Origin of the sequence: Bacteroides sp. L10-4 (assembly GCF_013373675.1) — a bacterium.
Classification (GTDB): Bacteria; Bacteroidota; Bacteroidia; order Bacteroidales; family Bacteroidaceae; genus Bacteroides; species Bacteroides muris.
The window spans coordinates 1-53,361 of the sequence record NZ_JABXJH010000031.1; the positions used below are offsets into that span (position 1 = coordinate 1).

Here is a 53,361-nt window from a genome sequence, read left to right on the forward strand (position 1 = left end):
AGTTGCAGTCTGATTCAGCCTATAGTCATTTAAGACTAGTGTCAAAGTTAGTTCACTGCAACTCTACTTTTCAAATATACACTTATATTTTGTTGTGATATTTAATACTGCAAATGTAAATGTGTCAAAACCCTCTTTTTAACAAAATCACCCTTGCTACAGATATCTGTGACAGGGGTGATTTTCATATTTTTGGTGTTTTGACACATTCCCGGTCTTCGTTTGAACAAAATTTCTTTGTATTTTTGCAAAAAATATAGATGGGATAATGAAAGCACTGCTTGTAAAAATACTCCGCTGTTTGATGCTGATACTGGTTATTGTATTGACTGGTCTTGGATGTTATATCTATGAGAAAACTTTGGCTGCCTTATGGATACCTGTAGGGGTGGGGATTGTAGTAGCAGTCGTTACACTTCCTCTATCTAAGAAATGGGTATGGTTGACGACAGTGGAGGGCATGGGCATGAATATGTTGTGTCATGTGGTTTGTGTGGGCCTCATCGGGTATTCGCTTTTTCTTGTGGGGAATTATCAGATGGCGGCTCCTGCTTCTACTCAAGAGGTGACGGTTACCGTACTTGAAAAGCTGATAAAAGAACAGGAAAAGAAACGTAAAGTAGGCAGGCACCGTTATGTGTCGGCTGGAGTGCGTAAAGAATATTTCTTAAAGGTAGCTTTCGAGAATGGAGCGATAGAGACTTTGCATGTTTCCACAGCCACATACAATAAAGCACGAAAAGGCAAACCGAAAGTCCTGACTTTGCAGAAAGGAGGTTTCGGATTGCCAGTGATAACGAAGGGGTTATAGTTTTCATCTCCTCCGTGTAAGACATCAGATGAGTAATCGAATGCTCTTCTTAAGGATTTTTGCGTACAAATTGTCTGTGAATCCAAATGGTGGCATCAGTCCTTTGAATTTCAATAATACATAATTGGAATCAGTCGGACTTTTGCTGAAGTGCGTAATGAACCAGTCTTGCTACATTCCGTGCTTATACTCCTGCGGGGTGGTCGGCTGTTAAGGTGTGGTTCAAAGACAGAAAAGTGGACGAAATGAAGAGCTATTATATAATAGTACCTTGATGATACCAGCATAATCGTTTCCGGATATAGTATAATGTGAATATTCCTTTCTATAAGGTGCTGATATTTATAAAGTTCTATATTTTTTGCAGATTTTAGGTATACGTAGTTCAAAGAATGTTATCTGAAATGAAAAGAATGGGCAATGTTTGTCATTGCTCTGTCTTTGTCTTATCTTTGAGTAGATAATATAGGATATCATTTTAAGAAAGGAACTAATAATAAGATAATAATATGAAGAATATTGAGAAGGCGACTAATAATATGAAAATGGTATATTCCATTCTGTGCAATCTTAAGAGGTGTACAATCTTTGAATTACAGAAACTGACGAAGTTCAGGGATGTGGATCTGTGTTTGGCCTTGGGGTATCTGCTGCAGAATAACCAGATTTATCAGAAGCGTATTGATAACATGGTTTACTACGGGGTCATCGCAAAATGAGAAGATATACAATAGTGCGCATATCTAACTATTATTTAATCAGTGTGTTAAAAGCCTATGTTTGAGTAATGAAAGCCTGATAAATTCAACCGGATTTTGCAGCTGACCCCATTTTCATTGTGATTCTGTATTGTGCTTTGAAGCATCGGTATGATTATAAACTTTCCAACCAACTCATTACGTAGCAGATACCTTTAAAAGAAAAAAGCAATTATCTATTTCAGATAATTGCTTTTTTTGGTGAACCGCTTGGGGCTCGAACCCAAGACCCCAACATTAAAAGTGTTGTGCTCTACCTGCTGAGCTAGCGATTCAGACCTTATTGCTGTTAAGCGGGTGCAAAGATAGCTACTTTTGTTTAAAAAAACAAATGTATTAAAGAAAAAAGTTTTGATGACGACTTTTATTTTTATTTTTCTTGTTGATTATCAGTTTGTTCAAACTTGCGAATTTTTTCTCTGTTTATGATGAAACGTTGATAGTAGGAGAGCATAAGGGTGGTAAGTGGGAGTGCTATAATCATGCCCAGCATTCCCATCAATGAACTCCAGATTGATAAAGAAAGTAGGATGATGGCAGGGTTCAGGCCCGTAATCTTCCCCATGACACGCGGTACGATGAATCCGTCTTGAATGACTTGTACTATTATGAATACCGCAAGGGCCGATGCGATGATAATCCAGAAGTTTCCTCCCGTATCCGCTGCTTTCAGTATGGCCAGCACGATGGTAGGTATAAAGCCGATAATCTGCAAATAAGGTACTAAGTTTAAAGCACCGATGAACAGGCCGAGCCCAATGGCCAGTGGGAAATCAATAATCAGAAAACCTATACTGAACAGAATACCGACACACAATGCCACGAACGCTTGTCCGCGGAAGTATCTGTTCATGCCGTCTTTTACATCGTTCATCACACTGACTACGAAAGGCCGGTATTTTTGCGGTACCAGGTGGGTCCATCCTTCGGCAATGCTTTCGTAATCCAGTAATATGAAGATTATATAGAGAAGAATGAGAAAGAAAGTAAAGAAGCTGAACAGTAGATTGACGGATTCTGACAGCAAGGACCAGAGCCGGGGAACGGTTTCCTTGATGGCGTTCAGCATATTCTCTTCCTTGAACAATTGGGTGACGAACTGGGTGTCTATGTTCTCACGAAGGAATTCGGAGAGTGTTCTGGGCACATTGCCGTCGTGGGTTCCGTTGGAAAAGTAGTCTATTACCAAATCTTTTACCCTGACGAATTCGTTCATCATGGGAGGCACAAGCAGATAGAATGCGGTTCCTCCTACAATCAGAATGCTGAACAAGGCGCAGAAGATGGATATGACCCGGTTCTTGAGCCTTAATCCGTACTGGAAAAAGGTGACCAAGGGGTATATCAGATAGGAAATGAGCCATGCGATGAAGAATGGCAGCAATACGCCGCTTAGACGCTTGAAGAGCATAAGGATGCCGATAATGACGACACCGAGTATGACACCGCGAATAAAACTGTCGAATGTAATCTTTTTGCGTTCCATAATGCTCCGTTTTTTTGTATTCGTTAATGACCGTTTTCCTTTTGGTCGGCTTGGATGGCTTGCTGATAGCACTCCCGGCATAGGGGTTCATACTCTTCGGTTTCTCCCAGCAGTACTTGTTTGTCGTTCTTGACGGTACGGTGGGAGAACGAGGCGAGTTGACCGCATTTCACACAGATGGCATGTACTTTGGAAACTTCGTCTGCAATGGCACACAGTCCCGGCATAGGTCCGAATGGAATACCGCGGAAGTCCATGTCCAGTCCGGCTATAATGACGCGTATACCATTGTTGGCAAGCTGGTTGCATACATCAATCAGACCGCTGTCAAAGAACTGGGCTTCGTCAATGCCCACTACATCTATCTCTGAAGTGAAGAGCAGAATGCTGGCAGACGAGTCGATGGGAGTGGAGGCTATGGAATGACTGTCATGCGATACGACATCAGCTTCGGAATAACGGGTGTCTATGGCAGGCTTGAATATCTCTACGCGTTGTTTGGCAAATTTTGCCCGTTTCAGTCTCCTTATCAGCTCTTCGGTTTTGCCGGAGAACATGGAACCGCAAATGACCTCAATTCTTCCCCTGCGTTTGGTTTCCTGTATATGATCTTCTGAAAATAATACCATGTTTTCAAGTGTTATATTTAAGCACAAAAGTAACACTTTTGTTTGCTTTCCGATATTTTTTCATTATTTATTTCTACATTTGTAGCGTTAACACGGACTGTGTAAAGGATATGCAAACCCTATTAAACGACATAGAATTAGATATTCAGGAATTGAAATGTTTGATGCAGGCCATTTCAAGTGATGCCAATCCGACATTGAGGATTGTGGCAAGACGGAATATCCAGCAGATGAAGGCACGCTTGGAGGCGTTGCAAGAACTGCTTGAGGAGGCGCCAACGGTTGTTGTGCCGCCCTTAGAGGAACTCCCTGCTGTTACTACTCCTTTGGCCGAATCGGCTTCTCCGGTTGAACCGGTAGTCCCTGATACAATGAAGATGGTATGTGAGGAACCGGCAACAGTTCATACGGCTGAAGCGCTCCAGACTGTTGCAACTTCGGTGTCTCCTATTTTGGCGGAACGCATCAAGCCTTCCAAGGACTTGCGGCATGCTATCAGCCTGAACGATTCGTTCCGTTTTGTCCGCGAACTGTTCGCAGGCGATACTGCACGGATGAATGAAGTGGTACGCCGTTTGGGTGAGGCTCCTTCTTTGGACAAGGCTATGGATATTTTTGCTTCGGAAGTGCACCCGGATGAAGAAAATGAAGCCGCCGTCGATTTTATGGAACTCCTCAAAAAATATTTCAGCTAAACAACCGATAAGTATGGGAAAACTTTATGTAGTGCCTACTCCGGTAGGAAATTTGGAAGACATGACATTCCGTGCTATCCGGATTCTGAAGGAAGTGGATTTGATACTTGCCGAGGATACACGTACCTCCGGCATATTGCTGAAACACTTTGAAATAAAGAATGTGATGCAATCTCACCATAAATTTAATGAACATAAAACGGTTGAAAGTGTTGTTAATAGAATAAAGGGGGGAGAAACTGTAGCTTTGATTTCGGATGCAGGTACGCCGGGTATATCCGACCCAGGCTTTCTGGTGGTCAGAGAGTGTGTGCGTAATGGTATCGAAGTGCAATGCCTGCCGGGAGCGACAGCTTTTGTGCCGGCATTGGTGGCTTCCGGATTGCCGAATGAGAAGTTCTGTTTTGAAGGTTTCCTTCCACAGAAGAAAGGAAGGATGACCCGCCTGAAGGCATTGGCCGAGGAGCGTCGTACCATGGTGTTCTATGAGTCTCCCCACAGATTGGTAAAAGCTTTGACGCAGTTTACCGAACATTTCGGTGCCGAACGTCAGGCATCTGTTTCGCGGGAAATTTCAAAGGTGCACGAAGAAACGGTGCGTGGAACGCTTACAGAATTAATAGAACATTTCACAGCGAACGAACCGCGTGGTGAAATTGTGATTGTAGTAGCAGGAATAGACGATTAAATAACTTCATTAACCAAACGTAAAACGAAAGCGTATGAAAAAGTTAGCAGTTTTAATTGTATGCGCGGCTGTAATGGCTTCGTGTGACAGCTTCTCTGGTGGCAATAAGAATCAGTTGAAAGCTGAAAATGATTCTTTATTGATGGAACTGACTCAGCGTAATGCTGAATTGGACGAGATGATGGGCACTTTCAATGATATTTCAGAAGGATTCCGCCAGATTAATGCAGCGGAGAGCCGTGTAGATTTGCAACGTGGCGCCGTGGCAGAAGGCTCTTTGAATGCCAAGCAGCAGATTGCGTCGGACATTGAGTTTATCCGTAAACAGATGGAAGAGAATAAGGAGCAGATTGCCAAACTGCAGTCCATGTTGAAGAACAGTAAGAATAACTCTGCCCAGTTAAAGAGAGCCGTAGAATCTCTGACTCAGGAGTTGGTGGCAAAGACCCAGCGTATTGAGGAATTGCAGGCTGAACTGGCTTCCAAGAATATCCGTATTCAGGAACTGGATGCTGCTGTGACCGGTTTGTCTACTGAGAAGGAGGAATTGACTGCCGAAAATGAGGCGAAGGCTCAAACCGTTGCCGAGCAAGATAAGGCACTTAATACAGCTTGGTTTGTGTTTGGTACAAAGAAGGAGTTGAAAAATCAGAAGATATTGACAAACACCGGACTTTTCAAAAAAGGTCAGGTGCTGAAGGATTCTGATATCAATAAGGATTACTTTACACAAGTGGATATCCGTACGACAAAAGAGATTAAACTATACTCTAAAGATGCTGATATCTTGACTACTCATCCTGCTGGCTCTTATGTGTTGGAGAAAGATGATAAAGGACAGCTGACTTTGAAGATTACAAATCCGAAAGACTTCTGGAGTGTGTCCAAGTATCTGGTAATCCAAGTAAAATAACACTGTTATAGACTGATACAGAACGGACGCAGGTTATTGGAATTGATAATCTGCGTCTATTTCTATATATCCCTCTCCTTTAAATTATGGCATCCCAATATAAGAACCTGTTTTTTGACCTGGACGACACGCTTTGGGCATTTTCCCTTAATGCACGCGATACATTTGAAGAGATGTATCATAAGTATGATTATGACCGTTTCTTCCGCTCTTTCCAGCATTTCTATACTCTTTATCAGCATCGTAATGTAGAGCTGTGGGAAGAATACGGCAGAGGCCAGGTCAGTAAGGAAGAGTTGAACCGCCAGCGTTTTCTATATCCTCTGGAGGCAGTAGGGGCGGGGGATGTTGCTTTGGCCGAGGCTTTTTCTGATGATTTCTTTTCGGTAATTCCCACAAAAAGTCGGCTGATGCCGCATGCGTATGAGGTACTGGAATATTTGGCAGGGAAATATAACCTCTATATCCTTTCCAACGGCTTCCAGGAGCTGCAATGTCATAAGATGCGTTCGGCAGGCATTGACCACTTTTTTAAGAAGATTGTTCTCTCTGATGACATCGGTATCTTGAAGCCCTGGCCCGAAATTTTTCATTTTGCCCTTTCTGCCACGCAATCTGAGGTACATGATTCTTTGATGATAGGCGATAGTTGGGAGAATGATGTGGCAGGAGCCAAAGGAGTGGGTATGCACCAAGTGTTTTATAATGTAACCGGAAAGGAAGAACTGCCTTTTTTGCCGACTTATCATATCAGTAATCTGAAAGAATTGATGCAGATTCTGTGACATTGAAATTTTTAGTTGTACTTTTGTCTGCAGAAACGTATATTATACAGCTATGGACACAATCTTACCTTTCACTCTACTTTGTTTTACCTCCTTCTTTACGTTGACAAATCCTCTCGGCACCATGCCGGTGTTTTTGACCATGACGCATGGAATGACAGACCGTGAACGGCAGTCGGTAGTATCGCGCGCCACTCTGGTTGCCTTTATTACGATTATGGTTTTTACGTTTGCAGGGCAGTTTCTCTTTAAGTTCTTCGGTATCTCTACCAATGGTTTCCGTATTGCCGGTGGAGTTATTATCTTTAAGATTGGCTTCGATATGCTGCAAGCCCGTTATACCCCAATGAAACTGAAAGATGAGGAAATCAAGACTTATGCCGATGATATTTCCATTACTCCTCTTGGAATTCCGATGCTTTGTGGTCCCGGTGCTATAGCCAATGCCATTGTACTGATGCAGGATGCCCATACCATTCAGATGAAAGGAGTTCTTATAGGAATGATTGCCTTTATTTATCTGATTACCTTTTTTATATTGCGTGCTTCCACGCGGTTGGTCACAATCCTGGGTGAGACGGGAAACAATGTGATGATGCGTCTGATGGGACTTATTCTGATGGTTATTGCCGTTGAGTGTTTTGTCAGCGGAGTGAAACCGATATTGGTGGATATATTGAAAGAAGGAGGCATACCATCACTGGCACACCTCCTCTAAACACTTTATTTATAAAAACACATTGGGAGAATTCCCAAGTTCTTTAGGCTACTATTGATTAATAGCCTGGATTTTGTTCTATGTTCGGATTGGCATTGATTTCACCAACGGGAATTAACGGGAGCGCTTTCTTGGAGTCGCGGTTGAATGTACGTGCTTCTTCGCTCAATACGTCATGCCATCCTCTGTCATTAACGTCCGTGTAGCGTGTAACGGTTTCACCTCGGCGCATAACATCGAAGTAGCGCTGTCCTTCACCTACAAGTTCCTTGCGGCGCTCAATGTAGATGCGGTCTAATGTGATGTTTCCGCTGGTTACTTGTTTGCTTTCATCCGTTGTGCGGTTGGATATGATATCGTTCAGCAGGTTGGCAGCCTTGTTCTTGTCTCCGGCTTGGAAAGCTGCTTCTGCTGCTGACAAGTAAACTTCTGACAAGCGCAGCAACGGGACATTGGAGTAACGTACATCTCCGTTTACAGCAGGCATTTTGTTGATGTAAACTTTGCGTTTGTCAAATCCTCCTGCTGCCGCTGCCAGTAATATGTCGTTACGGATGTCTGCCGGGTCGGATGTAAGCATGTCAGAGAAGTCTTTTGTGACAATTACATCTCCATATCCGGGAGAAGCGCCAGCCTTGTCTGCATATAAGTAGGCAATACCTTCACGGTCTGTCCAGTCAGTATTGTTGTTGATGGAAATCTCGAACATGATTTCTTTTGAATGATTGGCATCACTTTTGCTCCATGCAGCAACATATTCGGACGGTTCCCAAAGTTTGTAAGACGAGTTTGATATGATGTCTTCAGCTACGGATAAAGCCTTGCTCCATTCGCCTTTTGTCATATATACACGTACCTGCAAGGCTTTGGCAGCCCAAAGGTTGACATAGCCCACTTCATTGGTTTTGGGCAGTGCATTTGAATTGATTGCATCTGTCAAATCCTTCTCAATAGCCTCATAACATTGAGCTACTGTGCTGCGGCTTGGCTTTTCTGTCGATTCCAGTGGGGAGGTAGCGATGGGCACACCGAGTGAGCTACCTTGATCTACCGTATAAGGTTTACCGTAAATGCGTGTAAGGTCAAACAGTGCCATGGCACGCAGAACTTTTGCTTCTGCATCATATTGGTCAATAGTGGCTTTTGCCTCTGCCGCATCGGTCAGGTTGCCACTTTCTGCTGCTTGAATCAGACGGTTGGCGCGTGCAATGACTACATAAGGCATCTGCCATACAGCTGTTGAGGTGGTGAAATTGTCGGCAGTTGTATATTCCATATAGTAGTAGAAGTTTGCTCTTCCACTTCCACCGTTATATTCATATTGGATATCTTCCCCTCTCATGTCACCGTATACGAACATGAGGCGTCCATAATAATTAATCAGGCTACTGTTACCTTTAACGGCAGCATAAAGTCCCGTCCGCACATTGGCCAGATCATCGCTGTTCTTGATTGCGGTTTCAGCATCTATTCCGTCTGCGGGTGACTGATCCAGCCAACTGTTGAGGCATGATGAAGTGCTGACTGCCATAGCTGCGCAAAGCGTTGCTGTGTATAATGTCTTTAATATTTTCATTTTCGTATCTTTATTAGTTAGAAATTCAATTCTATTCCGAATGTATATGTTCTCAATGCCGGAGTCTCAAATGTGCATAGTCCGTCTACACGCATTTCCGGATCTACAAATAGGTCTTTGGACTTCCATGTAAGCAGGTTGGAACCAGAGAAGTAGATTCTGGCCTTGCTAAGTCCAAGCTTGCTGATGTAGTTTTGCGGAATGCTTACACCTAATGTGAGGTTCTTCAGACGTAGATAATCAGTAGGCATCAGCCAGCGTGAAGACAGTGAAGCTGCGCTTCCATATTCAAATTTAGGCAATGTGGCATTTGTATCGCCCGGTCTGGTCCACATCTTTGAGATGTCATAGTATGTTGGTACGGCACCACCATATAAATATGAACCGCCATTGGAGTGCTGCCAAGTGGAGTAGTCAAAAGCATCACCACCCAATGAATAAGTGAAAGTGAAGCCTAAGTCTATAAACTTCCATTTGAGGTTGTTGGTAAGACCGCCTTCTATACTAGCCTGATGCTTGCCTACAATAGTTTTGTTGGCTTCAGAGATATTTGTAGTTGTTTTGCGGGCATTCTCTGTTCCGTCATTCAGGTAGAACATTTCTTTACCGGTCTCAGCGTCGACTCCGGCGTATTCATAAACGTAGTATGAATAGTAAGGCTCGCCTACACGGTGAATCAGTGGTCCTGATACGATTTCATTCTGCTGGCCATCTAATTGGGTCAGTTTGTTGCTGTTATGTGCCATGTTCAGAGAAGTGGTCCACGTGAAATCCTTGTTTCTGAAATTGGTTGATGTAATGGTCAACTCAAAACCGGAGTTCTTCAGTGAACCGATGTTTTGCGGAGTGGTATACCCATAACTGCTATCATAATATCCACCAACTTGTGATACGGGAAGGTCGTATATGAGGTCACTGGTTTTGCGTTGATAGTAGTCGAATGTTACAGAGATACGGTCAATGAATGAAAGGTCGAGACCGATATTCCATGTTTTGTTCTTTTCCCATTTCAAGTCCGGATTTGCAATTCCGACGATTGACATTCCTGACTGTCCATTGTATATGATTCCATATTTATAGAGATTCATATAAGCATAATAATCTGATGGTTGCGTTCCGTTTACACCGTATGACACACGTAGCTTTCCATCTGTCAATACACTTTTGACGGGATTCAGGAAACTTTCGTCTATGAATCTCCATGCTCCGGAAACTGACCAGAAACTTCCCCACCGGTTTTCTCTAGCCAAACGTGAACTTCCGTCGGTACGATAACTGAAACCGAGATAATATCTGTCTGCATAGTTGTAATTGGCACGTCCGAGGAACGAAGTCATGCGATAGCTCTGCCTGTTGGTTTCGGCACTTGTCGAACCGGCATTTGTCAATTCGTACAAATCACCCGGATAGTCTTGGCCTGCCATGTAGTTGAAAGCATATTCCGTATCTTGTGTTTCAAAACCAAGCAGGGCATCAATATTATGCAGACCGAAAGAGTTGATGTAAGAAAGTTGAGTTTGTGTATTCAACTGGTCATTACGATTGACAATACGCTGCATAACACCGCCTGGGGCACCGTTGTTTGAGTGTCGATCCCAAAGAACATCATTGGTACCTTGTGCGTAATCATAAGCAATCTTTTCACTTAAATTCAACTTATCCCAAATATTATAAGTCAACTTGATTGTATTGAATGCCTTCATCAGGGTATAAACGTCGGAACTGTGTTCTCTTTCATACAGAGGGTTGACTCCAAATACACCGCAACCATTGTTTAATGTGCCGTCTTCATTATAAGGAGTTGATGAGGGATTTTGGAAGAATGCGTAATTGGCCACAGGTCCATCATAGGAGGTAGCTTCATTGGTTTTGTTTTGTCTTACTTTTGAGAATTGGCTTGTAACCTGAACTTCAAAGTCTCCAAACTTATGAGTGAGGTTTGCATTACCAGTGAAACGTTCCAGACCTTGTTTGTAAATGATACCTTCCTGATTGGTATAAGCTACTGAGGTGTAGAACTTGGTACGGTCGTTACCGCCAGATACGCTCAGCTGGTAGTTCTGATGAGAACCGTTACGGAAAAGCAGGTCTTTCCAATCCGTCCATCCGGTCGAGGGTTTTGAAGCAAAATCCTCGATGTTTTGGTCTGCAAAAGTTGCGGCATCTGCGTCAGACATGTTTCCGGTGTATAACCCATAATTCTTGAGACCGGTCCATAAGAGTTCACGGCGCGAGTCACCGTCGAGCATAGGACGATAATCTATTGCCATGTTTGAGAAACCCCAGTCAGAGCGGAAACTTACATTTGTTTTGCCTTGTTTTCCGCTTTTCGTCGTAATGACCACAACACCGTTGGCAGCACGCGAGCCGTAAAGAGAGGCAGCCGCCGCATCTTTGATAACTGTGATAGACTCGATGTCATTGGTATTGAGTGAAGACAAAATATCAGTTCCTGCATCACTATAAGTGAACTCGGATAAGTCTCCACTTGTGACCGGTGTTCCGTCAATAACATAAAGCGGATTGTTTCCGGCATTGATGGAACCCATACCACGTACACGGATACTGCTTACAGAACCAGGATTACTTGAACTTGAGCCAAAAGTAACACCAGCGACATTACCAGAAAGTTTGTCGGCAACAGAAAGAACCGGTACATCTTCCAAGGTGGAAGTGTTTACAGTAGAAGCAGCTCCGGTAAATGATGCTTTTTTAAATGTACCGTAACCGGTAACCACAACCTCTTCAAGCAGCTCAGAATCGGATTTCAAAATTACCTTTACATGAGGTTTGATCGTTACTTCTTGGGTTTGCATACCAACAAACGAAATCACCAGAGTTTTCGCGGAACTACAATAAGTGTATATTGTTAAAAAACAATTGTTTACGTCTACTATAGAACAGAGTTTATTCTATTGTATATTATCTATAAAGGTATACGGCAAAGGGAGGTAAATATCTCGAAGTACCCATTTCATACCGTTTTGAATAATTAAAAGCTGATAATGAGCGCGTTATTGTAACATTTCATTCTACTCTTTTAATTGGTGATGTACTAATTAACCCAATAAATGTTTTTTATTCAAGAATAACGATAGATTATATAGAGGAATTTATCTTGAAAGATAGATCTTAGCCGTAAAAGCTCCAAAATATTTTTTTGTTGAGAAATATTTAGTTTATAGGTATTATGTATAATGGATAAATACAAAAGATGTGTAAAAAGATTCAATTATAATTGAAAGATTTATATCTTTGCGCATAAACTAAAATCGTGTTTGAATATGAAAAATTATATCTCCCGCCCTTTATACATAAGAAGAATTGAACCGTTTATTGATAAAAGTATAATAAAAGTAATAACTGGCCAACGTAGGATAGGTAAAAGCTACATTCTTTTGCAGATATCAGATCTCATAAAGAAGAACATACCGGAAGCCAACATTATTTTTGTAGACAAGGAGCAGCTTGCCTTCACGGAAATTAGGAACTACATGGATCTTTATCAATATGTTTTAAAGAAGGTTATTGGGCATAATCATAACTATCTTTTTGTAGATGAAATCCAAGAGGTTGAAGAATTCCAATTGTGTCTGCGGAGTTTATTGAATGAAAATAAATGCGACATCTATTGCACCGGAAGTAATGCTAAAATGCTATCCAGTGAACTTGCTACTCAATTGGCAGGAAGATATATAGAATTTCCCATTCATTCACTTAGCTACGGGGAATTCTTAACTTTCAATCAATGTCAAGATTCCACCGAAAGTTTAAAACTCTATCTTACATTCGGAGGTATGCCATACATTCATAATCTAACAATGGACAAGAATGTCATATTCGAGTATTTGAGAAACGTTTATTCTACTATCCTACTAAAAGATGTGGTTGCCCGTGAATCAATCCGGAATGTATCTTTTTTGGAGAATCTCGTAGCTTATCTGATAGATAATACCGGCTCTCTTTTTTCTGCCCAGAATATTAGCAAATATTTAAAGTCGCAGCATGTCAATATTCCCACGCAGACAATTCTGAACTATCTAAAGGCACTGTGCAATAGTTTCTTTATTTACAAAATTCAACGAGCAGAAATCCAAGGGATGAAAATCTTTGAGATTGGTGAGAAATATTATTTTGAAGATTTGGGATTACATAATTCCATACGGCATTTTGATTTTCGAAAAGACATCAACAAGTTAATGGAAAATGTTGTATGCATTGATTTGTTAAGATATGGATATGAAGTATATGTCGGAAAGAGTGGAAATAAGGAAATTGATTTTATTGCTTCCAAAGACGACCATAAAGTCTATATCCAAGTAGCGTATATGCTTCCCGATGATGCAACCGTTCAGCGAGAATTCGGCAATCTTTTGGAAATAGCAGACAATTACCCCAAATATGTAGTTACAATGGATGAAATACAGAGCGGGGGAAATTACAAAGGAATCAAACAGATTTCACTGCGAAACTTTTTGTTGGCAGAGGATAAAGAAAGATTGTAAATCTATAATTTAATTTCCAACATGAGAAGAGTAAATCAATAGGCTTTTCAATTTTTAGACAAGTTCTTTGAGATATGACTACTGAAACGAGCTGAATGACAATAAGGCAGATATTAAAAAGCCGCTCATTTCACAATGGGCGGCTTAAAACACTTTATTTATAAAAACACTTTGAAGGTAGTGTAAAATATATTTTCGCAAATTATCTCTAATCCTATTTGCATAAAGGGCCCTTAAGTTCAGATATGGAATTCGCCTTATTCTTAGAAAAAGTAAAATTGTCGTTAAAACAAGAAAAGGATAATGTAACTTTTTCTATCTTTGTTCTTATAGATTAACAAGCAATATGGAGGAACTAATGAAAGGAATGTCTTTGAATGCTGCAAAAATAGAGTTGATGGTTTTTGTGATTGACGAGTTTGCCAAATTGCATGGCTTAAAGTATAAACAGGCTTATAGCTATTTGGACTTTCACGGTGGACTTGCTTTCTTGGAAAAGCATTATGATGTAGAACATACACTTTCTTTTAATGAAATCCTTTCCGATGTATCGCAAGTTTGTATTAATAGAGGAGGAATGATTCAATGAAACTGTATCATGGTTCCAATACGATAATCTCAAAGATTGACTTATCCTTATCAAAGCCCAACAAGGACTTTGGAAAAGGGTTCTATCTTTCAGATGACAGAAGTCAAGCGGAAGCAATGGCGTTACGTACCGTTGAAAGGAATGAATGCGGGGAAGCGATAGTAACTGTTTTTGATATTGATGACGAAAATCTTAACGATTCCTCATTAAATATTAAGACTTTTGAAACTTACAATGAAGAATGGACTTTGTTTGTAATGAAAAACCGATATGAAAATGTCGGACATGAGTATGATATTGTCATAGGTCCAATTGCTGATGACAGAATCGGACTTCAGATTTTGAATTATTACAATGAAAACATTGATTTACCCACTCTGGTGAGGAAGATCTCATATAAAGGAGGCATTCATCCGCAATATTATTTTGGTACGGACAGAGCAATAGAACTATTAAAGTTTGTAGAATATGGAACAGTTTTCAGATAATGAAATACGTTATGCAGTCAATAGCATTGCTAAAGATATCATTACGCGATTGGTGGAAGTGGAAGGACTTTCCATACTAGAAGCTATGCGATTGTTTATCCAGTCGGAAACATTTGCCAAGCTTCAAAATGTCAAAACCGGATTGGTCTTTCAGAGCTATCTTTATATATATAGCTTTTTAGAAAATGAGATGAAGAAAGGGATAAGTGAATAAAAGAAAGCAAAAAACTGTAGTAATTGGGTAGGAGGTAAATGTTGTTCATAAAAGGCATTTACCTCCTACTTTCACATTTACCGACCTCCCACACCACCGTACGTGCCGTTCGGCATACGGCGGTTTCGTGCTTTTACACCTTACGGTGTGTGGCAAGTTGTTTTCAGCCATCCCTTCGAGATACGTCACTTCTATTCTATTGTCGGATTCCGTCCTATCGTGTGAATAGAGAGTTCCTTTTCGGACATCTGACTACAAAAGACTCTCAAGGTAGCAGTCATTTACTGTTGCACTGCACGATTCAGTCCTTCCCTATAGACAACCCGTGTCTTGGGTACTATGACCTCTGCTGACTTCTCACGACAAGCTTTACTCCGTCATGGTACATCGAATACCTCATCTTCACCATGCGTTCGTGAGACCTCCTCGGATAAGGGCATTATCTTTCCATCTTATACCCACTTCATTTACACCGACCGTTCCGAATAGCTATAGGGCTTTGGTTTGTTTAGCAACCTTACCCACAGTCATATGCCTTGTATGAAGTTTCTGTTCGTTAGGTCAGATGTTGGCCGCCAGCTTCCTTCAGATTTCACCTCACGATGAACACCCTTGCTCTTGGCTATGTAATTCCCGCTATTAGGGCTTACTAGGGACTTGCACCCGTTAGATAATGCTCATGCCGAGCGTACTAAAAAAAGCCGTATCGCGCATTCGACACGGCCCAGGAAGAGAATATACAGGTTGTAAAATCAACGTGAATCCATACCTTTTCAGTTTGGATACTTATTAAAAATGTCCCATATATCGAGGAGCAGCAAATGGTTTGTTCATAGATGGATTGATGTTTGTATTACGTGTACTGGTAGATTGTGGTAGGTGAGCCAAATCAAAAGCGACAAACATTTCGTAATCATATTTCCATTCGGAACCATGGGCTACGTGCATCACGCGCTTATAGATGGCTTCACGCGAGGGAGCATTAAAACCATGTGTGTTGCTGCGCATCATGCTCTCTAAGGTAGGACGCCATGCACCGCGCCAATATGTGCAAGCACCTTCATAGACCCCTAGTGTTTCGCCATAAAAATCTTTTCCTTGATAGCGTTTGTCATTCAGAAAGTGTTTCCACAACACTTCTTCGCGGTTGTTGGTGAAATCTACGTTCATGGCCCAGCCCAGTTGTTGCTGCATTCTTCGGTTTTTTTCTATCTCTGTAGCAGGGATAGTACCGTATTGTTCATACGAATACTCATCAAGTAGTTTGGTAAAACCATGCCCAATGCATTCATGACACAGCACCCTGCGAAACATTTCATCATCCGGTCCGTTAATGATGGGACAATAGCCGATGGCAAACTCTCCCATATTAGCAAATCCGAAGTAGGTGGTGCCGGCATATTCTTCGGTATTGAGCACAACGATGACCATTACTTCATTAAGCAGATTTGGATTAGCTTGCAACTCAGGCACAAGTGCGGCATACTCTTTTACCAATGTATGATTGCCGGTAATACCAGTGCTGCCACCTCCTTCCAGTTTACAACTGAAACGAGTACTATATGCTCCACCAAATGCATTGTTTTGTGATACGGCAGTCACCATCCACACATCAAAGTATTCGCGCAACGATTGTACGGGTTCCTCGGAAAAGAAGTTTTCCATGGCTTTTTCCATCATTTTATAGTAGTAATTGTCTTTGGTATCTATTTCGATGTCACAATCCAAGAAGCCATCACCCATGATGACGATAGGTACTCCATTGCCCTTGCTGTGCCTTTGCAAGACTTTTACTTTCTTATCCTTGGTGGTCATGTCTGTAGAGATACCTACCTCATTGGCATTTTGACAAATGGAGATGCGTGGTGATTTCAAGAGCACGTTGGACTCATTCTGCATATCTACGGCATATATTTGAATGTTAGCTTTTCGCTCCACCAGTTTATGATTAGGCAGGATGGTCAGACTGATTTTTTCATTTCGTAGAGTTTTGGTCTGGCTGTTTGGCTCTTGCGTAATCCACTCGGGTATCCCATTTTCTGCTACAAGCATAAAATGGCAATTCTGTAGGTTTGAGGCAAAATCAATGTCAATCTTGCCACCTGTTGCAGGGATTGTATATAAGGTCTGGATTACGTTCAACACCTCAGTTTGTTTCTGTGTGAATTTTATTTCCTTGGTAAGTCCGGCCGAAGTCAAAATCAATGTACCGGTGCGGTCTTCGCCGGTACGGTTATCTTCTTTAGCTAACAAGGAAAGAGTTATGTCCCCTGCTTCCCCTTTCATTGAGGAAAGTACTACCCAATTGACATCTACCTGCGCCTGCCAGGCATTGTTACAGACAAAATGGATGTCCAATTGGGCATTCGCCTGCGGTTCCATCACCAGGTTGCCCGATTGTGCATGAACATCCAAAACCGGTGTTACTTCATCGTCCGAACAACTACTGATAGAGGAAATCACTCCCATCAAAAAGATAAGTACGTAAAATCTTGTTTTCATAACGTTGATGCATTATTATGTTATAAGAAAAGGGCACCAAAATGGCACCCTCTTCTTTTAAATCAAACAGACAAGTGCTGCTTATTTGCGCAAAGTGACAGGAACAAGCGTACCATTCTTATCGGTATAGGCAACATACGCACCAAACCAACCGGCACTAACATAGAATCCTACACCAAAATTTTCAGGTGTATTTAATGTGATTATGCCTGATTCATATACACCGATAATATCAGTCTTGTAGGGAGTTACACCAGTACCTGTAAATTCACAATAGGGGAACAACACATTTCCGTATGAAGAATGAGTTCCAATAACTTGCGCTCCGGGGATTGTGATGTTATATTTCGTACCAGGTATAACTTCTTCAAGGTTGATAGTAAGCAAACCACCGAATCCAAGATCTAAGTAAGCTACATCGTTGATTCACTCTTCCATGCTGAGCATGCACTTTTCGCTGCTGACTGCGCCATCAAATGGGCTGTATCCAGAAAGCGTATAAATGCCTTCCAACGGATTGTTCTCTTTCAGTTCTACTGTGCAAGTTTTGATATTCCCTATGGTTGCACCTTCTACGCTTACAATTTCGAACGTAATGGAACGACCACTTTCGATGGCATCATTAGCTACGTTTAAATGAGCTTCAAAATTGACAGTCTCAACGCCTTCGGGCATTACCAATGTTTCGGTAGTCACAATCACGTCTTTGTTGTTCTCGAAGTTGGCGGTACTTCCACTCATTTTGGCCGTTACCCGAACAGTACCATTGTGGTCGCCTGTGAGTACAATGGGAATTTGTAACATAGAGGTACTTTCTCTTGTAGTTATGGTTGCTTCACCAAACTCAACCGTGGCGTTACCCGAGTTCATAACCTCTTCATCATCGTCGCAAGCAACAAAGGTCAACGGTAAAAGGAAAAGAACTAATAATTTAAGATATTTCATATTTACGTCTTTTTTTAATGATTAATAACCGGGATTCTGTTGGTTTCTGATTTGAGGATTCACGTCCGTTTCAGCCTTGGGAATAGGCCATACCATACGGAAGTCATCAGCTGCCTTCTCAAGGGCGGTAGTAATTTCTGAATCGGGGAACAATACCAAGTTGGCATCCTGTACATTGTTCTGGCGATTTACTCCCAATCCCCAACGCTTCAAATCGGACAGGCGGAATCCTTCACCTACCAATTCCCTGTGGCGCTCATCGCGGATTTCAGCCATCAGCAGGTCGGCACTGTTGAAAGTACGGTCTGTATAACCTTCAATACGGTTGCGCTTCAAATCGTTCAGATATTTGGCAGCTTCGGTAACGTTGCCCTGGCCGGCGTATGCTTCGGCAGCAATCAAGTACTGCTCGGCAATACGGAATGGCTTGGACTTGTTTGTGTAGTGATTATCTACGCCTACTATAGTATAGATATCGGGATTACCGGGATATTTGTCGAACATATAGATGTTACCTTGGGCACCTGTAGCTACATTCAATGTGAAAGGAGCAAAGAAAGCCGCGAAACGGATATCATTCTTCTCATACAAATCTACCAATTTACCTGTCGGGATGTAATCCGTTGTTACTTTAGCAGGATCTTCCTGATATTGTCCCCAGAAAGAGGTTCCGGTTGCACTGCCCAATTCGTCCGCACTCATGTAAATCTGCCACATCACCTCGCTGCTCATATCATTCACCCACATGCCGCGGAATGTTTCGGCCGAATTAACCAAAGCATATTTGCCGGCAGCAATCAGTGAAGTGGCAGCAGTAGCAGCGGCAGCATAATCTTTCATCTGTAATGCTACGCGTGCCTGTAAAGCAGTCACAACATCTGTGGAAATGTAATTGATAGCAGACTTGCCTTTGTCCAAGGCAAGTCCAATGTTTACTAATTCTTTGGCATTGTCCAAGTCGCTTATAATCTGTGCAAAAGTCTCTTTCATGGAAGAACGCCCCGGATAGACAGCTGAATTAGAAGTTGGAGCGTACGTCAGTTGTAACGGCATTCCTAAATCCGCATCTGCGCTGGCACTATTGTATGCCTTACAGAAGTGATTGGCTAAATTGAAATATGAAAAGGCTCTTGTAAAGTAGGCTTCACCAACGTATGCTCTAATTTTAGCCATGTCAGCATCGCTAAAACTGGTATTGCCTTCTTTAAGTTTTAGGTAGCTATCAATAAAATAGTTGCAACGTGCAATCAGTAAATAGTAATTGCTCCAGTAGTTTTGGATATTTCCATCAGAACTTTGAAAATCCCAACGGTACATATTTCCATATGAATTGGAGTATCCTACCGTAGCATTGAAGTCATCGCACTGCATTTCGGGCAATAAAATATATCCACCGGTAGTCAATCCGCGGTAACTGGAATATAGACCGATTCGCGCATTGGCAAAGTCGGTGGTACTGGTCATGTATAAAGACTCTTCTACGGCATTATATGGATATTTCTCCATGTCGCAGGAAGAGAATCCAGCGGCAAGAAGAGCTGCCGCTAATAATATATGTAATTTCTTCATATCTGTTTATCCTCTTTTTATGGTTAATGGTTTAGAAAGTCAGTTCTACACCGAATGAGAACTGTTTGGTATTCGGGTAGTTGCCTAATTGTATATTGCTGTCAATTTCAGGATCGTATCCTTTGTACTTAGTCACAGTCCACAAATTACGTCCTACGAAGAATACTTTGGCGTTTTCCATAAAACCGGTCTTCTTCATCCAGCGTTGCGGGAATGTATAGCTTACGGTTAGGTTCTTCAGACGCATGAAAGAAGCATTTTCCAGCAAGTGCGTATCAAACTGCATCGGAGAGTCTACGCAAGAGATATTGGTAATATCACCTGGTTTTTGCCACATAGTCAGCATTTCAGTTGTTTGGTTATTCTTAGCTGCAAAGGTAGGATTCTCCGTGAACCAACGTTCGTTGTTTACCATGTATTGTCCCAACATGAACGAGAAATCAGCTGCTACGGTGATACCTTTCCAACTTGCACGTGTACCAAAACCGCCTGACCATGGAGCATAGCGCTGTTTACCTGTAAATACAGCATCATCATCAGAAAAGTTTTTGGTCAGGTTACCATTTTTGTCATACCACATGTTGTAACCATCACGTGAATCTACGCCTGCCCAACGTACATAGTAATATTCACCGTAAGGCATACCTTTCTGCAACTTCAAGCCGGTATTTGCCAACACATATTCGTCCAAGCCGTTGAACAGTTCCGTAATCTCGTTCTTGTTATAGTTCACGTTAGCCGATATGCTCCAGTCTAAGCCGTTTACATTCTTTAAAATGTCCACATTGGCAGTAATATCCACCCCACGGTTCACCATACTGGCTACATTACCCCAGCCTGTACTGAATCCGGTTGTATAAGAGTAAGGAATTTCCATCAACATATCCTCGGTCTTGCGCTGATAGTATTCCACATCCAGGCTTACGCGGTCGAACAAGCGAGTGCTTAATGCCACGTTGGTGGATTTCAGAACCTCCCAAGTCAAATCCGGATTGGCCGGATTGGCGACAGCCGTACCTGAAGTTCCACCATAAAGCGGACCGGTACCAATCAAACCGAATGACATGTAGGGATCCAAGCCCAAGGAGTTACCAACCGAACCGTAGCTGACTTTCAGTTGCAAGTCGTCCAGCCAATCCACATCATTCAAGAAAGCCTCTTTCTTCAAATCCCACATGGCGCCTGCCGACCAGAAATTACCCCACTGGTTATTGAGTCCAAACAAAGAAGAACCATCGCGTCGGAAAGTGGCATCCAAGTAGTATTTTTCATCGAAGTTGTAGCTACCAGTCACAAAGTAAGAATTGAACACAGTGTTGTTCTTGCTGTGTGACGGCATCTTGGGAGTAGCACCGGCAGACATCAGCATCAGTCGTGTATCTGTCAAACCTTCTACAGACACACCAAAGCTTTCATTCTTACGGATAATAGACTCTTGTCCCAACAAAAACGAGAAGTGGTTTCTATCCCAAGCCGTGAATTTGTATTCGGCAGTGTTCGTATAAGTAAACGCATAGTAGCGTTGGAACGATTCTTTTGCAGTACCGGCATCTTTAAACGGCTCCATAGGAAGAGCCACTCCGGAAGTGCGGTAGTCAAAAGCTTCCATAGCCTGTGCAGCGCGGATGTTTAATCCCTTGATAGGGTTGATGTTCACATAAGTATTCCCATTGATACGAGCCATTGTATTGTTTCCCGGCTGGATTTCAGACAAGTAATAAGGGTTCCAATAGCCCAGTTCATCAAAGAAATTCAAACGGTCGCCAAATCCGAGGAAGTTGCCGTTATCATCTTTCAAAATCTCATAATAGGTCTGGGTAGGACGGTAAACACGTGAAGCGTATGCTTTGTTATAAACGTTGTTTCCACTACCACCAAATGCAGTAGTAGAATATTTCTGATAAGATAGGTTCAGGTTGATACCTGCTTTCAACCATTTGTTGATGTTCGATTCCAAGTTGGAACGCAAGGTTTCACGACGCAGATTGGAGTCATCCATGATACCGTCAGCATCATAGTGTCCGAAAGCAAAGTAATAGTTGACAGCATCTGTACCACCAGAAACATTCAAATCATATTGTTGTACAGGCGCAGAACCACCGAAAAATATGTCTGCCCAGTCAGTAGAAATTCCGTTGTTGATATAGAAGTTTTTCTTTTCCTGGAAAGCAGCATTGTTTTTCATAGACGGATCAAGAGCCTCTTGGAAGTTCAGCCATTGTTGAGCATTCATCATTTCCACATTGTCACCTGTCATGCGGGAGACACCATATTGTGCACTGATATTAATGGTAGCCTTACTTCCTCTCTTACCTTTCTTGGAAGTCAAGATAACAACACCATTGGCTGCACGTGAACCGTAAATAGCTGTAGAAGAAGCATCTTTCAATACAGTCATACTTTCGATGTCGTTTGGGTTAAGTGCAGTAAATGTGCCAGCAGAAATTGGTGAACCATCCAAAATGAATAACGGCTCAGAAGAACTATTAATAGAACTTACACCACGCAAACGCATGCGTACTGATTGACTTGGTTCACCACTTGGAGTGAAAACTTGCAAACCGGCAACTTGTCCTTGAAGGGCGTCAGCAACATTTGCTACGGGCTTCTTTTCAAGTTTTTCACTGCCTACCGCAGTTACTGAACCTACTACCGAACCTAGTTTCTGTCCCGAACCATATCCGGTAATCACAACCTCTTCAAGTAGCTCAGAGTCAGATTTCATGACTACTCTTACGTGAGATTTAATCGCCACCTCCTGCGTCTGCATACCAATATACGAAATTACCAGAGTTTTCGCGGAACTACAATGTGTGTATCTTGTTGGTAATAAAGGATGTACAATAATTCAAGAAAGCTTCAAAAGGAAGTGTTCCCCTTTGGGAGATACTCTATACATGTTCACTATACATGACAATCTACTTATATGATACTATCTGTAATAGTAATGTGCTGATTTATAGTAGTCTGATTCTATACTAATATGTTATAATCATAACGTTAGGATTTCTTTTTTTTAAGAATGAATGAGTATGTCAACATCTATCGTTTAGTTGTTTTTTGTCAATTATTTACTTGTATTGTTTGTTACATCCATGAAAATGTAAAGCATTATATAAAATATTATTGAAATTATAAAGGTTACATAGATACCATCTTACCCATTTATCCATTTTATGCTTAGAACACTATGCAATTGTCCTTATTTTAAATGGAGATATCCGTTTGTTTATTCCAAATACAAAAGTAATTGAAGTAAAGAATTCTGTAACTGCGAAAAACTACCATTGGGAGTATGTCAAAAATGTAAACCTCCCTTTTCGGATGGAAAAACGATTGTTCAGTCAAGGTTTAGTTCTTTAATTCCCCAAAGATTTATGTAGTAAACAATGTTTTTGTTTTGGCTTACATTTTCCTAATGGGGAAGGCTTCTTGTAAGGGAATATAGTCTATATAGAATAACGAAGACTGAGTGGATATATTTCTTATTATAATTCAGGGTAATAAAGAATGTACTCTTGTAATCCGCGCTGATTCTCGTATCGTGCAAACAATTCAGGCTTGTGTTTATTGAAGAAAGAATACTCCTATTGCTTCAGTTCTTCTCCATAAAGTCTATGTAGCATGATACGTGCCGGTACACTTTTAATCTCTCCATTGGGCAAGCCTTGTATAATGCATTCATTGCGCAATGCTTTTTCCTCAAGCATACGACGTTCGGCTAATGCCAAACCGAAATGTAACTTTTCGCTCAGTTCTTTTCTCTCATTCTCTGACATAACTTTGTATTTTATTAAATCGTTCAATATGATGTATATGCATTTCCATTCCTCGTCCGCCTTCAGCAACAATAATACGGGGTGTCTCGCTATTATCTGCCAATAGCCAATAGTCCACACGGGGCATATAAATATTGAAAAAGTTATTGATACCTGCTTGATAACGCCGAATCACAACCTCTTTGGGAATGTCGTGCCCACCATTACGTACACGTTGGGCTACACGCTGAATAGCCAAGTCGGGCGAACTCAACCAGAAATATATTAAATTGACTTTATATCCTTGCTCTTGCGCACGATGGACAAGGCGGGTGTAAGTTCTTGTGGCAAGTGTGGTTTCTATAGAAAAGTTTTGTTGATTTCTCAGCAATTCATTAATCCTTTGTAACATCAACCGTCCGGCTTCAATAGCCATACTTTCGGGATTGAAAGGAGATAATCCACGAGCTATTTCATCTGCATTAACAAACTCCTTGCATTCCAGAACATCCGGTAGCACAGTGTAAGATGCCGTAGTCTTACCAGCACCATTACAACCACTAATGATGTAGAGTTGTTTTTTAGAATCCATATTCATGCATTTATCTAATTGCAAACATACGACATTTTTATAAGATTATGGATAATTGATAGTTATTGTTTTTTAAAAGTTGATTGTTCCGCAGGTATGAGAAGTACAGGACTCTTTTGAGAACTCCACATTTCTCACATATCATCTATCCTTATTTTCTTCTTGATGAAATATCTGTTTACCAAAGTACGTTTTACGAATTGAGGTGGAGCAAAGTACTTGCCTTTCCCACTTGCGCTATATAGATAGCCCTCCCCTCTAGTGATTATTGATGAATACCAAATGGCAGGCAAATATCCTGAGAATAGTGTGGAAACGCTTTTATTGTTCTCCTCTAATAACAGAGGGAATGCTTTATAGCATCCCCTCTCTCAAAAAACACTTTATTTATAGAATAATTCCGGTAGAATTATTTTCCTCCAAGATTCAACTCATCGTTGTAATCAGTTTCATTCAGAGGTACATCCCATGTCCATTTGTTGACACCGGAGGCAGGAATGGTTTTTGCAACGGAAATGTGAGCATTACCACCTTCGGCAAAACTGTGACGGACTATGTCGCGGTTCCATCTCTTGTAGTCGCTCCATGCAAAACCTTCACCCCAGAGTTCCAATTCGCGATAGTCCATAATTTCATTCCAAAGAGCTTCGCCACTCTTGTCGCAAGTGTATTCAGGATTACGTCCGGAAGTGGCATTCAGTTCTACCAGTGAGGCACGAGCAGCAGTCTCGTCATTCAAGAAATAATTAGCCTCTGCCTCTACCAATACCATTTCCGATGAACGGATGAAAGGCAGGTAGCTGACGCCCGGAGTGTCGAATACATAAAACTTCAGTTGTCCGCCCAAATGCATGTAACCGGCCTGATAGGGAGCCTCCAGGCCACTGACCGCCATTTTCTGACAATAGGCAGCTGCATCTTCCCAAAGAGCATCTGCTTTTTCCGCATCATTTCCCATTCCAAGAATGCCGTAGCCTAAATCCATGGCTGAACCGTCATTGAAGTTATAGCCGGGAAATTTGTCTTCTGTTAGGAACAATGCTTTACGGGCATCGTTGTTAGGAATGCGGTTAATCAATTCACGACCAATAGAACCTGCACCGGTCTGTTGAGTGCTCGCATAATATCCGTTGCATGCATACTGAGTACCATAACTCCAATACCAGTTATTCTCTTGTGCACTACCAAAGCTTCCGAAAATCCATTCACTGGTCGGATTACAGAACCCTGCATGATATTCTGCATTGCTCATGAGTGGGTAGTTCTGGCGAGCCAGCTTAGCTTCAGTCAATGCTTTGGTATAATCTTGCTTGGTAAGAGCGGCACGGGCGTAGATGGCATGTGCCACATTGATGTTCGGCATCCATACTTGTGAGGCATTACGGTCCATACCGCTTTGCTCAAACAACATAATGGCTTCATCCAAATCTTTATAAATCTGTGTATATGTTTCAGCTAATGTGGCATAACCTTGTCCATCGGTAGATTCGTCCAAACGAAGTACTATCCCCTGCGAAGCGCCATTGTTGGAATCTTGCCAGCGCCAGCAATAGTAGTGTACCAGTTTTTCGAAAGCATATGCACGAAAAGTCAGTGCAGATGCCTTGACAAAATTCCTTTCCGCTTCCGTACCTTCGGCATTGTCTATATTGGCAAGAATGGTGTTAGCATTACCTGCAATGGTATAATAGTAATACCATGCGTAAGCATCGTAAATGGAGTTGGTACGCGTATGGAACTCTTGATTGAAGATAGGAGACCATCCGGATGCATAGACGTTGTAATTGTAATTTTCACTCGGGTAGCTTTCGTACTGAATCATTATGTTGTTCTCACCAGCAAATCCACCTCCAAAATAGGAGTGTTGTGTCGTCATGATTTTGGCGATACCGTTCAATGCCTTCATGGCATTGGCCGTGGTACCTACGGCATCGGTTGCTCCGGTTGAGTCAGTAGGTGCTGTATCCAGATAGTCACCGGCGCAAGAAGACACCAGCATCATACCTGCCAATAGGCTTCCTGCGAACAATTTATTGATAATCTTTTTCATTTCTAATACAAATTATATGGTTATACCTTTAGAATTTCACAGTCAGTCCGAAGTTATAAACACGGGCTGTCACATACGTATCGTCCGAACCTCCGTTGAAGGAATACTGCGGATTCAATCCTTTGCGTGAAGTCAATGTAAAAAGGTTCTCTACACCGGCAGTCAGCGAAAGGCCTTCTATACCTACACTTTTCAGCCAACGCTTGGGCAAGCTGTAGGAGAGATTCAGGTTCTTGAATACGAAGTAAGAAGAGCTTGTCAGCCAGCGGTCACTGGTGGCATTCAGGTCGGACGATTTGTAAAAGTCGGCGCGCGGAGTTCCATTCGGATCAATGCGATTGGCAGAAGTTTCTGTCATTCCCGCAGGAACTTCTTTCCAAGAATTCAGGATGTCCTTGTGGTAAGCGCTACCGGCAGCACCGGATTCGGACACCCCCATCAAGCTGGCATAACTACCATCGTATGTTTTACCGCCTAAAGAATAAGTAAACAGCATGTTCAAATCCCAGTTTTTCCAAGAAAGAGCCGAGCTGATAGAACCGTAAACCGTAGGGAGTGCACTACCGGCCCAGTCACGTTTGGCGTATGAAGTCGCGGTAGCATAATCTGTACCATTGATGGTAGTCAATGCACCGGCTTCTTGGGCAGCGGATTTCTTGTCCGGGTCCAGTGTATAGAGAGAGGTACCGGTCATTTGGTCTACACCTTCGAAATGATAAGTGTACCATTCGTAGATGGAGTGTCCTTCGGAATAGTTTTGCATACCATGCAAGATGTCCTTTCCATCGGGCAGTTTCACGATTTTATTCTTCAGGAAAGTAGCGTCTACACCGATGTTCCATTTCCAGTCATTGTTGTTGATGACATCGGCATTCAAAGAAATTTCCCAGCCACGGTTGGACACGGTACCGATATTCTTGTATTGCGTCAGGTTCATCGGGGCACTGTCGTCAACCCAAGGATAAGAACCGGCAGAAAGCGGCAGGCGTACCTCAAACAGCAGGTCTTTGGAACGTTTGTCGAAATAGCCTATTTGGAAGTTTAGACGGTTGAACAGACGCCCCTCTACGGCAACATCCACCGTCTGTGTAGTTTCCCATTTGATGTCCGGTGCTGAAAGTGATTGTTTTACCAAAGCGGCTTCACCACCGTTCTTGTCAATGGTATAAAGAGCCATGTGACCATAAAGGCTTACGCCCATATTGTTACCGACTTCACCATAGGACGCGCGCAACTTCAAGGCATCCACCCAATCTACATCTTGCAAGAAAGCTTCTTGTTTCATGTTCCAGCTGGCACCCACAGAATAGAAGTTACCCCAGCGATTGTCCTTATGGAAGCGTGAGGAACCGTCACGACGGAACGAACCTTCTACGAAATAACGGTTGTCATAATTGTACTTTACGCGTGCCAGATAAGACTCCGTCTTGTCCTCATCATCACTTCCGGAAAAATAAGAGTTGTTGAGGAAGTTGCCCATCGTGAGGTTTCCGTCTACAGCCATACCGGTGTTCATTCCGGAAGTGTACTTGCGCTCCCAACTATAGTTCTCGTGAGCCACCATAGCTTCCACGTTGTGTACCTGATTAAATTGATAGTTCCAGCTCAGAATTTCCTGCAAGGTTATAGTCTTGTATTGGTAGGCATAACTTGTCAAACGACCGCCATTCGTAGCACCGTCTCCAATTTCGGGATTGTCATATTTCTTATTGTTCGAAGTGCTGTTGTTCAGGTCACCTTTTACAGTTAATGAAAGTCCATACGGCAACGAGATGGTAGCAAAAGCTTGTCCACCCAATACGTTGCGCACACTTTCCTGCTTATTATACAACATTTCGTAAGCGATGTTGCGGTTACTCAGATAAGATGACGTGGTGTCATAGATTCTGTTACCATCGGCATCCAATTGGTATGTACCGTCGGCATTGTGCATAAACAACGGATAGACCGGAGCCATATAACGGGTAATGTAGAACGGATTGGCGTAATAGCTGCCGTTGGCATTACTGTTATAGTTACGCTTGGTCCACGAGCCGGTCAGGTTCACGCCACCCTTAAACCATTTGTTAGGCGTATAAGTAGTGTTGATACGCCCGGAGAAACGTTCGTAACCTGTGGCTTTTACATATCCTTTCTCATTCAAATAGCCTATGGAAGAATACACGTTGTATTTCTCTCCCGAAGTGGCAGCGGAAAGATTGTATTCCTGACGGTGTCCCGTGCGTTCGATGGCATTCTGCCAGTCCAAGTCGTCATAGCCAGCCAAGCGAGTGGCAATCAGTTTACCGTTATTGTCAAACAACTTATCATCAGCGGCATTGTAGATATTACGACCGATAGATTCACTAACCACGTGTCCCGTGGCGTATGCGGCAGCATCGCTTGCCGACATGCCGGCATTGCTCATCATGGCATTCTTCTTGGCCATCCAGGTAGCTTCCATCCAGCGGTCTGCATCCAGACGGTCGTACTCGGGAATACCTCTGTTATACATACCTTGATTCATTTGCAGCGTAATACTCGGTTTGTGAGTGTTTCGTCCGCTCTTGGTTGTAATGATGACAACACCGTTAGCGGCACGGTTACCGTATAATGCAGCCGAAGCAGCATCTTTCAAGATGGACATGCTTTCAATATCATTAGAGTTTAGTTCGGCCATGTTTCCATCGAAAGGGACTCCGTCCACTACATACAGAGGATCTGAAGCACCTGAAACCAATGTACCAAAACCACGGATACGGATGCTGGGGGTAGAACCGGGTTCACCATATGTATTGTTCACTTGTACACCCGGTGCGGCACCTTCAAGTGCACCGGTTACGCTGGTTGTGATGCGCTTCTCTATTTTCTTATTGTCAACCACCGAGATAGAACCGGTCAACGATTCTTTTTTAGCAGTACCGTATGCCACTACCACAACCTCATCCAAAGCTTCTGCATTGCTTCTCATTGTCACTTTCACATGTGACTTAATCGCCACCTCCTGCGTCTGCATACCAATATACGAAATTACCAGAGTTTTCGCGGAACTTGGTACGTTTGGTAATGTAAAATCACCATCTACACCGGTAATGGCACCAATTTGTGTACCTTTTACCAATACAGAGGCTCCAATAACTGGCTGCCCGTCTTCTTCAGAAATTACAACACCTGTAACCTTCTGGGTTTGGGCAGTTACTAGGCCTATTCCGACAAAAAGACAGGCCAATAACAGCATTAATTTTCTTTTCATAAATTCTCTCTTAAAGTTTAACTTTACATTAATTGTTTCTTTACTCTAACAAAGTGCAAATATATTAATAAAACTGAAACGAACTACTGTTTTATTGAAAAAACCTTGTAAATCTATCAATTTGTTAATTAAATATGTTACTTTATGCTTAATAACAGATTTTTCATACTTAAAAAACCTAAACTAGCTTATGTTTACTATCACTATGATTTCCTCTTTTAGGGTGATTTTCCCAAGGAATACACATATTTTAAAACAAAATGGTTAATAAATAAGCCGCTAAAACAGAGAATAGGCCTGATTTTGAAACAAATTGAGAGTTTGTGGAGGCTAAATACCGATTAATAGCTAAACACAAAAAGACACTTTTTAGAGATATTAATTCTTATTCTAACCTCATAGAGTACAGAATATCGTCTTATTTGTCATTGGTATTAATTTAAATCAAGTAAAATGAGCAAGATTATTTACAATTTAGTGTACAACAGAAAAAAAAGCCTGAATAAAAAAGGAATGGCATTAGTACAAGTGGAAGCTTATTTGGACAGAAAGAAAAAGTACTTCTCAACCAAAGTCTATCTAAAGCCGGAACAGTGGGACAATAAAAAGCTTGTCGTGAAGAATCATCCCAATGCAGATGCGCTGAATAGATTGATATATGAGTTTATGGCTATGATAGAAAAAAAAGAGTTGGAATTGTGGCAGCAAGGAAGGCGTATTTCACTAGAGTTACTAAAGGATGTTTTGAGCACAAGCGAGAGCAAAACCTCTTTTATTCCTTTTTTTAGGCAAGAGATAGTAAACTCTACTCTAAAAGAAAGTACAAAACGAAATCATCTCTCCACTCTTTCATTATTACAACAGTTCAAAAAGGATGTAGCCTTTTCTGATTTGACATTCGAATTCATATCCTCCTTTGAATCTTTCTTGCAAACAAGAGGTTATCATACAAATACGATAGCCAAGCACATGAAGCATCTGAAGCGACATATAAATGTCGCCATCAACAAGGATTATATGGAGATACAAAAATACGCTTTTCGAAAGTACAAGATTAAAACTATAGAAAACAAGCATACACACTTGTCTCCTGAAGAGTTGGAGAAGTTGGAGAAATTAAGCTTGGCTGGCAGATACACAAAATTGCAGAAAACTTTAGATGCATTCTTGTTTTGTTGTTATGCAGGAATGAGATATTCTGATTTTACCAGTTTATCACCTGATAACATCATGGAGATTCGTCAAGAACCCTGGCTGGTTTATAAATCCATAAAGACAAGTACAGAAGTAAGGTTGCCACTTTATCTCTTATTCGAAGGGAAAGGACTTGCTATTCTAGACAAATATCGGGATGACTTACAAAGTTTCTTTCATTTAAGGGACAACTCTAATGTGAACAAGGATTTAATTGTGATTTCCCGCCTAGCCGGTTTGTCAAAAAAGATTTCATTTCACACCGCCCGCCATACTAATGCTACTCTATTGATTTATAATGGAGTAAACATTACAACGGTGCAAAAATTATTGGGGCATAAAAGCGTTAAAACCACACAAGTGTATACAAATGTAATGGATATGACTATAGTACATGATTTAGAAAAGAACCATGCATTCACGCCTTTACCTAAAAAAACACGAACTTAGCATGGTCGATACTACACTTTCATATCATTAGTCATATACTTCTCCTTTAAAGTCTGTCCATTCACTATTCTGTTTCAGCCGGCTAGCTGCAAACTTGCTGCATACGTTTTGCAGTACTACTGCAAACTGTTTGCAGCATCACTGCATATTGCTTGCAGCCGCACTGCATATTAGTTTGCAGTACCACTGCAACAGCTTTGCAGTATCGCTGCAATAGGTTTGCAAAATCTTGCAGTAAAAAGCTACTGAGAATCAAACAGCTATAGTGTTACATAAATAGAAGATTGACATTGATGTACTATCAATATTTAAGGCTGATTAGAGGTGTGGAAGCAAATTTTGCTTCCACACTTTTGCATTGCTTCCACAGCGTTTGTAATGCCGATGAATAGAGGGATGCAAGGAGCAGGTGGAAATGTGATAAAAACTGTTATGAAGAAACAACAATTGTCTTGATTGTTTGGCTAATCACAAAGTTTTGAGTTTACTTTTCTTTGAAGCTATTGAAATATTCTTTTACATAGACTTTAGTACTTTCGCTGATAAAATGACAATGTAGAGTAAATGCTTCATTGAAAGCAACTAGGATGACAGATGTTGACAAAAGATATTCTTCATATAAGAAGAATCATTTAAAATCTTTATGCAGAGTATTAACTTCATGATATGCATTTGATAATCTGGTTGTTAATCCTACAAATAGTATCACTACAGTAAGGTTTTATGCATTGTATCCCTATACATATACCTTGTAAGAAAGAGAGTTTCGCTATAGCTATTTCTACTATATAGCATAATTGACTGATTACTAATAAAATAAAAATATTATAGTTCCGCGAAAACTTTGGTGATTTCTTATATTGGTATGCAGACCCAAGAAGTGGCAATAAAACCCAGCTTAAAAGTGGTGATGAAGTCTGATACTGAGATGCTTGATGAGGTAATGGTGGTTGCTTTCGGTACAGCAAAGAAGTCTGCATTTACGGGTTCGGCTAAGGTGGTTGGTACCGAAAAGCTGGAGCAGTCGCAAGTGACGAATGTTACTGATGCCTTGGCAGGTGCTGTGCCGGGTGTGACACTGACTTCCAATGACGGTGCTCCGGGTTCAAAGTCATCCATCAAGATTCGTGGTTTTAGCTCAATCAATGCAAAGAATGACCCTCTGATTATTGTGGACGGCGCTCCTTATAGCGGTGATATTAATAATATCAATCCTAACGACGTTGAGTCAATGACAGTATTGAAGGATGCGGCTTCCAATGCTCTTTACGGTGCTCGTGGTGCTAATGGTGTAATTATCATCACTACCAAAAGGGCCAATATGTCGGGAGAGGCTAAGGTGACTTTTGATGCTAAGTGGGGTGCTAACACTCGAGCGTTGCAGAAATATGAAGTGATTGACAATCCTGGCATGTACTACGAGATGCATTATCGTGCCATGAACAATTATTATAAGTCAACGGGAATGAATGACCAAGCTGCATGGCTTGAGGCAAACAAGAATCTGTTTGGCTCCAATGGCGGATTGGGGTACAATGTGTATACGGTTCCCGATGGACAGTTCCTCATCGGGCAGAATGGTAAGCTCAACCCCAACGCTACATTGGGTAGAGTTGTGAATTATAAAGGACGTGACTATCTGCTGACTCCGGATGATTGGGAAGATGTGGGAATGCGTACCGGTCTGCGTCAGGAATACAACTTCTCGGTGAGCGCAGCCAATGAAAAGTCCTCTTTCTATGTTTCTTTAGGTTATCTTGGAAATGAGGGTATCACTGAAGGCTCTGACCTGAAACGTTTGACTGGTCGTTTGAAAGCTGATTATCAAGCTAAGAAGTGGTTGAAGATTGGCGGCAATATGGGATATGCACGTTTTGATTCCAACTCGTTGAGTAACAATGGTACCAGTTCGTCTATCGGTAATATATGGGCGTTTGTTACCCAAATGGCTCCCATCTATCCTGCCTACGTGCGCAATGCTGACGGTAGCATCATGATGGATAATAATGGTATTGGAATGATGGACTACGGTAGCGGTATCAACGCAGGTATGCAGCGTCCTTTCATTGCTGATGCCAACCCTATTCTGGATAATAAACTTAATACCAGAAACTCTGAAGGAAATGCCATTAACGGCAACGCCTTTGTAGATATAACTCCTATAGAAGGCTTGAAGGTGACATTCAATGGCGCTTTCAACTTGGATGAGACACGCTTTTCTTACGTGTACAATCCCTACTACGGACAGTTTGACTCCACCGGAGGTACAGTGAGCAAGTATCATACACGTACTTACGATTACAACTTGCAACAACTTGTTTCTTATGCCCGTTCGTTTGGCGACAATAACTTCGACATCCTTTTGGGTCATGAATATTATGATTACCGTTATTACTTTCTGGCTGCCAGCAAGTCGCAGATGTTCTCTCAAGATAATAAAGAACTGGACGGTGCCATTATCGACGGACAAGGTGCTTCTTCCTATAAAGAGCGTCGTAACAATGAAGGTTTCTTCGGCCGTTTGCAATACAATTATGACGAACGCATCTTCGGCTCGGCTTCTTTGCGTCGTGATGCTTCCAGCCGTTTCCATCCGGACCATCGCTGGGGTACATTCTGGTCGGTAGGCGGTGCGTGGCTTATCAACAAAGAAAGCTGGTTTGATGCTTCATGGGTGCAGGAACTGAAGTTGAAGGCTTCTATTGGTTCACAAGGTAATGACAATATCGGTGATTTCCTCTATACGGATAGATTTAACATTATCAACTCTAACAACAGCCTTGGTACTTCATTTAAATCTAAGGGCACTAAAGACATCACTTGGGAAACCAACACTAACTTCAATATCGGTGCAGAGTTCCAGTTGTGGAACCGTGTGACCGGTAGCATCGAGTACTACAGACGTAAGACTTCGGATATGTTGTTCTCATTTACCGTGGCTCCCTCATTGGGTTATGCTTCCTATATGGACAACGTTGGTAACATGGTCAATAGTGGTGTGGAAATGGACTTCAATGTGAATATCTTCGATACACGTAACTTTACGTGGGATGTGAATGTGAACATTTCAACCTTGAAGAACCGTATTACGATGCTTGATCCTGATAAGTTGATTACTACTGAGTATACAGCTGATGGAAAAGGATATAAGGGCTATTCTAACGGAAGCTTCTTCATTGGTGAGGATTTGTCTATGTTTACATGGCGCTTGAAGGAGTATGCCGGAGTGAATGAAAAGGGTGAGTCTTTGTTCTATAAGAATGTCAAGGACGAGGCCGGCAATATCACCGGACGTGAAACGACTACGAATCATGCTCAGGCTGACTATTACATCACAGAGGAAAGCTCAATACCTAAGGTGTATGGTGGTTTCGGTACCAAACTGAAAGTATATGGCGTGGACTTCGGCATAAACTTCACTTACCAGATTGGTGGTAAGCAATATGATGGTACGTATGCTTACTTTATGTCGTCACCTTATGGTACGGCTGGTTACAACTACCATAAGGATTTGCTGAACTCATGGACTCCTGAGAACACAAATACTAATATCCCTCGTTTCCAGATGAACGACCAATATTCAGGGGAAATGTCTACGCGCTTCTTGACAAATGCAAGCTTCTTGAATATCCAGAATATTAATGTGGGCTACACGTTACCTTCCAAGTGGACAAGAAAGTTGGCCATCAACTCATTGCGCGTGTATATGTCGGCAGAAAATGTTTTCTATTGGTCTAAACGTAAAGGGTTCGACCCACGTCAGTCATACGACGAGACAACCAATGCTACTTTCTATTCACCGATGCGTACCATCTCCGGTGGTGTGTCATTTGAGTTCTAAACCTAATATATAGATTACAATGATTATGAAGAAGAATATATTCAAACTATTTTCGGTTATGGTCGTATCGGCCACGGTATTGACCGGCTGTATAGAAGAGGTTTTTCCCGAAGATTCTACAGCGACCTCCGATCAGATTGGTGCATCGGCAACAGCAATTGAGGCTTCGCTTAATGGCTTGCCATCGCAAATGGTACAAGGCTATCTGGTGTACGGTAAGCAAACACATGAGACCGACCTTGCTTATCCTTCATTGATGTTGGCCCAGACAGAACTGCTGGGTGATGTCGTGGCTACGGATTACGGATATGACTGGTGGTGGCGCTTCAATGCCAATAATGGTATGAACGACACCGGCTATTATTCATATTTGCCTTACTTCACCCTATATAAGTTCGTTAAATCGGCCAATGACGTGATTGCGGCCGTTGATGTGACTGATCCCACAATTACCGATGAAATGCGTGGGCTTGGAAGTATAGCCCATGCTTTCCGTGCATTGGACTATTATACGCTGATGGTACTTTTCGAACCGGTAGAAAACATCTATACCGATTGTAGCAAGGTACTGGGGCTGACGGTGCCCATCGTGACTGAGGCAACAACTAACGACATTGCGAAGAGCAATCCGCGTGCAACCCACGAAGAATTGGTGAATTTCATTCTTGCCGACCTTGACAAGGCAGAGATAGGTCTGGAGTCTTATACACCTGTCAGTAAGAATTTCCCCGACTTGGCGGTCGTATACGGTTTGAAGGCTAAAGTATATATGTGGGATGGTCAGTTTGCTAAAGCTGCCGAGTATGCCCGCAAGGCTATTGATAAATCGGGAGCAACACCTATGAGCGAATCACAGTGGCATAATCCCACTACCGGTTTCAATACGGCTACTTCTGCATGGATGTGGTACCTTCACCCCACGGCTTCCAATATGGGTAATCTTGCTAATTTCATTGGTCACATTTCCAATGAAGCGGATTGGGGATATGCTTCTTTGTCTAAGCTCCAGATGGCACGTTCACTTTATGACGCGATTCCTGCTACCGATTTCCGCAAATATTCCTACCTTGACCCGGACAGAAGTGCTTACGCTTACCAGTCAGTGAGAGGCAATGCATGGCTGGATGAACAGCCGGATTATATGTCATTGAAGTTCCGCCCCGTGGGTGGTGACTATAACACTTATTCTGTGGGTGCGGCTGCAGATATTCCCGTGATGCGTGTGGAAGAGATGTATCTCATAGAGGCTGAAGCAGTAGGTGCCAGCCAGAATGTGGCAGCAGGCGTACAGTTGTTGAATAACTTTATGAAGCAGTACCGCCAGAGCAATTACAATTTCAGTACGGGTGATTTGCGTAATTTCCAACTTGAGGTGTTGAAACAGATGCGTATCGAGTTCTGGGGTGAGGGAATCGCATTCCCCACGGCTAAACGTCTGAAACCGGATGTCATTCAGAATTATGAGGGTACCAACTTTATAGAAGATATCTTCAAGATAAACTGTAAAGGTGTGAAGCCCAACTGGACATTGATGATTCCTAAGACCGAGGTCGATTCAAATACTGCCCTTCAGGGAATGAACAATCCGGACCCGTCCGGTGCTATTGCTAAACGTCCTACTCCGATAGGGGAGTTTGCACCAGGTAACAATTAACCAATGAACTAACTTTTAATAGAATTTGTATATGAATAAGATATTCAATAAATTGTTTTTGGGCTTGACCGTATGCGGTTTGGCTATGACGGCTTGTTCAGACGGTGTGGAGTGGGAGCCTTCTCCGGTTCCTACCGAGGGTGTACAAGCTTATATTTATGCTGATAACACTGATTTGACTTATTATCCGAATGATGAACAGGTTTTTGTGGTCAAAATCGGCCGTCAGAAAACAGATGCGGCTGCATCTATTCACTTGACTACAGATGCGGAGAACGTAACAGTACCGACAACGATTGATTTTGCTGCCGGTGAAGCACTCAAAGAAGTAAAGATTGCGTTTGACATAGCTGTGGGTACTACTGCATCTTATACTATTACCATTCCTGAAGAAGATTCCTACGTTTATGGTTCACCTAAGGTGACGGTCAATATAAAGCGTGACTATACTTGGCTCAATATAGGTACAGGCTACTATGCATCTCAATTATTTGGCGAGGGTTGGGATCAACCTGTGCTGAAGGCTAAAGAGGCTAACATCTATAAGCTGGAAGATTGCATTACGAAAGGATATCCCATCATGTTTACGCTAAGCGATGACAATCAAGAACTGATAGGTTGGGATCCTCAACCTACTGGTTATGACAAGACGGATTATGGTATGCTATACTTTGCAGCAGCAGGTATGGAGCGTAAAGGAAACGTGTTGTCTTTCCCGATGCAGGGCTTAGTAGTACTTGACAGTGGTAAATGGGGAGTACTGTATCAAGGATTCACGGAAACGCTGGAGATGCCGGAAGGGTTCTGATTATCCTGGCAATTAGATAATATGTAATTAGAAATGGCATGTAAGATGAAGTTTGACTTCATCTTACATGCCATTTTTCTATTGTGTCTGTTTTTATTTTATTCCCCTTTTTAAGGCGCTTCCGCCAAAATTATTTATATTTGCTGCCCGAACCAACAATACGTATATATAATAAGGTATAGAAACTATGAAAGAATTTGTAATCTCCGAAGTGCGGGCAGAAACAGCGATATTGGTAGGTCTTGTCACGAAGACCCAGGATGAGCGTAAGACCAATGAATATCTGGACGAGCTTGCATTCTTGGCTGAGACAGCCGGGGCGGAAGTAGTGAAGCGGTTTACCCAGAAGCTGGACCAGGCACATTCCGTGACCTACGTCGGCAAGGGCAAGCTGGAAGAAATCAGAGAGTATATCCGTAATGAAGAAGAAGCCGAACGTGAAGTCGGCATGGTGATTTTTGACGATGAACTTTCTGCGAAACAGATACGTAACATTGAAGCGGAGTTGAAGATTAAGATATTGGACCGTACTTCGCTCATTCTCGATATTTTTGCCATGCGTGCACAGACTGCCAACGCGAAAACGCAGGTGGAACTGGCGCAATACAAGTATATGCTTCCTCGTCTGCAACGTTTGTGGACCCACTTGGAACGCCAGGGTGGTGGCTCCGGTGCCGGTGGAGGTAAAGGTTCCGTGGGACTTCGCGGCCCGGGTGAAACGCAGCTGGAAATGGACCGCCGTATCATCCTGAACCGTATGTCATTGTTGAAGGAGCGCTTGGCTGAGATTGACAAGCAGAAGTCTACGCAGCGTAAAAACCGCGGACGCTTGATTCGTGTGGCATTGGTGGGATATACCAATGTAGGAAAATCCACATTGATGACTTTACTTTCTAAAAGTGAAGTCTTTGCAGAAAATAAGCTATTTGCCACGTTGGACACCACGGTGCGCAAGGTTATTATTGAGAACCTGCCATTCCTGCTTTCCGATACGGTGGGCTTTATCCGTAAATTGCCGACGGATTTGGTAGATTCCTTCAAGTCTACCTTGGATGAGGTACGCGAAGCGGACTTGTTGTTGCATATCGTAGACATCTCTCATCCGGATTTTGAAGAACAGATAGAAGTTGTGAACAAGACGTTGGCAGATATCGGTGCCGCCGGTAAGCCCATGATTCTTGTATTCAATAAGATAGACGCTTATACTTATATAGAGAAAGCGGCTGACGACCTTACCCCCAGAACCAAGGAAAACTTGACACTCGAAGAACTGATGAAGACGTGGATGGCCAAGATGGAGGATGACTGCCTCTTTATTTCTGCCCGCGAAAAAATCAATATGGAGGAACTGAAGAGTGTAGTTTATCAGCGTGTGAAGGAATTGCACGTGCAGAAGTACCCCTATAATGACTTTCTTTATCAGACCTACGAAGAAGAAATTTAATTTTAGTTATGAGTTATAAGTTATGAGTTGTTTGCTGGCAGCGGTTTGAATTGGTAGTGCCGGCAAAGGCAATGACTTATAACTCATAACTCATAACTCGTTATAAGGATGAATTACAGAAGACTGACCGAAGATGAAATTCTCCGGTTGAAGAGTCAGTCATGTCTGGCTGATGATTGGGGGAAAGTAACCGTTGCAGAAGAGTTCTCAACGGAATTTGTGCATCATACCCGTTTTTCAGGTGAGGTGCGTTTGGGAGTGTTCCATTCAGAATTTATGTTGCCGGGAGGAATCAGGAAGCATTCCGGTTTGCGGCATGTGACGTTGCATAATGTAACGGTGGGAGATAACTGTTGTATTGAGAATATCCAGAACTATATTGCCAATTATGAAATAGGGCATGACACCTTTATTGAGAATGTGGATATTATTCTGGTAGACGGTGTGTCGAAGTTTGGCAACGGGATAGAAGTGTCTGTTTTGAATGAAACAGGAGGCCGTGAGGTACTGATTAGTGATAAACTCTCCGCACACCAGGCCTATATTCTGGCGCTTTACCGCCATCGTCCGGAGCTGATTGCACGGATGAAGGAAATCACGGATTTTTATTCCAACAAACATGCTTCTGCTGTAGGAAGCATCGGGAACCATGTAATGATATTGAACACCGGTTCCATAAAGAATGTGCGCATCGGTGATTATTGCCGCATCTGTGGTACATGCCGTCTGTATAACGGAAGCATCAACAGCAACGAGGTGGCGCCGGTACACATCGGGCATGGGGTGATTTGTGATGATTTCATCATCTCTACCGGGTCTCATGTAGATGACGGAGCTATGCTGAGCCGCTGCTTCGTGGGGCAGGCATGCAAGTTGGGACACAACTACTCTGCCTCAGACTCTTTGTTTTTCAGCAACTGCCAGGGAGAGAACGGGGAGGCGTGCGCTATTTTTGCCGGACCTTATACGGTGACGCACCATAAATCCACGTTGCTGATTGCTGGTATGTTTTCCTTTATGAATGCCGGTTCGGGGTCTAATCAGAGCAACCATATGTATAAGTTAGGGCCTATCCATCAAGGCACTTTGGAGCGTGGTGCCAAGACGACTTCCGATTCGTACATCTTGTGGCCTGCAAGGGTGGGAGCGTTCTCCTTGGTAATGGGGCGCCATGTCAACCATTCTGATACTTCGAACCTGCCGTTCTCTTACTTGATAGAGCAGAATAATACCACCTACCTCGTGCCCGGTGTCAACCTGCGTAGTGTGGGTACCATCCGCGATGCCCAGAAGTGGCCGAAACGTGACGGGCGTACCGACCCGAACAAACTGGATTACATCAACTATAATCTTCTTAGCCCCTACACGGTGCAGAAGATGTTCAAGGGACGGGAAACGTTGCAGAATCTGCGTCATGCCAGTGGCGAGCTTTCGGATATCTATTCTTTCCATAGTGCGAAGATACGTAACTCGGCTTTGGTGAAAGGTATCCGCTTCTATGAAATAGCCATTCATAAGTTCCTCGGAAACTCTGTCATCAAGCGCTTGGAAGGCATTGACTTCCGGAGCAATGAAGAAATACGTGCCCGTTTGAAGCCCGATACTGCCATTGGCAGTGGCGAATGGGTGGATATTTCCGGATTGATAGCTCCGAAGAGTGAGATAGATGCGCTGATAGACGGTATTGAGTCCGGTAAAGTCGACCGCTTGAAGTCTATCAATGCCGAGTTTGAGAAGATGCACGGCAACTATTATACATACGAATGGACATGGGCGTATGAGAGGCTGGAAGAATTCTATGGCATCAAACCGGAGAACATGACGGCAGAAGACGTTATGCGCATTGTCGAAAAATGGAAAGAAGCAGTAGTTGGCCTCGACCGCATGGTGTATGAGGATGCCAAGAAAGAATTTTCACTGGCTTCCATGACGGGCTTCGGTGCCGACGGCTCGCGCCTGGAAAAGGAACTCGACTTTGAGCAGGTGCGCGGCGACTTTGAAAGTAATCCGTTTGTGACGGCTGTACTGAAACATATAGAGGTGAAGACGGCGCTGGGTGATGAACTGATAGGACGGATGCGGCGGGTATCAGAAAAATAATTATGATTTGCCGCCTTTTTACTCTAATTAAAGAATTATTTCAATAATAGTTTTTACCTTTGCTCTGTAAAGGCGGTTTTCGGGCTGCCTTTGCTATCCGAATCACTTTTAAACATTAAATATACGAGTAATTATGGCAACAACACCTCCGTTCAAGTATCAGCCCATGTTCGAGAAAGGGAAAGATACTACTGAGTATTATCTGCTTACGAAAGATTACGTGTCGGTAAGCGAGTTTGAAGGAAAACCTATCCTGAAGATTGAAAAAGAAGGTCTGACGGCAATGGCCAATGCGGCTTTCCGCGATGTATCGTTCATGTTGCGTCGTTCGCACAACGAGCAGGTTGCTAAGATTCTGAGCGACCCCGAAGCAAGCGATAACGATAAATATGTGGCACTCACCTTCCTGCGTAATGCAGAGGTGGCATCCAAGGGGGTACTTCCTTTCTGCCAGGATACGGGTACGGCAATCATCCACGGCGAAAAGGGACAACAAGTATGGACCGGCTACTGTGATGAAGAAGCTCTTTCACTGGGTGTTTACAAGACTTATACCGAAGAGAACCTGCGTTATTCGCAGAATGCTCCCCTCACCATGTACGATGAGGTGAATACGAAGTGCAACCTTCCCGCACAGATTGACATCGAAGCTACGGAAGGTATGGAGTACGAGTTCCTCTGCGTAACCAAGGGTGGTGGCTCTGCCAACAAGACTTATCTCTACCAGGAGACAAAGGCTATCCTCAACCCCGAAACATTGGTTCCCTTCCTTATCTCAAAAATCAAGACTTTGGGTACGGCAGCTTGTCCTCCCTATCACATCGCATTCGTTATTGGCGGTACCTCTGCCGAAAAGAACTTGCTGACTGTGAAACTGGCTTCCACCCACTTCTACGATAACCTACCCACTACCGGCAATGAGTTCGGCCGCGCTTTCCGCGATGTGGAACTGGAGAAGCTGGTACTGGAAGAAGCTCATAAGATTGGCCTCGGTGCCCAGTTCGGCGGCAAGTATCTGGCTCACGACATCCGCATCATCCGCCTGCCGCGTCACGGTGCGTCCTGCCCCGTGGGTCTGGGCGTTTCCTGCTCTGCCGACCGCAACATCAAGTGTAAAATCAATAAAGAAGGTATCTGGATTGAAAAGCTCGACAGCAATCCGGGCGAACTGATTCCCGAAGAACTCCGTAAGGCCGGTGAAGGCGACGTGGTGAAGATTGACCTGAACCAGCCGATGGCCGACATCCTGAAGGAGCTGACCAAGTATCCGGTTTCCACCCGTTTGTCTCTGAATGGAACCATCATCGTAGGCCGTGACATCGCACACGCCAAGCTGAAAGAACGTCTGGACCGTGGCGAAGACCTGCCCCAGTACATCAAAGACCATCCCATCTACTATGCCGGTCCTGCCAAGACTCCTCAAGGCATGGCTTGCGGCTCCATGGGCCCGACTACTGCCGGACGTATGGACCCGTATGTAGACCTCTTCCAAAGTCACGGCGGCAGCATGATTATGCTTGCCAAAGGTAACCGCAGCCAACAAGTGACGGATGCCTGCCAGAAGTACGGCGGTTTCTACTTGGGCTCTATTGGTGGTCCTGCAGCTATCTTGGCCCAGAACAATATCAAGAGCATCGAGTGCGTGGAATATCCCGAGCTCGGTATGGAAGCTATCTGGAAGATTGAGGTGGAGAACTTCCCTGCATTTATCCTGGTGGACGATAAGGGCAACGACTTCTTCAAGCAACTGAAGCCCTGGAATTGCAGCAAGTAAAAACAGAAGCCTTTTAGAAAGACATAATATAAGGAAAGCCGTAACGGAGAAAATCTTGTTACGGCTTTTTTGTTTTGTAGAGGGAAACAAAGTGTTTCGCGGCATAGAACACTCTGTTTCATCAAGCAAAACAAACTGAAACTCGTTCGGTATGCTGTATTACTTTGCCGGTTTCAACGGTTATCTATTGTTGGGGCATTATCTGAGGAACCATGACTGGACAGACCGGCAACTCCGTGGCATCGGCATTCCCATGTTTGCCATTGGCTATGCTGTAACATTCATTGGTTTCCGCCATATGATATCCTTGCCGGATTTTACGGAGGAGATTCAGGGCTTATTATTTCCTCCAGATTCTCCACATATAGTAAGCGCAGTGCGTGAATGCGAAAACAAACGAGATAATCAGCAGCACTTTGCTTTCTCCCCATCCCACAGTCTGTTGGTGCCACAGCCCGGTGATGACACAAAGAACGGCAAGGATAAGTCCAATCATGTTCAAGGCCACCTGCCCGTGGCGGGTGGCGCCTCCATGCTCCAGCTTACTGTGCTTCATGCCGTAGCCCACGTAGATGTCCAGACCGATGAGCATCCACAGCACCAGGCGTATCCATGTATCGGCAGGAAGGAACAACATCATGCAAAGGCAAGTAAGAATACCCAGTATGGGGATAAGTGGAACAAGTGGGGGTTTAAAGGAACGGGGCACGTCAGGCATGGTTCTGCGTACTACCAGTACAGCGGCACAGACTAGCGTGAAGGCCATCAGCGTGCCGATGCTTGTCATCTCTCCGGCCAGCCGTGCGGGTACAAAAGCTGCCAGCAGGCCCACAAGTACCATGAAGAGCAGGTTGCTGCGTGCCGGAGTACGGAACTTTTCGTTGATATGCGAGAAGAAAGGAGGCAGCAGTCCGTCGTGGCTCATGCTTAGGAATACGCGGCTCTGTCCCAGCAGCGTCACCATGATGACGGAGCAATATCCGAACAGAATGGACAGCACGATGGCACGGTTCAGCCAGGGATAGTCCGGCTGGATGATACCTGCTGCATTAGCCTGCCCCATGTGCTCTATGGCTATGGCAACGGGAGCAATGCCTTGCTGTCCGCTGAAGGCGGTGTAGTGTGCCACTCCCGTCATGACGTGGGCAAAAACCATATAGAGCACGGTGCATACCAGCAGGGAGACCAGAATGCCGATAGGCATGTTCCGCTTCGGGTTCTTCGTCTCTTGGGCGGCTGTGCTCACGGCGTCGAACCCGAGGAAGGCGAAGAATACGATGGCCGCCCCTCGCATGATGCCGGAGAAGCCATATTCGCCCAGCACGCCCGTATTGGCAGGGATGTAAGGTGTATAGTTGTCGGTATTGATGTATTTCCAGCCGAGTATGACAAAAATCAGTATGACGGAAACCTTCAGGAATACAATGAAGCCGTTGAAGATGGAGCTGCCTTCCGTGCCCCGTATCAGGAAGAGGCTCATCAGCACTACGATAAGGAAGGCGGGGATATTTACGACTCCGCCATCCCAGGGACAGGCGGTGAGGGCTTGCGGTAGATGTATGTCCAGTCCCTCGAGAAAGACGACCAGATAGCGGCTCCAGCTGATGCTTACCGTGGTTGCGGCTACGGTGTATTCCAATACCAGGTCCCACCCGATAATCCAGGCGATGAGTTCGCCCATCGTGGCATACGAGTAGGTGTATGCGCTGCCGGCTACGGGTATCATGGATGCAAATTCCGCATAACATAGTCCGGCGAAGCAGCATCCCAGTGCGGCAATGGCAAAGGACAGTGTGATGGCCGGTCCCGTATAGCCTGCCGCCACCGTTCCGGTGATGGAGAATAGACCCGCTCCGATGATGACTCCCACGCCCAAGGCAACAAGGCTCCACGGACCAAGTACACGTTTCAATGTTTTCTTTCCGGAGGCATTAGCCTCCGCTTGCAGTGCCTCGAATGGCTTTCTGATGAATAATCCCATTGTGCTTCAATTCTGATAAACTGGGCGCAAAGGTACGGATTATATTGCTTATTCCATATAGCGCGCTACTTTTCCACTGATTTGCAGTAGGGAGATTTCACATAATTTGGTATCATATTCCGCGGAGAGAATACGTTCTTCTGCATCCAGCAGACTCTTTTGGGCTTCGCGCATCTCGATTCCCGAGAGGTTGCCCAGCATATATCGTTCCATGGCAATCTCGTGGTTCTCCTTGGCAGCCACAAGGTTCTGGCGTTCCAGGTTCAGCATTTGCAGGTTGTTTTGGTAGGCCTGCCATAGGTTGCTGAGGTCGGCGCGCAGGGCTTGCTCCAGTTGCTCCCGTTCCAGGCGAGCGTTCTGCACGGCAATGCGGGCATTCTTGCGTTCGCGGCGCCGGTTGCCGTCGAACAGATTGAAGCCGACCGTGACGCCGAAGTTCAGACCGAGGTTGCTGCGGCGTCTGTTGGCAGAGATGTCATACTTGTTGAGGGTGTAGCCGTATCCGCCGTTCATCTTCACGTATGGGTAGTCGCGCGAGCAGACTTTCTTGTAGTCCAGACGGGCCAGGGTATTGTTCTGTTCGGCACGTAGCAGTGAGGCGTTGATGGTGAGGGTGGCGTTCCACAGCTCCTCGAAGTTCAGGGAGGCGGTCACGTTGATGAGGCTGTCTTGTATGATAAACGGCTGGTCTACATCTTTGTTTGCCATGAGTTCGTTCAGCTGGATACGTGAGGTGTGCAGCAGTTCCTGCTGTTTCATGTATTGGGCACTGTCGGCATTGAAGTCCACTTTGGCCTGCTGGTAGTCCAGGCGCGAGAAGTTACCGATGTGGTAACGCTCTTCCACAATGCGCAGGCGCTCTTTGGATAGCGATACGGCATAACGGAAGTTCTTCAGGCGGATTTTCTGCTGCACATAGTTATAGTATTCGGCGGCTATGTTGGCTATCAGGTCCTCGATGGCGATGCGCGTATTGGTCTCGCCTTGGCGTTCCAGCTCCTTGAGCCGTTGGTAGTTGGCGGTAATGTTGAAACCGTCGAAGATAGTCCAGTTCAGGTTGATGCCTGCATCGAGAGTTTGGTCGAACACTCCGTTGTCCTTGGTTGTCTCTCCGGTGGCTCGGGCTTTGGTCTCGGTATTGTCTATGGTTCCCTTGTAGCCGGCGGAGAGGTCCAGTGTGGGCAGGTAGCCCGCATTGCCCAGTGTGGCGTTGTTCTTGCTGACCTGCTCTTCATTGCGGACAATGCGCAGGGAGTAGTTGTTCAGCAATCCCTGCTCTAGGCAGGACTTCAAGGTGTAGGTAGGCGCAGGCTGTGCATAAAGGCCCGGTGCTGTGCAGACGATGGCTATGAAAATTAAAACAATGTGTTTCATGCGGTTTTTAGTTTACTTCGGTTGGTTGATACATAACTATAGATGGCAGGCACGATGTACATCGTCAGCAGTGTGGAGATGAGCATGCCGCCTACGACGGCAGTACCCATGGCAATGCGTTGGTTGCACCCTTCGCCGGTGGCAAATGCCAGCGGTATCAGTCCTAGTATAGTAGAGGCACTTGTCATCAGGATAGGGCGCAGGCGTTGCAAGGCGGCATCTTTGATGGCCATCATCTTTTCTTCGCCCGCATCTTGCTTCTGGTTGGCAAACTCCACGATAAGAATACCGTTTTTGGCTACCAGACCTATCAGCATGATGATGCCGATTTGGCTGAAGATGTTCATGGTAATACCTCCGAAATACATGAATACCAGTGCGCCGGCAATCGCGAGAGGCACCGTCAGCATGATAATCAGCGGATCCTTGAAACTTTCGAACTGGGCGGCAAGAATAAGATAAATCAGTACGATGGCGAGTATGAAGGCAAACATCAGACTCGACGAACTTTCGCGATACTCTTTTGAGTCGCCCGTCAGTGCGGTACGGAACGAGTCATCCAGAGTTTCCTTGGCTATCCGGTCCATTTCGTCCAGTCCCTGACCGATGGTCTTCCTGTCGGCAAGTCCGGCAGAAACGGTGGCGGCGACGAAGCGGTTGTAGCGGTAGAGCTTGGGAGGGGCGATGCCGCCGGTCAGCTCTATCAGGTTGTCCAACTGTACCATGTTCCCGTTGTCGCTTCGGATATAGATGCCCTTCAGGTCGGCGGGCTTGTTACGTTGCTGGCGGTTGATTTCGCCTAATATCTCATATTGCTTTCCGTTCATGTAGAAGTATCCCATGCGCTGTCCGCTCAAGCCGTATTGCAGGGTTTGGGCAATGTTCTTGGTGCTTACGCCCATGATGCTTGCTTTGTCGCGGTTGATATTGATGCGTGCTTCGGGTTTGCTGAATTTAAGGTTCACGTCTGCCATCTGGAATACAGGACTTTCGTAGACTTTCGTCATAAACCTGGGCAGCACTTCCTGTAACTTCTCGATGTTGGTGGCCTGCAACACGTATTGCACAGGCATGCCGCCACGCCGTCCTCCGAACGAGGAGGATTGCTGCACGAAAGAACGCGCCTTGGTTTTTTTCTGCACCATTTTCGATAGTCTTTCAGCCACTTCCATTTGGGTATAGTCGCGGTCTTTCATATCTTTTAGCGTGATGCGTACATTGCCGCTACCGCTTGATACGCGCGCAGTCACTGCTTCGGCGTCCGGTACGAGGGAGTCTACCAGTTGGTTGATGTCTTCAGTGTAGTCGCGGATATACTCGTAGGTCACACCTTCGGCTCCCATCGTGTTGATGCTGATTTGCGAACGGTCTTCCAACGGCGCCATTTCTGCGGGTATCGTGTTCCAGAGGAAGCCGATGAGGAGAATAGTGATTACGGTAAAGGGCACCGTCATCCAGCGTTGTTTCAGCAGGGCGTTCAGCGAGCGGCTGTATATCCGGTTCATCCCTTCAAAGAAAGGTTCGGTCTTACGGTAGAACCAGCTTTGCTTTTCGCGTTTCACCAAGAGTTTGGTGGCAAGCATCGGGGTAAAGGTCAGTGCGGCAAATGAAGAGATAACCACCGAACCGGATACTACTATACTGAATTCGCGGAACAGCCGTCCCGTCATGCCATCCATGAACACAATGGGGAAGAACACGGCAACCAACGTGATGGTGGTGGAGATTACAGCAAAAAAGATTTCCTTGGCTCCCTCGATGCCTGCCTCCTTAGGAGGCATTCCTTTTTCTATGCGGACGTAGATGTTTTCAGTCATTACGATGGCATCGTCCACCACTAAGCCTACGGCCAGCACTACTGCCAGCATGGAAAGCACATTGATGGAGAAGCCTGCCAGATACATTACGAAGAAGGCACCGATGAGCGAAACCGGAATCACGATGCACGGTACCAGTGTCACGCGCCAATCGCGCAGGAAGAGGAAGATGATAATGATAACAAGCACAAAAGCCTCGTATACCGTCTGTTTCACCTCGTTGATGGAGGCGCGGATAAACTTGGTGTTGTCGAAACCGTAGTTGTATTGAATGTCTTCGGGCAAGTCTTTCTTCATCTTTTCCATGCGGTCATATACGGCATTGGCTATTTCTATGTGGTTGGCGCCCGGCTGCGGAATGACTACGATACCCACCATGGGTACACCGTTCATCTTCATATAACTCTTGATGTCGGCAGGGCCCAGCTCGGCACGTCCTATGTCGCTGAAACGGACGATACGGTTGCCATCTTCTTTCAGAATAAGGTTGTTGAACTCTTCCGCCGTATGCATCAGTCCCAGTGTGCGGATGGTGAGTTCGGTGGTATTTCCTTCGATACTGCCGGAGGGAAGTTCCACATTTTCCTGGTCTACGGCATTCTTCACGTCCATGGGGGTGATGCCGTAACCGGACATCTTGATGGGGTCTAGCCAGAGACGCATGGAGTAGCGCTTCTCTCCCCAGATACTTACACTGCTGACATCGGAGATTGTTTGTAGCTGTTCCTTTACGGTGAGGTCGGCAATTTCGCTCAACTCCAATAAGGAACGTTTGTCACTCTGGAGTGCCACCATCAGGATAGGCATGGCATCGGCATCCGCTTTTGAAACTGTAGGCGGGTCACAGTCGCGAGGCAGGTAGCGTTGCGCGCGCGACACTTTATCGCGCACGTCGTTTGCGGCTGTTTCCAGGTCAACGGAAAGCTCGAACTCCACTGTGATGCGTGATGAACCTTGCTGGCTGACACTGGAGAGGGAGCGTATGCCGGGAATGCCGTTGATGTTTTGTTCCAGAGGTTCTGTTATCTGGTTCTCGATAACATCGGCGTTGGCACCCGGATAGGAGCAGGACACCGATATGATGGGATTATCTACGGACGGGTATTCGCGTACACCCAAGTAATTGTAGCCGATGAAACCAAATAGCAGAATTATCATGGTAAGTACTGTTGAGAGTACCGGTCGCCGTATGCTTAATTCGGATATATTCATGTTCAATTGATAATTGATGGTTGATAATTGATAATTGACAAAGAAGAAGTGGTTGCAGATAATGGTTGTTTGATGTGTTCGTTCTCCATTATCAATTCTTCATTTTTCAATTAACAGCGTCCAGTGTTACCGGCAGTCCGGTACGAAGTTGCAGCGTTCCTGAAGTTATGACGGTGTCACCGGCTTGCAAGCCTTGCAATACTTGTACTTCCGCTTCCGTACGGATTCCTGTGGTAATCTCTATCGGTTGGGCTTTTCCGGATTTATAGAGGAATATCTTGTCCTTTCCCATTTCAGGTACGATAGCTTCGGAAGGTACGGCAAGGGCATCCTGAATTTCGTCCTTGTTCAGCTTGATGCTGGCATAGCGGCCCGGCAGCACGGTTCCGTTGGCATTAGGATAAAGGGCACGGATAGTCAGCGTATGGGTGGTAGGATCTATCTTCGATTCGCGGGCATAGACCGTAGCGTGGAAAGCGTTTAGCTTTCCTTCAAGGGTAAAGTCCAGTCCGGCACCTGTCTTTACGTCATTGGCATACCGCTCGGGAACGGCAAATTCTACTTTCAGGGGTGAAATCTTGGTAAGCTTGGCCACGATGGTCGTAGGCGAGGCGTAAGTGCCCACGCTGACTTGACGCAGACCGATGACACCGTCAAAGGGGGCGCGAAGCTCGGTTTGTGCGATGTTCGATTCTATCAGGTCGATGTCGGCATTCAAGGTGGCAAGTTCTGTCTTGACTTGTTCGTAGGCTTCCTTGCTGACAGCGTCTCTTTCCAATAGGGCATTCTGGCGAAATACACGGTCTTCCGCTAGCTTTAATTGGGAGACGAGACGTTGCAGTTGTGCTTGCAACGGCCGGTCGTTCACTTTGGCAAGCAACTGTCCCTTCTTGACAAAGCTGCCTTCTTCAAAATTTATTTCTACGATTTTACCGGATGTCTCGAAAGAGAGGTCCACTTCCTCGTCCGGTAGCAGGCTGCCGCTGATTTGTATCTCATCTTTCAGCAGTTGCGGTTTGATTATTTTTGCATTTACATTTAGAATTTTCTTACCGTTATGTCGACCGGTCATCACCTTGTCGGCAGCTGTCAATTCTTCATTCTCTTTAGGTAATTGGGAGTAGATTCCTCCTCCAATCAGTCCGGCACCAATCATGATGATGATGCTCCATTTTACTCTTTTATTCATGTCGTAGTCTTAGTAGCAATAAAATCAACCTTAAATTAGACTACGGGAGAAGAGAATAGTTTAAAAGATAAAGAGTTAAAAAAGTGTAAGAATACAGACTGGAAAGGTGATAAAATGACAAATCAGTAAGCAGCCCGGTATTTTCCCTCCTCCTTGTCCTCCAGCATGTTCAGATAGGAAGCGTATCGTGACTCACTGATATAGTGCTTCTCGACAGCTTCGCGTACAGCACATCCGGGTTCGTGGCGGTGGGTACAGTTGCCGTAGCGGCAGTCGGCGGATGTCTTGAATATTTCCGGGAAGTAGTGTCCTATCTCTTCTTCTTCCATATCGAATGTCCCGAAACCTTTGATGCCCGGAGTGTCGATAATATATCCGTTGCCCGGAACCGGGAACATTTCCGAGAAGGTCGTGGTGTGCATGCCTTTATTGTGATAGGTGGATATTTCTCCGGTCTTAATCTCTATATCAGGCAATATTGCTTTGATGAGTGTCGATTTCCCCACCCCTGAATGTCCGGAAAAGAGGGTTGTCCGTCCTTTGAGTTCTTCTTTGATGGTGTCGATGCCTTCCCCTTTTTTGGCAGAAACCTTGAAACAGGGATAGCCGATGGTGGTGTAAAGGTTGATTAGGCTGTCCAAGTAGTGCAGCTCCTCTTCATCGTAGGCATCCACTTTGTTGAATATAATCTTGACGGGAACACTGTATGCTTCGGCAGAGGCGAGAAAACGGTCTATAAAGGTGGTGGAGGTATCGGGATAGTTCACCGTCACTATGAGCATGCACTGGTCGAGGTTGGCGGCAAGAATGTGCGATTGCTTGGAAAGGTTGGAGGCACGACGGATGATGTAATTCTTTCTGTCCTCTATTTCGCTGATAAAGGCCGTACCTTCCTGGTTCAGTATGATTTTCACATTGTCACCCACAGCTACGGGGTTGGTGCTTCGTATGCCTTTCAGCCGGAAGTTCCCTTTGATTTTGCATTCGATGTCCCTTCCGTCGTCAGTCCGTACCAAGTACCAGCTTCCGGTGTTTTTTATAACGAGTCCCCTCAAAATAGTTGAAAGTTGATAGTTGAAAGTTGAACATGGAGAGTTGAAAGGCGCCTATATTGGGTATATCAGGTCATTTTCAACTTTCCATGTTTCGTTTTCAACTTAATTAAACGGTCATGATTTCTTTATCCTTTGCAGCCAGCATGTCATCAATCCGTTTGATGAACTTGTCGTGAATCTTCTGCAACTTCTCTTCACCGCCTTTCTGGGCATCCTCTGCCAGTCCGTCTTTTACAGATTTCTTCAAGGCGTCGATGGCATCACGGCGTGCATTGCGTACGCTGACTTTGGCAGTTTCTCCTTCTCCCTTGCATTGTTTGGCAAGTTGTTTACGGCGTTCTTCCGTCAGCGGCGGGATGCCGATACGGATAATCTCACCATTGTTTTCGGGCATAATGCCGAGGCTGGAGTCAATGATGGCCTTTTCAATGACGCGGAACATGCTCTTATCCCATGGCTTGATGGCAATGCTGCGTGCGTCGGGAGTGGTTACGGCTGCCACATTGTTGATGGGAACCATACTTCCGTAAGAATCCACACGGATACCATCCAGTAAACGGATGTCAGCTTTTCCGGCGCGGATATGAGCCAATGCCTCGTCCAGATACATGATGGCCATGTCCATACTTTCTTGCGCTTCGTCTAAGATGTCTTTTACGTCTCTCATATTATTTTCGTTTTTTGGAATAGCTTTAAATTGGAAACTTTGCAAATATAATTATTAAATCGGGAATTGGGAATTAAGAATTGAATAACATTCGGTTTTTATTCCCATTTCTCAATTTTCAATTCAATTATGCACCAGTGTACCGATGTCTTCTCCTTGCATCACTTTTTTCAGATTGCCCACTGTGTCCATGTCAAAAACGATGATAGGCAGATTGTTCTCCTTGCACATGCAGGTGGCGGTGAGGTCCATCACTTTCAAACCGCGCTTCAGCACTTCGTCGTAGGTGATGTCGTGGAACTTCGTGGCTGTCGGGTCTTTCTCCGGGTCGGCGGTATAGATGCCGTCCACACGGGTACCTTTCAGCATGACATCTGCTTCAATCTCGATGCCGCGCAGGCTGGAACCGGTATCGGTAGTGAAGAACGGATTGCCTGTACCGGCGGACATGATGACTACTTCACCTGCTTCCATACATTCGATGGCGCGCCATTTATTGTAGAATTCGCCGATGGGTTCCATACGTACGGCAGTCAGCACGCGGGCTTTTACCCCGGCAGCCACTAAGGCGGAACTGAGGGCAAGACTGTTGATAACGGTTGCCAGCATGCCCATCTGGTCACCTTTCACACGGTCGAATCCCTTGTTGGCGCCGCTCAATCCGCGGAAAATGTTTCCACCGCCTATCACGATACCTATTTGTACTCCCAATCCGTGGATTTCCTTGATTTGAGCTGCGTATTCGGCAAGGCGTTTCTCGTCGATGCCGTATTGCTTTTCGCCCATCAGGCTCTCGCCGCTGAGCTTCAATAAGATTCTTTTGTATGTTGCCATAATATATAGGTTTACCTGTTGGTTGAATTAAATTAGAGAATATTTTATCCGCCCAATCGGATGATGATTAACGAAATTGACATATTGCATGAACGTCATTGCTGCTATTTTGCCTGCTATGCGGGTGAAAAGACCGCAGGATTGTTTTGCATAGTTTCGTATCATCATAAGATTGTCGTTGAGCTGGGAAAATATCGTTTCGATACGTTTACGGAATCTCTTGTATGCCCATGTAGGCGGATGCCAGTTTTTCTGATTCAGCCGATATGGAACTTCAAGAGTGATATTTGCTGCCTCAAAGAGATTCTTCTGAATCTCAGCACAGAGATAGCCTTTGTCTCCAAGCATCATGCAATCATGATATTCCCAGCGTACGTCCTTGAGATAATGAAGGTCATGAACACTTGCGGCAGTCATGTCAAAGGAATGGATAACACCAAGTATTCCGCAGACAACATGGAGCT

Annotated in this window: 38 protein-coding genes, 1 tRNA gene and 2 pseudogenes; 19 read left to right on the forward strand and 22 right to left on the reverse strand. The window is 44.2% G+C overall.

Annotation, left to right across the window (positions count from 1 at the left end; translation table 11 throughout):
- The first annotated feature begins 268 nt into the window (after window positions 1-268).
- Together HU824_RS11075 and HU824_RS11080 are read left to right on the forward strand one after the other, a co-directional pair.
- Window positions 269-811 carry a hypothetical protein gene (locus tag HU824_RS11075; RefSeq protein ID WP_176468873.1) on the forward strand — a complete coding sequence of 181 codons (543 nt, stop codon included), beginning with the start codon at window positions 269-271 and terminating at the stop codon, window positions 809-811.
- Between the two features lie 509 nt (window positions 812-1,320).
- A complete protein-coding gene (locus tag HU824_RS11080) occupies window positions 1,321-1,530 on the forward strand; it encodes a winged helix-turn-helix domain-containing protein (protein WP_136009778.1) in 210 nt (69 codons plus the stop codon).
- Window positions 1,531-1,768: 238 nt separating this feature from the next.
- On the opposite strand, the gene HU824_RS11085 is transcribed toward HU824_RS11080, so the two are convergent.
- From HU824_RS11085 to HU824_RS11095, 3 genes are all read right to left on the reverse strand, one after another.
- Window positions 1,769-1,844, reverse strand: a tRNA-Lys gene (locus tag HU824_RS11085).
- 95 nt (window positions 1,845-1,939) lie between these two features.
- The gene (locus HU824_RS11090) at window positions 1,940-3,055 is read right to left on the reverse strand and encodes an AI-2E family transporter (RefSeq protein ID WP_176468874.1); all 1,116 of its coding nucleotides are present in this window, start codon (window positions 3,053-3,055) and stop codon (window positions 1,940-1,942) included.
- Window positions 3,056-3,078: 23 nt separating this feature from the next.
- Window positions 3,079-3,684 carry a thymidine kinase gene (locus HU824_RS11095; RefSeq protein WP_136009780.1) on the reverse strand — a complete coding sequence of 202 codons (606 nt, stop codon included), beginning with the start codon at window positions 3,682-3,684 and terminating at the stop codon, window positions 3,079-3,081.
- Between the two features lie 110 nt (window positions 3,685-3,794).
- Between HU824_RS11095 and HU824_RS11100 the strand changes: the two genes are divergently transcribed.
- The 5 genes from HU824_RS11100 to HU824_RS11120 all read left to right on the forward strand — a co-directional run bounded on the left by HU824_RS11100 (window position 3,795) and on the right by HU824_RS11120 (window position 7,483).
- The gene (locus tag HU824_RS11100) at window positions 3,795-4,379 is read left to right on the forward strand and encodes a hypothetical protein (protein WP_136009781.1); all 585 of its coding nucleotides are present in this window, start codon (window positions 3,795-3,797) and stop codon (window positions 4,377-4,379) included.
- 13 nt (window positions 4,380-4,392) lie between these two features.
- Window positions 4,393-5,067, forward strand: coding sequence for a 16S rRNA (cytidine(1402)-2'-O)-methyltransferase (gene rsmI, locus HU824_RS11105; RefSeq protein ID WP_176468875.1), 675 nt, complete (start codon window positions 4,393-4,395; stop codon window positions 5,065-5,067).
- 34 nt (window positions 5,068-5,101) lie between these two features.
- Complete coding sequence (locus tag HU824_RS11110; protein ID WP_136009783.1) at window positions 5,102-5,980, forward strand: hypothetical protein; 879 nt, start codon at window positions 5,102-5,104, stop codon at window positions 5,978-5,980.
- Window positions 5,981-6,066: 86 nt separating this feature from the next.
- Window positions 6,067-6,765, forward strand: a complete 699-nt coding sequence (locus HU824_RS11115; protein WP_176468876.1) for a YjjG family noncanonical pyrimidine nucleotidase — start codon at window positions 6,067-6,069, stop codon at window positions 6,763-6,765.
- A gap of 52 nt (window positions 6,766-6,817) precedes the next feature.
- Entirely contained in the window at window positions 6,818-7,483 is a 666-nt protein-coding gene (locus HU824_RS11120) for a MarC family protein (RefSeq protein ID WP_136009785.1), read from the forward strand.
- 58 nt (window positions 7,484-7,541) lie between these two features.
- On the opposite strand, the gene HU824_RS11125 is transcribed toward HU824_RS11120, so the two are convergent.
- The gene (locus HU824_RS11125; protein ID WP_005828430.1) at window positions 7,542-9,059 is read right to left on the reverse strand and encodes a RagB/SusD family nutrient uptake outer membrane protein; all 1,518 of its coding nucleotides are present in this window, start codon (window positions 9,057-9,059) and stop codon (window positions 7,542-7,544) included.
- A gap of 17 nt (window positions 9,060-9,076) precedes the next feature.
- A complete protein-coding gene (locus HU824_RS11130; RefSeq protein ID WP_369692700.1) occupies window positions 9,077-11,896 on the reverse strand; it encodes a SusC/RagA family TonB-linked outer membrane protein in 2,820 nt (939 codons plus the stop codon).
- A 447-nt stretch (window positions 11,897-12,343) separates the two neighbouring features.
- Here HU824_RS11130 and HU824_RS11135 point away from each other — a divergent pair, with 447 nt between their 5' ends.
- From HU824_RS11135 to HU824_RS11150, 4 genes are all read left to right on the forward strand, one after another.
- Complete coding sequence (locus tag HU824_RS11135; RefSeq protein WP_136009519.1) at window positions 12,344-13,564, forward strand: ATP-binding protein; 1,221 nt, start codon at window positions 12,344-12,346, stop codon at window positions 13,562-13,564.
- 346 nt (window positions 13,565-13,910) lie between these two features.
- Window positions 13,911-14,153: a DUF3791 domain-containing protein gene (locus HU824_RS11140; RefSeq protein WP_136009518.1), complete on the forward strand. Its 243-nt coding sequence runs from the start codon at window positions 13,911-13,913 to the stop codon at window positions 14,151-14,153.
- Window positions 14,150-14,641 carry a DUF3990 domain-containing protein gene (locus HU824_RS11145; RefSeq protein WP_136009517.1) on the forward strand — a complete coding sequence of 164 codons (492 nt, stop codon included), beginning with the start codon at window positions 14,150-14,152 and terminating at the stop codon, window positions 14,639-14,641. The genes HU824_RS11140 and HU824_RS11145 overlap by 4 nt, the downstream gene beginning before the upstream one ends.
- Window positions 14,622-14,855, forward strand: coding sequence for a hypothetical protein (locus tag HU824_RS11150; protein ID WP_136009516.1), 234 nt, complete (start codon window positions 14,622-14,624; stop codon window positions 14,853-14,855). Before HU824_RS11145 ends, HU824_RS11150 begins: the two co-directional genes overlap by 20 nt.
- A gap of 789 nt (window positions 14,856-15,644) precedes the next feature.
- Here the strand turns inward: HU824_RS11150 and HU824_RS11155 are convergent.
- From HU824_RS11155 to HU824_RS11195, 9 genes are all read right to left on the reverse strand, one after another.
- Entirely contained in the window at window positions 15,645-17,357 is a 1,713-nt protein-coding gene (locus HU824_RS11155) for a M64 family metallopeptidase (protein WP_176468878.1), read from the reverse strand.
- An 81-nt stretch (window positions 17,358-17,438) separates the two neighbouring features.
- Entirely contained in the window at window positions 17,439-17,744 is a 306-nt protein-coding gene (locus HU824_RS11160) for a hypothetical protein (RefSeq protein WP_176468879.1), read from the reverse strand.
- 39 nt (window positions 17,745-17,783) lie between these two features.
- Window positions 17,784-18,161: a hypothetical protein gene (locus tag HU824_RS11165; protein ID WP_176468880.1), complete on the reverse strand. Its 378-nt coding sequence runs from the start codon at window positions 18,159-18,161 to the stop codon at window positions 17,784-17,786.
- 162 nt (window positions 18,162-18,323) lie between these two features.
- Complete coding sequence (locus tag HU824_RS11170; RefSeq protein ID WP_176468881.1) at window positions 18,324-19,871, reverse strand: RagB/SusD family nutrient uptake outer membrane protein; 1,548 nt, start codon at window positions 19,869-19,871, stop codon at window positions 18,324-18,326.
- Window positions 19,872-19,902: 31 nt separating this feature from the next.
- Window positions 19,903-22,719, reverse strand: coding sequence for a SusC/RagA family TonB-linked outer membrane protein (locus HU824_RS11175; protein WP_369692701.1), 2,817 nt, complete (start codon window positions 22,717-22,719; stop codon window positions 19,903-19,905).
- A gap of 739 nt (window positions 22,720-23,458) precedes the next feature.
- Window positions 23,459-23,650 carry a hypothetical protein gene (locus HU824_RS11180; protein ID WP_136009511.1) on the reverse strand — a complete coding sequence of 64 codons (192 nt, stop codon included), beginning with the start codon at window positions 23,648-23,650 and terminating at the stop codon, window positions 23,459-23,461.
- A complete protein-coding gene (locus HU824_RS11185) occupies window positions 23,637-24,221 on the reverse strand; it encodes a zeta toxin family protein (protein WP_136009510.1) in 585 nt (194 codons plus the stop codon). The genes HU824_RS11180 and HU824_RS11185 overlap by 14 nt, the downstream gene beginning before the upstream one ends.
- A gap of 409 nt (window positions 24,222-24,630) precedes the next feature.
- Window positions 24,631-26,271: a RagB/SusD family nutrient uptake outer membrane protein gene (locus HU824_RS11190; protein WP_176468883.1), complete on the reverse strand. Its 1,641-nt coding sequence runs from the start codon at window positions 26,269-26,271 to the stop codon at window positions 24,631-24,633.
- A gap of 28 nt (window positions 26,272-26,299) precedes the next feature.
- The gene (locus tag HU824_RS11195; protein WP_255260499.1) at window positions 26,300-29,503 is read right to left on the reverse strand and encodes a TonB-dependent receptor; all 3,204 of its coding nucleotides are present in this window, start codon (window positions 29,501-29,503) and stop codon (window positions 26,300-26,302) included.
- Between the two features lie 453 nt (window positions 29,504-29,956).
- Between HU824_RS11195 and HU824_RS11200 the strand changes: the two genes are divergently transcribed.
- From HU824_RS11200 to HU824_RS19760, 8 genes and pseudogenes are all read left to right on the forward strand, one after another.
- A complete protein-coding gene (locus tag HU824_RS11200; protein ID WP_176468884.1) occupies window positions 29,957-31,147 on the forward strand; it encodes a site-specific integrase in 1,191 nt (396 codons plus the stop codon).
- Window positions 31,148-31,976: 829 nt separating this feature from the next.
- A pseudogene (locus tag HU824_RS11205) lies at window positions 31,977-34,988 on the forward strand (SusC/RagA family TonB-linked outer membrane protein); the annotation flags it as partial.
- A gap of 25 nt (window positions 34,989-35,013) precedes the next feature.
- Window positions 35,014-36,642: a RagB/SusD family nutrient uptake outer membrane protein gene (locus HU824_RS11210; protein ID WP_255260501.1), complete on the forward strand. Its 1,629-nt coding sequence runs from the start codon at window positions 35,014-35,016 to the stop codon at window positions 36,640-36,642.
- A gap of 31 nt (window positions 36,643-36,673) precedes the next feature.
- Window positions 36,674-37,450 carry a hypothetical protein gene (locus HU824_RS11215; RefSeq protein ID WP_176468886.1) on the forward strand — a complete coding sequence of 259 codons (777 nt, stop codon included), beginning with the start codon at window positions 36,674-36,676 and terminating at the stop codon, window positions 37,448-37,450.
- Window positions 37,451-37,637: 187 nt separating this feature from the next.
- Window positions 37,638-38,894: a GTPase HflX gene (hflX, locus tag HU824_RS19520; RefSeq protein ID WP_136009523.1), complete on the forward strand. Its 1,257-nt coding sequence runs from the start codon at window positions 37,638-37,640 to the stop codon at window positions 38,892-38,894.
- 108 nt (window positions 38,895-39,002) lie between these two features.
- Complete coding sequence (locus tag HU824_RS11230) at window positions 39,003-40,994, forward strand: DUF4954 family protein (RefSeq protein ID WP_168354283.1); 1,992 nt, start codon at window positions 39,003-39,005, stop codon at window positions 40,992-40,994.
- 133 nt (window positions 40,995-41,127) lie between these two features.
- The gene (locus HU824_RS11235) at window positions 41,128-42,768 is read left to right on the forward strand and encodes a fumarate hydratase (protein ID WP_005824254.1); all 1,641 of its coding nucleotides are present in this window, start codon (window positions 41,128-41,130) and stop codon (window positions 42,766-42,768) included.
- A gap of 139 nt (window positions 42,769-42,907) precedes the next feature.
- Window positions 42,908-43,099, forward strand: a pseudogene (locus HU824_RS19760) (acyltransferase); the annotation flags it as partial.
- A gap of 9 nt (window positions 43,100-43,108) precedes the next feature.
- On the opposite strand, the gene HU824_RS11240 reads toward HU824_RS19760, so the two are convergent.
- From HU824_RS11240 to HU824_RS11275, 8 genes are all read right to left on the reverse strand, one after another.
- On the reverse strand, window positions 43,109-44,749 hold the full coding sequence (locus HU824_RS11240) for an amino acid permease (RefSeq protein WP_176468887.1): 1,641 nt from the start codon (window positions 44,747-44,749) through the stop codon (window positions 43,109-43,111).
- A gap of 48 nt (window positions 44,750-44,797) precedes the next feature.
- Window positions 44,798-46,123 carry a TolC family protein gene (locus HU824_RS11245; RefSeq protein WP_176468888.1) on the reverse strand — a complete coding sequence of 442 codons (1,326 nt, stop codon included), beginning with the start codon at window positions 46,121-46,123 and terminating at the stop codon, window positions 44,798-44,800.
- Window positions 46,120-49,152 carry an efflux RND transporter permease subunit gene (locus HU824_RS11250; protein WP_176468889.1) on the reverse strand — a complete coding sequence of 1,011 codons (3,033 nt, stop codon included), beginning with the start codon at window positions 49,150-49,152 and terminating at the stop codon, window positions 46,120-46,122. Before HU824_RS11250 ends, HU824_RS11245 begins: the two co-directional genes overlap by 4 nt.
- Before the next feature lie 106 nt (window positions 49,153-49,258).
- Complete coding sequence (locus HU824_RS11255) at window positions 49,259-50,341, reverse strand: efflux RND transporter periplasmic adaptor subunit (RefSeq protein WP_176468890.1); 1,083 nt, start codon at window positions 50,339-50,341, stop codon at window positions 49,259-49,261.
- Window positions 50,342-50,463: 122 nt separating this feature from the next.
- Window positions 50,464-51,396 (reverse strand): ribosome small subunit-dependent GTPase A, encoded by a 933-nt coding sequence (gene rsgA / locus HU824_RS11260; protein ID WP_176468891.1) that lies wholly within the window; start codon window positions 51,394-51,396, stop codon window positions 50,464-50,466.
- 106 nt (window positions 51,397-51,502) lie between these two features.
- Window positions 51,503-52,063 carry a ribosome recycling factor gene (gene frr / locus HU824_RS11265; protein WP_025834253.1) on the reverse strand — a complete coding sequence of 187 codons (561 nt, stop codon included), beginning with the start codon at window positions 52,061-52,063 and terminating at the stop codon, window positions 51,503-51,505.
- Between the two features lie 123 nt (window positions 52,064-52,186).
- On the reverse strand, window positions 52,187-52,897 hold the full coding sequence (gene pyrH, locus HU824_RS11270; protein ID WP_136009530.1) for a UMP kinase: 711 nt from the start codon (window positions 52,895-52,897) through the stop codon (window positions 52,187-52,189).
- A 27-nt stretch (window positions 52,898-52,924) separates the two neighbouring features.
- The coding region (locus tag HU824_RS11275; RefSeq protein WP_176468892.1) for a transposase at window positions 52,925-53,361 on the reverse strand (437 nt) is incomplete at its 5' end.

Excerpts from the sequence above, each read along its gene's own strand:
- HU824_RS11075 (WP_176468873.1), top strand. The coding sequence starts at position 269 with ATGAAAGCACTGCTTGTAAAAATACTCCGCTGTTTGATGCTGATACTG.
- HU824_RS11080 (WP_136009778.1), top strand. The coding sequence starts at position 1,321 with ATGAAGAATATTGAGAAGGCGACTAATAATATGAAAATGGTATATTCC.
- HU824_RS11090 (WP_176468874.1), bottom strand. The coding sequence starts at position 3,055 with ATGGAACGCAAAAAGATTACATTCGACAGTTTTATTCGCGGTGTCATA.
- HU824_RS11095 (WP_136009780.1), bottom strand. The coding sequence starts at position 3,684 with ATGGTATTATTTTCAGAAGATCATATACAGGAAACCAAACGCAGGGGA.
- HU824_RS11100 (WP_136009781.1), top strand. The coding sequence starts at position 3,795 with ATGCAAACCCTATTAAACGACATAGAATTAGATATTCAGGAATTGAAA.
- rsmI (WP_176468875.1), top strand. The coding sequence starts at position 4,393 with ATGGGAAAACTTTATGTAGTGCCTACTCCGGTAGGAAATTTGGAAGAC.
- HU824_RS11110 (WP_136009783.1), top strand. The coding sequence starts at position 5,102 with ATGAAAAAGTTAGCAGTTTTAATTGTATGCGCGGCTGTAATGGCTTCG.
- HU824_RS11115 (WP_176468876.1), top strand. The coding sequence starts at position 6,067 with ATGGCATCCCAATATAAGAACCTGTTTTTTGACCTGGACGACACGCTT.
- HU824_RS11120 (WP_136009785.1), top strand. The coding sequence starts at position 6,818 with ATGGACACAATCTTACCTTTCACTCTACTTTGTTTTACCTCCTTCTTT.
- HU824_RS11125 (WP_005828430.1), bottom strand. The coding sequence starts at position 9,059 with ATGAAAATATTAAAGACATTATACACAGCAACGCTTTGCGCAGCTATG.
- HU824_RS11135 (WP_136009519.1), top strand. The coding sequence starts at position 12,344 with ATGAAAAATTATATCTCCCGCCCTTTATACATAAGAAGAATTGAACCG.
- HU824_RS11140 (WP_136009518.1), top strand. The coding sequence starts at position 13,911 with ATGGAGGAACTAATGAAAGGAATGTCTTTGAATGCTGCAAAAATAGAG.
- HU824_RS11145 (WP_136009517.1), top strand. The coding sequence starts at position 14,150 with ATGAAACTGTATCATGGTTCCAATACGATAATCTCAAAGATTGACTTA.
- HU824_RS11150 (WP_136009516.1), top strand. The coding sequence starts at position 14,622 with ATGGAACAGTTTTCAGATAATGAAATACGTTATGCAGTCAATAGCATT.
- HU824_RS11155 (WP_176468878.1), bottom strand. The coding sequence starts at position 17,357 with ATGAAAACAAGATTTTACGTACTTATCTTTTTGATGGGAGTGATTTCC.
- HU824_RS11165 (WP_176468880.1), bottom strand. The coding sequence starts at position 18,161 with ATGTTACAAATTCCCATTGTACTCACAGGCGACCACAATGGTACTGTT.
- HU824_RS11170 (WP_176468881.1), bottom strand. The coding sequence starts at position 19,871 with ATGAAGAAATTACATATATTATTAGCGGCAGCTCTTCTTGCCGCTGGA.
- HU824_RS11180 (WP_136009511.1), bottom strand. The coding sequence starts at position 23,650 with ATGTCAGAGAATGAGAGAAAAGAACTGAGCGAAAAGTTACATTTCGGT.
- HU824_RS11185 (WP_136009510.1), bottom strand. The coding sequence starts at position 24,221 with ATGGATTCTAAAAAACAACTCTACATCATTAGTGGTTGTAATGGTGCT.
- HU824_RS11190 (WP_176468883.1), bottom strand. The coding sequence starts at position 26,271 with ATGAAAAAGATTATCAATAAATTGTTCGCAGGAAGCCTATTGGCAGGT.
- HU824_RS11195 (WP_255260499.1), bottom strand. The coding sequence starts at position 29,503 with ATGAAAAGAAAATTAATGCTGTTATTGGCCTGTCTTTTTGTCGGAATA.
- HU824_RS11200 (WP_176468884.1), top strand. The coding sequence starts at position 29,957 with ATGAGCAAGATTATTTACAATTTAGTGTACAACAGAAAAAAAAGCCTG.
- HU824_RS11210 (WP_255260501.1), top strand. The coding sequence starts at position 35,014 with ATGAAGAAGAATATATTCAAACTATTTTCGGTTATGGTCGTATCGGCC.
- HU824_RS11215 (WP_176468886.1), top strand. The coding sequence starts at position 36,674 with ATGAATAAGATATTCAATAAATTGTTTTTGGGCTTGACCGTATGCGGT.
- hflX (WP_136009523.1), top strand. The coding sequence starts at position 37,638 with ATGAAAGAATTTGTAATCTCCGAAGTGCGGGCAGAAACAGCGATATTG.
- HU824_RS11230 (WP_168354283.1), top strand. The coding sequence starts at position 39,003 with ATGAATTACAGAAGACTGACCGAAGATGAAATTCTCCGGTTGAAGAGT.
- HU824_RS11235 (WP_005824254.1), top strand. The coding sequence starts at position 41,128 with ATGGCAACAACACCTCCGTTCAAGTATCAGCCCATGTTCGAGAAAGGG.
- HU824_RS11240 (WP_176468887.1), bottom strand. The coding sequence starts at position 44,749 with ATGGGATTATTCATCAGAAAGCCATTCGAGGCACTGCAAGCGGAGGCT.
- HU824_RS11245 (WP_176468888.1), bottom strand. The coding sequence starts at position 46,123 with ATGAAACACATTGTTTTAATTTTCATAGCCATCGTCTGCACAGCACCG.
- HU824_RS11250 (WP_176468889.1), bottom strand. The coding sequence starts at position 49,152 with ATGAATATATCCGAATTAAGCATACGGCGACCGGTACTCTCAACAGTA.
- HU824_RS11255 (WP_176468890.1), bottom strand. The coding sequence starts at position 50,341 with ATGAATAAAAGAGTAAAATGGAGCATCATCATCATGATTGGTGCCGGA.
- frr (WP_025834253.1), bottom strand. The coding sequence starts at position 52,063 with ATGAGAGACGTAAAAGACATCTTAGACGAAGCGCAAGAAAGTATGGAC.
- pyrH (WP_136009530.1), bottom strand. The coding sequence starts at position 52,897 with ATGGCAACATACAAAAGAATCTTATTGAAGCTCAGCGGCGAGAGCCTG.